At 38.4% G+C, this 57,671-nt stretch carries 49 protein-coding genes (2 of these 49 running past the window's edge); 14 read left to right on the top strand and 35 right to left on the bottom strand.

Features of this window, described 5'->3' with window-relative positions; translation table 11 throughout:
* Nucleotides 1-212: the 3' portion of a DUF2535 family protein gene (locus CCK98_RS03985; protein WP_088085385.1), read on the top strand. 40 nt of this gene lie to the left of the window's left edge; 212 of the gene's 252 nt are visible here — the last part of the coding sequence; its start codon lies beyond the left edge, outside the window; the stop codon is at nt 210-212.
* Between the two features lie 176 nt (nt 213-388).
* Here the strand turns inward: CCK98_RS03985 and CCK98_RS03980 are convergent, their stop codons facing one another.
* Together CCK98_RS03980 and CCK98_RS03975 are read right to left on the bottom strand one after the other, a co-directional pair.
* Entirely contained in the window at nt 389-1,903 is a 1,515-nt protein-coding gene (locus CCK98_RS03980) for an acetyl-CoA hydrolase/transferase family protein (RefSeq protein WP_088085384.1), read from the bottom strand.
* Nucleotides 1,904-2,034: 131 nt separating this feature from the next.
* A complete protein-coding gene (locus CCK98_RS03975) occupies nt 2,035-2,679 on the bottom strand; it encodes a LytTR family DNA-binding domain-containing protein (protein ID WP_088085383.1) in 645 nt (214 codons plus the stop codon).
* Nucleotides 2,680-3,147: 468 nt separating this feature from the next.
* On the opposite strand from CCK98_RS03975, the gene CCK98_RS03970 reads away from it, so the two are divergent.
* The gene (locus CCK98_RS03970; RefSeq protein ID WP_088085382.1) at nt 3,148-4,311 is read left to right on the top strand and encodes a Gfo/Idh/MocA family protein; all 1,164 of its coding nucleotides are present in this window, start codon (nt 3,148-3,150) and stop codon (nt 4,309-4,311) included.
* Nucleotides 4,312-4,405: 94 nt separating this feature from the next.
* On the opposite strand, the gene CCK98_RS03965 is transcribed toward CCK98_RS03970, so the two are convergent.
* A complete protein-coding gene (locus tag CCK98_RS03965; protein WP_256942526.1) occupies nt 4,406-4,642 on the bottom strand; it encodes an IclR family transcriptional regulator C-terminal domain-containing protein in 237 nt (78 codons plus the stop codon).
* Nucleotides 4,643-5,234: 592 nt separating this feature from the next.
* Between CCK98_RS03965 and CCK98_RS03960 the strand changes: the two genes are divergently transcribed.
* Nucleotides 5,235-9,137, top strand: a complete 3,903-nt coding sequence (locus CCK98_RS03960) for a hypothetical protein (protein WP_088085380.1) — start codon at nt 5,235-5,237, stop codon at nt 9,135-9,137.
* 133 nt (nt 9,138-9,270) lie between these two features.
* Here the strand turns inward: CCK98_RS03960 and CCK98_RS03955 are convergent, their stop codons facing one another.
* From CCK98_RS03955 to CCK98_RS03935, 5 genes are all read right to left on the bottom strand, one after another.
* Entirely contained in the window at nt 9,271-9,498 is a 228-nt protein-coding gene (locus CCK98_RS03955; protein ID WP_256942525.1) for a tyrosine-type recombinase/integrase, read from the bottom strand.
* Nucleotides 9,499-9,527: 29 nt separating this feature from the next.
* A complete protein-coding gene (locus CCK98_RS03950; RefSeq protein ID WP_088085378.1) occupies nt 9,528-10,094 on the bottom strand; it encodes a TIGR00730 family Rossman fold protein in 567 nt (188 codons plus the stop codon).
* A gap of 258 nt (nt 10,095-10,352) precedes the next feature.
* Nucleotides 10,353-11,444, bottom strand: a complete 1,092-nt coding sequence (locus CCK98_RS03945) for an endospore germination permease (protein WP_088085377.1) — start codon at nt 11,442-11,444, stop codon at nt 10,353-10,355.
* Entirely contained in the window at nt 11,441-12,640 is a 1,200-nt protein-coding gene (locus tag CCK98_RS03940) for a Ger(x)C family spore germination protein (RefSeq protein ID WP_088085376.1), read from the bottom strand. The genes CCK98_RS03945 and CCK98_RS03940 overlap by 4 nt, the downstream gene beginning before the upstream one ends.
* The gene (locus CCK98_RS03935; protein WP_088085375.1) at nt 12,637-14,223 is read right to left on the bottom strand and encodes a spore germination protein; all 1,587 of its coding nucleotides are present in this window, start codon (nt 14,221-14,223) and stop codon (nt 12,637-12,639) included. The genes CCK98_RS03940 and CCK98_RS03935 overlap by 4 nt, the downstream gene beginning before the upstream one ends.
* Before the next feature lie 249 nt (nt 14,224-14,472).
* Between CCK98_RS03935 and CCK98_RS03930 the strand changes: the two genes are divergently transcribed.
* Nucleotides 14,473-15,306 carry an RMD1 family protein gene (locus CCK98_RS03930; RefSeq protein WP_088085374.1) on the top strand — a complete coding sequence of 278 codons (834 nt, stop codon included), beginning with the start codon at nt 14,473-14,475 and terminating at the stop codon, nt 15,304-15,306.
* Nucleotides 15,307-15,390: 84 nt separating this feature from the next.
* On the opposite strand, the gene bioB is transcribed toward CCK98_RS03930, so the two are convergent.
* Together bioB and CCK98_RS03920 are read right to left on the bottom strand one after the other, a co-directional pair.
* Nucleotides 15,391-16,389 (bottom strand): biotin synthase BioB, encoded by a 999-nt coding sequence (bioB, locus tag CCK98_RS03925; RefSeq protein WP_088085373.1) that lies wholly within the window; start codon nt 16,387-16,389, stop codon nt 15,391-15,393.
* A gap of 970 nt (nt 16,390-17,359) precedes the next feature.
* The gene (locus CCK98_RS03920; protein WP_088085372.1) at nt 17,360-18,220 is read right to left on the bottom strand and encodes an alpha/beta hydrolase; all 861 of its coding nucleotides are present in this window, start codon (nt 18,218-18,220) and stop codon (nt 17,360-17,362) included.
* 343 nt (nt 18,221-18,563) lie between these two features.
* On the opposite strand from CCK98_RS03920, the gene CCK98_RS03915 reads away from it, so the two are divergent.
* Nucleotides 18,564-18,959, top strand: coding sequence for a hypothetical protein (locus tag CCK98_RS03915; protein ID WP_088085371.1), 396 nt, complete (start codon nt 18,564-18,566; stop codon nt 18,957-18,959).
* 93 nt (nt 18,960-19,052) lie between these two features.
* On the opposite strand, the gene CCK98_RS03910 is transcribed toward CCK98_RS03915, so the two are convergent.
* The 8 genes from CCK98_RS03910 to CCK98_RS03875 form a co-directional block, all read right to left on the bottom strand.
* Complete coding sequence (locus tag CCK98_RS03910) at nt 19,053-19,505, bottom strand: NUDIX hydrolase (protein ID WP_088085370.1); 453 nt, start codon at nt 19,503-19,505, stop codon at nt 19,053-19,055.
* 244 nt (nt 19,506-19,749) lie between these two features.
* The gene (locus tag CCK98_RS03905; protein WP_088085369.1) at nt 19,750-21,366 is read right to left on the bottom strand and encodes an alpha-glucosidase; all 1,617 of its coding nucleotides are present in this window, start codon (nt 21,364-21,366) and stop codon (nt 19,750-19,752) included.
* 44 nt (nt 21,367-21,410) lie between these two features.
* Entirely contained in the window at nt 21,411-23,507 is a 2,097-nt protein-coding gene (locus CCK98_RS03900; protein WP_088085368.1) for an amylo-alpha-1,6-glucosidase, read from the bottom strand.
* A 61-nt stretch (nt 23,508-23,568) separates the two neighbouring features.
* Nucleotides 23,569-24,393: a carbohydrate ABC transporter permease gene (locus CCK98_RS03895; RefSeq protein ID WP_088085367.1), complete on the bottom strand. Its 825-nt coding sequence runs from the start codon at nt 24,391-24,393 to the stop codon at nt 23,569-23,571.
* A gap of 5 nt (nt 24,394-24,398) precedes the next feature.
* Nucleotides 24,399-25,364: a carbohydrate ABC transporter permease gene (locus CCK98_RS03890; protein WP_088085366.1), complete on the bottom strand. Its 966-nt coding sequence runs from the start codon at nt 25,362-25,364 to the stop codon at nt 24,399-24,401.
* Nucleotides 25,365-25,454: 90 nt separating this feature from the next.
* On the bottom strand, nt 25,455-26,678 hold the full coding sequence (locus CCK98_RS03885) for an ABC transporter substrate-binding protein (protein WP_088085365.1): 1,224 nt from the start codon (nt 26,676-26,678) through the stop codon (nt 25,455-25,457).
* A 169-nt stretch (nt 26,679-26,847) separates the two neighbouring features.
* The gene (locus CCK98_RS03880) at nt 26,848-28,380 is read right to left on the bottom strand and encodes a response regulator (RefSeq protein WP_088085364.1); all 1,533 of its coding nucleotides are present in this window, start codon (nt 28,378-28,380) and stop codon (nt 26,848-26,850) included.
* A 33-nt stretch (nt 28,381-28,413) separates the two neighbouring features.
* Entirely contained in the window at nt 28,414-30,099 is a 1,686-nt protein-coding gene (locus CCK98_RS03875) for a sensor histidine kinase (RefSeq protein ID WP_256942250.1), read from the bottom strand.
* A 439-nt stretch (nt 30,100-30,538) separates the two neighbouring features.
* Between CCK98_RS03875 and CCK98_RS03870 the strand changes: the two genes are divergently transcribed.
* On the top strand, nt 30,539-31,417 hold the full coding sequence (locus tag CCK98_RS03870; protein WP_256942524.1) for a TRM11 family methyltransferase: 879 nt from the start codon (nt 30,539-30,541) through the stop codon (nt 31,415-31,417).
* An 80-nt stretch (nt 31,418-31,497) separates the two neighbouring features.
* Entirely contained in the window at nt 31,498-32,565 is a 1,068-nt protein-coding gene (rlmN, locus tag CCK98_RS03865; protein WP_088085362.1) for a 23S rRNA (adenine(2503)-C(2))-methyltransferase RlmN, read from the top strand.
* Between the two features lie 365 nt (nt 32,566-32,930).
* Here rlmN and fabF read toward each other — a convergent pair whose 3' ends face one another.
* Both fabF and CCK98_RS03855 read right to left on the bottom strand, forming a co-directional pair.
* Nucleotides 32,931-34,172 (bottom strand): beta-ketoacyl-ACP synthase II, encoded by a 1,242-nt coding sequence (gene fabF, locus CCK98_RS03860; RefSeq protein WP_088085361.1) that lies wholly within the window; start codon nt 34,170-34,172, stop codon nt 32,931-32,933.
* Between the two features lie 177 nt (nt 34,173-34,349).
* Nucleotides 34,350-34,631, bottom strand: a complete 282-nt coding sequence (locus tag CCK98_RS03855) for a phospholipase (RefSeq protein ID WP_088085360.1) — start codon at nt 34,629-34,631, stop codon at nt 34,350-34,352.
* 657 nt (nt 34,632-35,288) lie between these two features.
* On the opposite strand from CCK98_RS03855, the gene CCK98_RS03850 reads away from it, so the two are divergent.
* Complete coding sequence (locus CCK98_RS03850) at nt 35,289-35,720, top strand: hypothetical protein (RefSeq protein ID WP_088085359.1); 432 nt, start codon at nt 35,289-35,291, stop codon at nt 35,718-35,720.
* Between the two features lie 32 nt (nt 35,721-35,752).
* On the opposite strand, the gene CCK98_RS03845 is transcribed toward CCK98_RS03850, so the two are convergent.
* Entirely contained in the window at nt 35,753-36,445 is a 693-nt protein-coding gene (locus CCK98_RS03845) for a glycosyltransferase (protein WP_088085358.1), read from the bottom strand.
* Nucleotides 36,445-37,140: a glycosyltransferase gene (locus CCK98_RS03840; protein WP_179195702.1), complete on the bottom strand. Its 696-nt coding sequence runs from the start codon at nt 37,138-37,140 to the stop codon at nt 36,445-36,447. The genes CCK98_RS03845 and CCK98_RS03840 overlap by 1 nt, the downstream gene beginning before the upstream one ends.
* A 76-nt stretch (nt 37,141-37,216) precedes the next feature.
* On the opposite strand from CCK98_RS03840, the gene CCK98_RS03835 reads away from it, so the two are divergent.
* Entirely contained in the window at nt 37,217-38,170 is a 954-nt protein-coding gene (locus tag CCK98_RS03835) for an NAD-dependent epimerase/dehydratase family protein (protein WP_088085356.1), read from the top strand.
* Between the two features lie 89 nt (nt 38,171-38,259).
* On the opposite strand, the gene CCK98_RS03830 is transcribed toward CCK98_RS03835, so the two are convergent.
* Nucleotides 38,260-39,243 (bottom strand): glycosyltransferase, encoded by a 984-nt coding sequence (locus tag CCK98_RS03830; protein WP_088085355.1) that lies wholly within the window; start codon nt 39,241-39,243, stop codon nt 38,260-38,262.
* A gap of 139 nt (nt 39,244-39,382) precedes the next feature.
* On the opposite strand from CCK98_RS03830, the gene CCK98_RS03825 reads away from it, so the two are divergent.
* A complete protein-coding gene (locus tag CCK98_RS03825; protein WP_088085354.1) occupies nt 39,383-40,297 on the top strand; it encodes a glycosyltransferase family 2 protein in 915 nt (304 codons plus the stop codon).
* 3 nt (nt 40,298-40,300) lie between these two features.
* Nucleotides 40,301-41,056, top strand: coding sequence for a glycosyltransferase family 8 protein (locus CCK98_RS03820; protein ID WP_088085353.1), 756 nt, complete (start codon nt 40,301-40,303; stop codon nt 41,054-41,056).
* 72 nt (nt 41,057-41,128) lie between these two features.
* Here the strand turns inward: CCK98_RS03820 and CCK98_RS03815 are convergent, their stop codons facing one another.
* A complete protein-coding gene (locus CCK98_RS03815) occupies nt 41,129-42,220 on the bottom strand; it encodes a DUF563 domain-containing protein (RefSeq protein WP_256942523.1) in 1,092 nt (363 codons plus the stop codon).
* A gap of 208 nt (nt 42,221-42,428) precedes the next feature.
* Between CCK98_RS03815 and CCK98_RS03810 the strand changes: the two genes are divergently transcribed.
* On the top strand, nt 42,429-43,505 hold the full coding sequence (locus CCK98_RS03810) for a DUF563 domain-containing protein (protein WP_088085351.1): 1,077 nt from the start codon (nt 42,429-42,431) through the stop codon (nt 43,503-43,505).
* A gap of 31 nt (nt 43,506-43,536) precedes the next feature.
* On the opposite strand, the gene galE is transcribed toward CCK98_RS03810, so the two are convergent.
* From galE to CCK98_RS03755, 11 genes are all read right to left on the bottom strand, one after another.
* Nucleotides 43,537-44,526 (bottom strand): UDP-glucose 4-epimerase GalE, encoded by a 990-nt coding sequence (gene galE / locus CCK98_RS03805; protein WP_088085350.1) that lies wholly within the window; start codon nt 44,524-44,526, stop codon nt 43,537-43,539.
* A gap of 178 nt (nt 44,527-44,704) precedes the next feature.
* Nucleotides 44,705-45,982, bottom strand: a complete 1,278-nt coding sequence (locus CCK98_RS03800) for a UDP-glucose/GDP-mannose dehydrogenase family protein (protein WP_088085349.1) — start codon at nt 45,980-45,982, stop codon at nt 44,705-44,707.
* 6 nt (nt 45,983-45,988) lie between these two features.
* Nucleotides 45,989-46,801, bottom strand: a complete 813-nt coding sequence (locus CCK98_RS03795; RefSeq protein WP_088085348.1) for a UTP--glucose-1-phosphate uridylyltransferase — start codon at nt 46,799-46,801, stop codon at nt 45,989-45,991.
* Between the two features lie 292 nt (nt 46,802-47,093).
* On the bottom strand, nt 47,094-48,287 hold the full coding sequence (locus CCK98_RS03790; protein WP_088085347.1) for a nucleoside transporter C-terminal domain-containing protein: 1,194 nt from the start codon (nt 48,285-48,287) through the stop codon (nt 47,094-47,096).
* A 272-nt stretch (nt 48,288-48,559) separates the two neighbouring features.
* Nucleotides 48,560-49,654 (bottom strand): zinc-binding dehydrogenase, encoded by a 1,095-nt coding sequence (locus CCK98_RS03785; RefSeq protein WP_088085346.1) that lies wholly within the window; start codon nt 49,652-49,654, stop codon nt 48,560-48,562.
* Nucleotides 49,655-49,840: 186 nt separating this feature from the next.
* Nucleotides 49,841-51,121: a Rieske 2Fe-2S domain-containing protein gene (locus tag CCK98_RS03780; protein WP_088085345.1), complete on the bottom strand. Its 1,281-nt coding sequence runs from the start codon at nt 51,119-51,121 to the stop codon at nt 49,841-49,843.
* Nucleotides 51,122-51,497: 376 nt separating this feature from the next.
* Entirely contained in the window at nt 51,498-52,349 is an 852-nt protein-coding gene (locus CCK98_RS03775) for an extradiol ring-cleavage dioxygenase (protein ID WP_088085344.1), read from the bottom strand.
* Nucleotides 52,350-52,373: 24 nt separating this feature from the next.
* Entirely contained in the window at nt 52,374-52,568 is a 195-nt protein-coding gene (locus CCK98_RS03770; protein WP_088085343.1) for a 4-oxalocrotonate tautomerase, read from the bottom strand.
* Between the two features lie 33 nt (nt 52,569-52,601).
* Nucleotides 52,602-53,387, bottom strand: a complete 786-nt coding sequence (locus CCK98_RS03765; RefSeq protein WP_088085342.1) for a 2-keto-4-pentenoate hydratase — start codon at nt 53,385-53,387, stop codon at nt 52,602-52,604.
* Nucleotides 53,388-53,452: 65 nt separating this feature from the next.
* Nucleotides 53,453-54,253: a 2-keto-4-pentenoate hydratase gene (locus CCK98_RS03760; protein ID WP_088085341.1), complete on the bottom strand. Its 801-nt coding sequence runs from the start codon at nt 54,251-54,253 to the stop codon at nt 53,453-53,455.
* Between the two features lie 12 nt (nt 54,254-54,265).
* Nucleotides 54,266-55,741, bottom strand: a complete 1,476-nt coding sequence (locus CCK98_RS03755) for an aldehyde dehydrogenase (protein ID WP_088085340.1) — start codon at nt 55,739-55,741, stop codon at nt 54,266-54,268.
* 245 nt (nt 55,742-55,986) lie between these two features.
* Here CCK98_RS03755 and CCK98_RS03750 point away from each other — a divergent pair, with 245 nt between their 5' ends.
* Together CCK98_RS03750 and CCK98_RS03745 are read left to right on the top strand one after the other, a co-directional pair.
* Nucleotides 55,987-56,763 carry an IclR family transcriptional regulator gene (locus CCK98_RS03750; protein WP_088085339.1) on the top strand — a complete coding sequence of 259 codons (777 nt, stop codon included), beginning with the start codon at nt 55,987-55,989 and terminating at the stop codon, nt 56,761-56,763.
* Between the two features lie 33 nt (nt 56,764-56,796).
* Nucleotides 56,797-57,671: the 5' portion of an amidohydrolase family protein gene (locus tag CCK98_RS03745; protein WP_088085338.1), read on the top strand. The gene runs 64 nt beyond the window's last position; 875 of the gene's 939 nt are visible here — the first part of the coding sequence; it begins with the start codon at nt 56,797-56,799; its stop codon lies beyond the right edge, outside the window.

Here is a 57,671-nt window from a genome sequence, read left to right as displayed (position 1 = left end):
AGAAGATTAAAGTTATTGAAATTCCTGTGTTAGAAACAAATAATTATTATTATTTTATGATACAAATTCGTTTACAAATATATATTTCATTTCTTTATCATCAACCTCACGAAAAAAGCTGCTATTCTTTTCGAGAGTATTTGAAACGAAAAATGAGTTGGCCTGATTTCAAGAAATTATATAGTATGAAACAGTTTAAAAGTAACGCTTAATTTTCTTAAGAAACCTTACAAATGATTCTCCTGCATTTTTTTATATCATCTATAAAGAAGTAGTAATGAACTTATATTATTATCTAAACAGGAAAAATCCAGCAGCTAGGTGCTGCTGGATTTTTCCTGTTTCTTAGTTGCTTAAGATACATTTATTACATTGATCTAAAATAAACCTATACCGTTTCTACTACCGCTTCGAGCATTGTTCCATTTTTAGCATAATTCGTATGCCAGGAGAAAGCTTTTTCTAAAACATGAGGAGTTTGCCCCCCCCTTGTTTGTGCTTCCTGGTAATAAGCTCTCAGTTGATCACGATACATCGGATGCGCACAATTTTCAATAATCAGTTCCACTCTTTCCCTCGGCGCCAGTCCTCGTAGGTCAGCATATCCTTGTTCAGTGACGATCACATCTACATCGTGTTCGGTATGGTCTACATGAGAGACGAAAGGAACAATGCTTGAAATGTTACCCGCTTTCGCAATCGATTTCGTGACAAAGATAGCTAGGCGTGCATTTCTTGCAAAATCGCCGGAGCCACCAATACCATTCATCATTCTTGCACCTAACACATGTGTGGAATTTACATTTCCGTATATATCTAATTCTAAAGCAGTATTAATCGAGATTAATCCAAGGCGGCGGATGATTTCAGGATGATTAGAAATCTCCTGCGGACGCATCATTAATTTATTACGATATAATTCAAAATTGGAAAATACCTGATGATGTTTTGCTTCGGACAGCGTGATCGAGCAACAGGAAGCAAAACGTACTTTTCCCGCATCCATTAGATCAAACACCGCATCCTGTAACACCTCAGAATAAACTTCCAAATTTTGAAACTCTGAATCTAACATTCCATGCAAAACGGCATTGGCCACCGAACCAATCCCCGATTGTAATGGCGCCAAACTTTCCGTTAATCGGCCACTTTTTACTTCTTTTTGAAGAAACTCTATCAAATGCTGAGCCATGATAACCGTTTCTTCATCTGGAGGAACAATCGTCGATGGCGAATCAAGTTGGTTAGTAAACACAATCCCCTTTACTTTCTCAACATCAATCGGAATGCCGATTGTTCCAATTCGATCATCCGGTTTAACGAGCGGAATAGGAAGCCGTGACCCCTGTTTTCCAGGTTCATATAAATCATGCAACCCCTCTAGCTGTGTGGATTGGGCCATATTAATTTCAATAATAATAGACTTAGCATTTAAGGCAAACGATAAGGAATTTCCAATTGAAGTTGTAGGAATGACCATTCCGTCCTCCGTTATTGCAACCGCTTCCAAAATAGCAACATCTATATTCAACACTTCAGATCGGATGAGCTCCGCTGTGTGAGACAAATGCTGATCAACAAATAAAAAGTCTCCTTGATTGATTCCTTTTCGCATAGTCGCATCAGCCTGGAAAGGCAACCTCTTTCCTAAAATCCCTGCTTCAGCAAATAGTCGATCCACATCCGAACCTAAGGAAGCCCCTGTATAGACATTGACTTTAAACCATTCATCATCCTTAACTCGGTTCACCAATGCAACTGGTACCGCTTTCACATCACCTGCACGTGTAAAGCCACTTAATCCTAACGTCATTCCGTTTTGAATCCAGGAAGCTGCTTGTTCAGGGGTAACCACACGGTCTCTTAGACGAAGATCCCTAATTCGCTCCAAATTTTTCTCCATAAAGCAATCCCTCTTTTCATAAATAGTTATTATCCTCATTTTACCTATTTACATCATCAGGATAGGAATTATGGAATATGATACAAAATATTCTGATAAAACAGCGAATTTAGGCTCTAAAGCAGGAAAATCTAGAATCCTAGAATCTTTCGAAAATAACTAGAGTATGATTGGCTAACAGGTACCCGCTCCCCATTATCCATCGAAAGCAAAAAGGTGGAATGAGTGTCAGGATAAATCTCTTTAATATGATTAACATTAACAATAAATGACCGATGGCATCTAATAAAGGAATCCTTCGGAAGCAAATATTCAAATTCATTTAGAGAGTATTTATGCGTGCCTGAAACCCCTTCTGAATACACACTCGTCTTCTTATCTTTAGCCTCTAAATAAACGACCTTTGAAAAAGGAATGGGAACCCAGCCATCCAATGTTTTCACGGTAACCACCGATTTCCCATCCGTTAAAGCAGGATAAATCGCTGTTACACAGCCCTCTAGCTGTCCATTATGTAAAAATGGTACGGCCATCCCGTGATAAGGAACACCAAAAACATCCCGGTTAATAAACTCAGAGACCTTTTGCTTCGTCACCAATGCATTATGGGCAATCGTCCCTTCCTTGACAGGGTCCCCAGCGCTTATTTTTAAATCAATTCGTTTACTTGGCCGATAGTAGATATATTCTTTTGTATTAGAAACAGCAATTGAAATTTCATCTGAAAATAATTCACCAATCACATCTAGCAGTGATCCTAAAGTTATATCTTCCATACTATTAACACCTCATTGACTATTATACTACTATTATTAAAACTAAACTGACCGATTCAGATGGAAAAAATTAAAAAGCCCCTATATCAGGCGCTTTTTGATAAATTAATCTCTGCCATCGAAGGAGTAAAATCCGCCATTATGTTAAGCTATGATGGCAATTTACTGCTTAATTCCTCATCCATGTCGAAGCTGATTATATTTAATCAGCTTCTTTCCTTTTTCCTCAATTTCCTGATCGAAAGATTATGATTCAATGCTTTTTGATAATAACACCAAAAAAATGGATAAAGATATTCATTGACATCTGTTTCTACCATTCATTATACTAAAGTTAAAAAAAAACGATACAGCTGTACCACAATGTGGTTAATTATTTTATCATCAATACTATATAAAGAACATTTTCAAATAAATCCTCGGATTTTCATATTAAAAAAAGAATCTAATAGTAGATGAGGAATAGAGATGGGTTTAGTTAAGGTTGGAGTGATTGGAATAGGAAATATGGGCAGTTCCCATGTACAAATGCTGGATCAAGGACAAATCATAGGAGCAACTTTAACGGCGATTTGCAGTAGTAATGCAAGTCGAACCGAATGGGTGAAAAATAATACGCAAGGTAATGTGCAAATTTTCCAGGACGTAGAGACCTTTTTTAATGAATCGGAAATTGATGCCGTCCTTATTGCCACACCACATTACAGTCATCCGGAACTCGCCAAAAAGGCCTTTGCGAAAGGAATACATGTCCTCATTGAAAAACCGGCAGGCGTCTATACAAAAGATGTATTGGAAATGAATGAGGCAGCGAAGTCTAGTGGAAAAGTATTTGGCATCATGTATAACCAAAGGGCCAACCCACTTTTTCAAAAATTACGAGACCTTATTCAATCAGGTGAACTTGGCGCAATAAAACGGATCAATTGGATTATTACGGATATTTACCGTTCACAAAGCTATTACGATTCAAGTAAATGGAGAGCCACATGGCAGGGTGAAGGAGGCGGTGTTCTATTAAACCAGGCACTACACCATTTAGATATTTGCCAATGGACAACAGGATTTCTGCCAAAGAGCATTCGTGCCATGTGCAGTATAGGAAAGTATCATGATATTGAAGTGGAAGATGATGTAACCGCATTTTTGGAATATGAAAATGGAGCGACAGGTGTGTTTATCGCTTCAACAGGAGAAGCTCCGGGATCGGATCGCTTTGAGGTTGTTGGCGATCGAGGGAAAATCATTGTTGAAAATGAAGAACTTACTTTTCACCGATTAACACAATCTGAACGTGAATTTAATGCTTCGTATACTGGAGGTTTCGGCTTGCCTGAATGGCAGAAAGTCGTAATTCCTGTAAAGTCTGAAAATGCAAATCACTCCATGATTGTTCAAAATTGGATTGATTCGATTGTTACAGGGTCATCATTATTGGCACCGGGTACAGAAGGCATAAAGGCGTTGGAAATTTCAAATGCCATTTACTTGTCTTCTTGGCTAAACGAAATAGTAGAATTACCTATCGACCCGGACCTCTATTATGAAAAATTACAAGAAAAAATCAACACTTCCACATATAGGAAAAAACATGTAAGAAATATTACATTAGATGTCCAGGGGACGCATTAAATGTGCCAAGGGGACGGTACTCATGGCTCAATTATGGTTAACTCCGGCCAATAAAAAGCCATCAGAACCGTCCCGATGGTTCCAATGGTCCCCGTTATTTTCCTTTGTTATTAAAGTGATGGTTAATTGTTTGAAAAGTATTACGAAGGGAAGCCGTATGCTTCTCTTCCCTGCCATAAAAACGAGTAGATGGGAGCGGATTCGAAATCGCCCTTAAGTTCCCCATTTGATCAGAAATAACTGCGCCCACCGCACAAATTCCTTGTATGTGTTCTTCCTTGGCAAAAGCACCCCCCTCGTCAATCCAGACTGATTCTTTTAAGCAGCCCATCACCACTCTGTCTGTTCCCTATGGTTAATCCAATAAATCTATAGTTTATCCAATATATTCATGATCAAGTACCTGATAGTATAAATGAAAGGGCTTACTTTTGTATGGACTCATAGCATGGAATTATGTTGCCGCGAAATTTTGCTGTTGATTCTAAATAGCCTTCAACATGGCAAATTCCATATGTAATCCTAAAAGTTGCCACTTAACATTACTGTAAGCTAGTACAATTCATAATCCCATTACAGGTGAACAAAACAGACCACTAATTTCCTCCCAGAAGTAAGCCTGCAAACTATAAAACTCCTAATGATAAATCAATTCATTTTTTGATTGGTAAGCATATTCTTCCATCTACTAAGCTAAGTACTTCTTTGACTAATTGGAATGATGTGTTGTCAATAGATAAAATGTTTTCACTTCAGCAAGACTTAGCTCAATGACTAATTCTGAAGTGGAAATATACTTTTCCCAAAGGTCAAATAAAGTAAAGGTGGTGAAGGATATTTAACTTTATAAATTCAAGATATTGTTACCTCTAATAGAAAAAAGGCAAAAACATCTAAAAATTAGAAAGTGGTGTACGAATATCGTGAGAAAAAAATGTGTACATAAACAAATGAAAAGGACACTTGCATGGTTTGTAATCGTCCTAATGTTTGGTCAAGTTTTAACTAATACAGGATTTATGGGTGCAGGGACTGTATCAGCTGATACTTGGCCATATACAGGTGATGCTGCAGTCGGAGAAAATCAGCCGCGTATGGTGGGGCAACGTATGTATGATATGGAGAAATGGTCTTCTGAAACAGATCCATATGCGGATTTAATGCGTGCAAATATTCCACTTCAGAAGCGAATTGAACCATTTACAGCCACACAAGCAAATCCAAAACTAAAATCAGAGGCAGAAATCTTAGTCATGGGCGGTGACTACGGGAACTCTTTCTTTGAAGGAGTACCATATAACAATGATTTCAGCCAATATCAATTTAACTTTTGGCAATACACGGACTATTATGCCTCATGGCATGGAGTAGTGACAAAAGATGTACCTAAAAGTCTCTATGATCCCGAAGGTCCTTGGCAAACGCGATTCTTTGAATTCGGTATTATCAATGTACCTAACCCTTCATATACCAATGCGGCACATAAAAATGGGGTTAAATCTCTTGGGTGTATATTCTTGCCTCGTGCTGGACAAGCCCCAAAACAGATGATTGTTCAGGATAAGAATGGAGACTTTCCAATCGGAAAGAAACTGGTTGAGTTTGCCAAATACTACGGCTTTGACGGTTTCTTCATTAATTTAGAAGAGACGGTTCCGACTGCTGATGTCCCTATCTATAAGCAGTTAACCAAATACCTAATGGAGAACGGGCTTTACATTCAATCGTATGACTCTATTTTGCCAGATGGGAAACTTCAATATCAAAATCAACTAAATGAAAAGAACAGCCATTGGATTAAAGATGATACTTATGGTACAGTAAACAATTCTCTTTTTGTCAATTATGATTGGTTCAGATCTAACCGAATTGAAACTTCGCTAGAGCATGCTTCAAAGAGGGGAATTGATCCCTTCAAGCAAGTTTTCTTTGGAGTTGAAGCCGCCCAAGGAAAGTTAAGTGGTTCACATGGATCTGCAAGTGACGTTGAAAAATTACTTGATGCAACGGGCAATCTAAGAGGAAGCGTTGCTTTGTTCACCCCTAGTGACTTTATCCAGTTACATCTAGATCGAAAAGCAGAAAAAGCTGAAAATCAATGGATGATTTCAGAACGGGAAAGAATGTACTATTCAGGGGTTTTAATGGATCCGACAGATACTGGCAAAAAACCTGGATATTCTAGACCTGATGTTGAAGCCGCGGATGCAAGTGGGTGGGTCGGAGTATCTCATTTCGCTAGCGAACGGTCTGTTGTTAACGGATCAACATTCGTTACAAACTTTAATACAGGACACGGGATGGAGTATTATCAGAATGGTAAAGTGGTAAATGATCAGCAATGGTCGAATATTAACCTGCAAGATATTCTCCCAACTTGGCAATGGTGGATTGATACAACGAGTAAGAACAAGCTGAAAGTAGACTTTGATTATGGTCAAAAATATAATACACAAGCATACGACTATACGAAAGTAGGCGCATATAATGGCGGAAGTTCCCTTGTAGTATCAGGGAAGCTTGATGCTGATAACTTCTTACATTTATATAAAACGAATTTAGATGTAGCCGCAAACAGCAAATTATCTTTGACGTACAATAAACCTTCCGAAACAGATGATTCTAAAGTGAAACTGGGGTTAATATTCAAGGACGAACCAAATAAAATTGAATATATCAGCGTACCGGATGCTAATAAGAAATCAGAATCCTGGGTCACTATAGATTTTGACTTGAGCAAATTTAAAGGTAAAGAAGTTTCAGCAATCGGATTATCATTTGGAACAGAAGAAGATTCTGTAATAGAAAAATACCAACTAAACATTGGGGAAATTAAACTTACGAATGGCTCAAATGTAACACCTGATACACCAACAGGATTTAAAGTAAAAAAAGCGTTTGATACGAATGAAATGATTGTATCATGGGATCTTGAAGACTACAGTAAAGTAAAACAATATAACTTGTACGCAAACCTGTCTAATGGTAAAAGGGTTTACCTTGGCGGGACATATGGTGATACATTCTATATCAAATCATTATATGGCGAAAAAAACATCGTAAACTTAGAGCTAAGGGCCGTTGGTGCAGACAAAACAGAGAGCTCTCCTGCAACAACAAGTTATGACTTTTCGACAAAAGTGAGTAATCTAACTGTAGAGGAAGCTTTATCTAAAAGCGGCAACCTTTTGCAATCTACAAATGCCGGTACATTGGATATAAGCTGGAAAAATCCTGATATAGATTATTCTGGCATCAATATAGAGGTTTCATTTAATAACAGTACCAATAAAGAGACTTTTAAAAAGACTGTTAATAAAGGAACTACCTCAACTCAGCTTATTGCTCCTGTAGCAGATGGTTCGGAATATACGCTGGCTCTATCCGTAGTCGGAACGGATAACAAACAAGGTGAACCGATTCTTTATACGGGCAAACTCAAGGATGTATATATTGAACCATATAATGGTGAAATCAATGTTACCAAGAGTGGTACATCTTCCTATATGAGCCTTGACGCTCCTAGACAAGAAGATTGGTGGCGAATATATGCATATGTAGATGGAAGGCCATTAACCTTCCAAAATGAATATACAACACCTACTACATTCGGAATTAGAGGAAAAAGTTATTTGAATTCAAGTACAGCATCAAAAAATATTAAGCTGCCATCTGCATCAGGCGTGGTCACACTCGTTCTAGAAGACTATAGTGGTAATAAGTCTGAGCCTGCAGCATACCTTTACGGTGATTCTATAAAAATAGATTCAACCATGATCCCGGATGCAGCACTGCTTGCCGCTGTACAGGAACAAGTTGGAACAACGACAAAAGAATTATTTAATTTTACTGGGAAATTAGACTTATCCAATTCAAATGTTAGTGATCTAACTGGTATTTCTTTGCTTTCAAATATATCCAGTATAGACCTTACGAATTGTAAAAGTTTAACAACCATCAAAAATGGTACATTTTCGGGTAATTTGAAATTGAAAGAGGTTATTATTACAGATTTAACGAATCTTCAAGCTGCATCGTTCAGTAATACTGCCATTGAAAAGTTAACTTACAACGATTTATCATCGTTTTCAAAACTTACATCTCTTGATCTATCAAATGCAAAATTTGATATGACTGAAGGGACTCCAGAACGGGCATTAGCCGACCTAATTGGGCAAGGTGCTGATTATAGTAATCAACGACCTAGTGTTTATATCGGGAAATTTGAAAACGACAAGAAGAGATTAGAAGTTAATTGTAACAATGGTGAGTTTGACCCATTAAGCTTGCTGCCTATTATAACCGTTCGGGGAACTGATTATTTGAGCCTGATTGATAAAAGCTTTATTGCAGACGATTATGATCTAAACAAACAAGTGTCGGATTTAGGTTTGTTTGTTCAAGTGACGAATCCATCCAATGTGAAGTCTAAAACGGTAGATACAACAATAATTGGTACACATCAGGTTTCCTATACATCCTTGACAAAAAACAAGGAAGTAGGAACATTAAACATTTTCGTGTATGCAAAAGTTAGCACGATTAAAGATATAGTGGAACAAGCTAAAATCGAACCAAAAGGAATTCGCAATGCTTTACTTGTTCAATTGGAAAATGCCGAGAAACATTTTAACAAGGCTGAGGCATATACGCAGAATGGAAAAGAAAAACAAGCCGAGGAATCCCGAAAAAATGGCTATAAAACGCTTGAGAGTTTAATAGATTGGGTTGCAAATCAATCTGGCAAACATATTGACAAGGATGACGCAAAACAAATAACATCCTTGCTGGAACATATTGTTACAAACGAAACGATGACACCTTAATTGTATCTATGCGCAAACACACCAATTTGATATAGGAGTGTTAACAAAGAATTCAAAATGAATGAAAAACACAACGAGAACTGAATTAAAAGGCGAAAAAGCTGAATGGAATTCCATTCAGCTTTTTTAATCATCAAACTGCACAATCTCCTTTAAAATTTAAAGGACTTTTGACTCCCATTAAGCTTTTGGAAGTCATGTGTTGGTAGGCTAATGTAGCTTGAAGATTCTTATGCCCAAGCATCTGTGGGATAAACACAGGACCGATTCCGTCTTCTAAGGAATGAGTAGAAAAACAATGTCTTAATGTATGGGCAGAAATTCTAGAATCAAGTTTCATGTTTTCTCTAAGCCTTAGAATAGAATCTCACGTTTCTAAAATTCCATTTCCTATTCATATGATTTGATCGTCGGAGGTAAATAGTCTAAAAATTTATCGAGTAATGCGTCTGGGGTTTCTTCAATAATTGCCATCGAACGGAATTTCTCTTGGAGGAATCTTTGTTCGATCATATGGTCAAACAGGCTAATTAATGGGTCATAATAATGATTAATATTTAGAAGACCACAAGGCTTTTGGTGCAAACCAATTTGACCCCAAGTGAACATTTCAAAAAACTCTTCAAGTGTACCGGTTCCACCAGGCAAGACCACATATCCATCTGCCAAATCAGCCATTTTTGCTTTTCTCTCGTGCATGGTTTCAACGGTAATCAATTCGGTTAATCCTTTATGAGAAATTTCACGTTCCTCCAACACTCTTGGTATCACACCAATCGCATAACCACCTTCAGTCAATACCGTATCTGCGACCACACCCATCAAGCCGTTACTCGAACCGCCGTATACTAGTGTAATGTTTCGTTTTGCCAACTCTCTTCCTAATTGAATTGCACCTTCTCGATAAGCCTCAGAAGCACCGAAACTTGAACCGCAATAAACTGCCAATCGTTTCATGATCTCGCCTCCCTATTTTTCTATCTATTATTAAATATATATGATTCCCATTGGAACTAGAATACAGATATACCGACGATTACTGACTTCATATCTGTGAAACGAAGGACTTATAACAGGAGAGCCAAACTTTGCTTACTAGATTCCTCTAAATAATTGACAGTCTCTAAATTGTAAGAGACACCCATTTATTATCCCCCTGTGTGTCTTCTTGTATAATTCATAAGCAAAAAACCAGCAATGACTTTCCCTTGTGTGTTAATGATTTGCCTGAATTTTTTTGCGTAAGCTTCCAACAAACCATAGTAAAAGTGGGATTCCCACCATATTAACAGGTAGGGCAAAATAGATCCAATACGTTTTCAAATAGATGAAGGTGTATGTAGGGTTTGGAAAGAAGACGGCTAAAACGAAAAAGAACGCCCCTGTAACCCAGGTTAATTTCTGCCAGTTTTTTATATGGAACAATTGTGCTGTTCCATAAGTGGCTAAAAAGAAGTAAAGCGATAACTTAATAAAAATACTAAGGATCCAGACTAGAACCGCCAGGATTTCTAAGTTTTGAATAAAATCCATGACGGTAACATAGCTGACGGTGTCAAAAGCAGGGTGACGCAGCTTTGATGCAATCTCGGGACCCAAAATCAGCAATACCGAAATAGCGACGGTACTAACTACACAGGAGGCTGCGGCAATTCCCCAAACCGCTCTTTTTGGACCCTTGTTCGGGTGATCCATAAATGAGAGCAGCATCAACATCATCACAGACTCCCCCAAAAAGGACAGCGGATATAGGGTCCCTTTAAGAATCGGCACGAAGCCGGTATCTGAAAAAACAGGAAGAAAATTCTTGTAATTGAAAATTGACACGGATAAAATCAACAAAATAAACACGGATAGAAGGATGATGGGACCAAACACTTCGCTGCATCGACCAATTCCTTCAATTCCACCGCTGTAAGTTATATAAATCAGTAACAACAGCATTGTTAAAACCAATACCCACAATGGTGTGGTGGGAAGAAGGATGGTAATCGTAAATTCGGCAAAATCTCTTAAGATATCCCCGATTACGGAATACCATTGAATAAGATAGACAATCACAATGAGCATTCCGAGCCACTTTCCCAAAATTTGCTTACTGTATTCAATAAGTGTCTTACCGGGATACAGCAGGGCTGCCTTTGATGAAACATAAACAATCAGCATCCCCGAAATGCCGGCAAGGCCATAGGAAATCCAAGCATCTTGTTTAGCCTCTTGAAAGGTTGGGGAAAGAGTAAGCAGGATCATATTTCCCGTTTCGAAAGTGAACATCAACCAAAATATTTGCAGCCCTGAAAGTTTCATTTTTTTATCTCACTTTCTTTAAACAATAATGAGGGTCCATCCATTCCAAGCTCCTTGATCTTTATATCTGTCTTGACTATAATGTCCGCCTCTGAAAATTTCTTGTCCCAATCATACTTCAGGGATTTCCACTGGTTTGGTTTCTTTCGGTGGATCACTTCACCCAATCCAAAGATATCAAGGCCGTATTTCTTTTGGACTTTTGTAACCGTTTGTTGAACTTGTTTTTGAGAAATTTTTTCAAATTCCTTTTCTAGCCGTTTAAGATTATTTAGGTACTGAACGTCCAAACCTGAATTATTTTCCTTCAGGGATCCTTCACCTTTTAAGGTGACAGTGAATGTAATCTGCTGATTTTTACTTATATGTGGTTCGATTTTACTGCTGAGTTTGTTTAAGGTAAGGCTGGCATTGATATCCTTTTTATTAACAGCAATTGTCAAATTTTTTAGGATTCCCATTACCCAAAGCATATGTCTGTTTTCTTCCATATTCAAAATTCCTTGCATTTTAAGGTTTTTATCAAATATAGCAACACCAGCGATCCGAAGTAGCGGAGGATTAGCTGAATCTGATTTCCCTTTTTTTCCCCCATCTTGAGAACTGCTAAATTCAAGAACAGGAATAGAAGGGCGTAAACCGTCACTGGTAGCGGCTATGAGGAGATCTAAATAAGCCGTGTTCCCTCTGCCGCCACTTAGTTCATGTTCACCTAATGTGGCAGTAATAGGTGGTTTTTCTAATGGATTGGATACTGAAAGAGCTTTCTTTGCTGTCGCCCCTTTGATCACAAAGACATCCGTCCGCAAACTAACCTCAGCACGCCGTTGTGTGTTGTCGAGTTCTCTCTTAAGTCCCCGTCTAGCAAATTGTTCCCCAAATATAATAACGCGCCGCTGTCCAGAAAACGCCTCCCTGGGTAGTTTTGTCTGTATGTTTTGCAAGGCGTCGCTTAGATTTTTTCCGCTCGCGGATATTGTAAAAAAGCCCTTTTGCATCGTTCCTCCACCGCCGCCTTGGGTCTGAATGTTGGAGGGAATAACAATTTGTCCGCTGAATTCTACGCCGTCATTATTGGCAACATCCCAACCTGAACCAATCCAAATGGCCAGTTCATTTAATTCCTTGCGATCCCAGCAACCAGAGATAAAAAGGACAGACAAACATACTCCTAAACGAAGAATGATCTTCTTCAATCGTCTCTTCCTCCTTTTTGGGGATCTGGCTTTTGTCCTGGAGGTACCCGCTGTTTATCCTTGCCAAAAGTAAAGATTGGCCCAGTCTGTAAAGCCCATCTTGGTGACCGAACTAATACATCCTTTAAATCGCGGGGAATCTGCGGAGCTACCGGAGTAAAATACGGAACCCCAAAAGAACGCAGATTGACAAGATGGATCGTCAGCGTAATAAAACCTAGGGTAATACCGTAAAAACCAAAGATTCCCGCTAATATCAGCATGGCGAACCTTATAAGCCGGAGTGCAGTTCCCAGATTGTAACGCGGAATCGCAAACGAGGCAATTCCAGTTGTGGCCACCACAATGACCGTCGGAGCAGAAACGATGCCTGCTTGTACAGCAGCCTGGCCGACGACAAGTGCCCCGACAATACTGACGGCTGAACCGACCGCTTTGGGCAGTCTAATTCCTGCTTCCCTTAGTCCTTCAAACACAAATTCCATGATAAATGCTTCAATGATAGTAGGAAACGGGACACCTTCCCTGGCGGCCGCTACACTAATAAGAAGTTTAGTTGGAATAAGTTTTGGATGATAGGTTGTCAGGGCGACATAGATAGATGGTAAAAAGAGGGCCATATTAAACAAAACATAACGAACAAGTCGAATGAAGCTGGTATAGATAGGCCGTTCATAGTAATCTTCAACCGCCTGCATTCCATCCCAAAATGTCATTGGGACTATGAGGGCAAAGGGAGTGTTATCGACGATCATCGCCACCTTTCCTTCCAGCAGGTTGGCAATGACAATATCGGGCCTTTCGGTATTTTGAATTTGCGGGAACGGGGAATACGGCATGTCCTCAATAAACTCTTCGATATATTCTGATTCTAGTATAGCGTCAATTTGGATGCGACCTAACCGCTTACGAACCTCTACCAAAAGAGAATCAAGAGCAATTCCCTCTATATAAGCAATCACAACATCGGTTTGAGAAAGCTCACCAATCGAGAGTGGCTCGAATTTCAGTCTTGTGCTGCGGATTCTTCTGCGTAGAAGGGTGGTATTTGTCCGTATTGATTCGGTAAACCCATCTCTCGGACCGCGTATGGTGATTTCTGCCGTGGGCTCTTCCACATTCCGCTTTTCAAATCCAGCCAAACTGGCAAGTAAAGCGTCTGTCTGCCCTTCAATTAAAATACCGACATCCGCCTTTAAGACCCCATTAACCAATTCGTTTATCTGTGAAACAGTTTTAATTGGTGTGATTGCAATCAGCTGCTCCTCGATTACTTGCCCAATCGTACGAATTTCACCTAGCCCGCTCGGTAGTCCCTCAAACAACATCGGTTTTAATAGGACATTTTCAAGTGTTTTTGTGTCCGTTAACCCATCTAAATAAATTAGAAGTATTTTAGGTTTTCCAGTTATATAAATAGGGCGAATAACAAAATCAGAGCAATTTTGAAACATTTCTTTTAAAATTTGCTCGTTTTTTGAAAGATCCGAACTGACCGGTTCGATATTTTCATCTTCAGAAGGCAGTGAGGTCATCTTTTTCAATTCGTGTAACTTAATTCGTTTGCGGAACCGAACCATCATCAGGACCCCCTTTATTTAACTATGTATATTTTTCCAATTATAGGAGTTAATATGCACATTGGCCGAACCTAAGATGGAATATTATTTTATTATATCTAGAAAATTTTCACTAAATTTGAATCCGCTAATTAAGTGGTTCACTATTTAAATCCGTTTTTTATAACGGTAGAACTGTTCAAGCATGTTTTTGAGTATAATAGAATAAAATCGAAAGAAGGACAAGGACAATTCACTGGAAAGGTGATCAAAGTGAAAGAAATTACCTTTAAAGCATTTGCCATTACCCATGAAATTGACTTGAATAAAATTGCCATCCATTGCGGTATTCCCAAGAAATTCACTTGGGAACAGCCACTAATCCTGAAAGGCGATATTCTAGAATCGATCCTCCATCAAAATGTAGATGATTCGCAAATGGTACTGGTTTTTTCGTTTGGCAGCATTGTCTTCACTAATCACACTCACGAAGATGAAATAAAGGGATTATTGCATTTCATCCATTCCTTCGAGCCAGACTTCGAAATTGAACATGCCGACAGATATAGCGACGATTACTGCCTTCATATCTGTGAAACGGAGAATATTGAATTGACTGACGAATATGTGGTCGTGCCAGAATATGAGGATTTTTATCCTGAATTGATTTCTACAGTAATCGCCAAATCAGTGGCACTCGAGAAAACAGAGGAACAACTCGGGAAAATCCACGACAAACTCGAAACTATGATCGACAGGCTAGAGAAAGGAAAACTGAGAATCGGCAACAAGGAACTGGCGAGGACCACTGCAAAAATCGTCCGTCATGAGTATAATACGCTTGCCTATATCATGATTTTGGATAAGCCTGATATTACATGGACAAGCAGCACGGCCAGCGAATTTTATGACAAAATGGTCGAGTTTTTTGAGTTGAATGATCGCTATAAAATTTTGAAAAGCAAAACGGACATTTTATATAACATCATGGATGGTTTTTCCACCATCAGCCATTCGATTCGTGGACTATTCGTGGAATGGATCATCGTAACTCTTATTGTTGTTGAGATTGGTCTGTCGATCTTAGAAATTGGCGGATGGTTATAAAGGATGCACTTAAAACAGAAAAGAGACACCTAATGACTTCGGTCTGGGTGTCTCTTGCTTTGATTTGCTATTACAATAAATCCTCTAGCTAAGGCTAGCTTTCATTTCTTCTACGGATTCTACTTCAAATCCTAAATCAAGTAACATTTTGTGATCTTCCGTTTCAGCTTGTCCAGCAGTTGTTAAGTAATCACCGACAAAGATGGAATTGGCTGCATATAAACCCAATGCTTGGAGTGAACGAAGGTTGACTTCTCGTCCACCTGATATTCGAATTTCCTTTGTTGGATTGATAAAACGAAATAACGCCAAAACCTTTAAACAATAAAGTGGGTTCAATTCTTTTACTCCTTCTAACGGAGTACCATCAATCGCATGTAAGAAATTAACGGGAATTGAATCCGCATCAAGAGCTTTTAAGCTGTGAGCCATATCGACTACATCCTGCTTGGTCTCTTTCATCCCTACAATAACACCTGAACATGGGGACATTCCGTATTCTTTTACCGTTTCCACCGTAGTGATTCGATCATCGTATGTATGTGAAGTTGTGATGTTTGCATGATTGCTCGCAGATGTATTGATATTGTGATTGTAACGATCTACCCCGGCTTCTTTCAGTCGCTTTGCTTGCTCAGGTTTTAACAGCCCTAGACAGGCACAAACTTTCAATCCATATGTTGTCTTTATTTCTTTAACTGCGTCCACCACGTGATCTACATCTTTATTAGATGGCCCTCTACCACTAGCCACAATACAGTACGTCCCTATATTTAAATCATGTGCACGTTTTGCTCCTTCAAGTATAGTATCCTTATCTACCATTCTGTAAGAATTAATCGGTGCTGTCGAAATCGAAGATTGAGAGCAATAGCCACAATTTTCCGGACAGAGTCCAGATTTCGCATTCATGATCATATTAAGCTTTACTTTTTTCCCATAATAGCGCTTTCTAATTTGAAAAGCAGCATGCATTAGTAAAAGTACGTCATCATCAGGACAATCTAAAATAGAAAGGGCCTCCTGATTTGTTACTTCCACCCCATCTAACACACGATCTGCAAGTTCCATCCATTTACTCATCTTTATCCCTCCATTTTATTTCATTTACCGTATCCAACCGATAAATACCCACTATCCATAGTTCCAACCTATGTCACCTTAATTGTAAACTAAAATCACAAAAAGGTTAACAATTAATTCGTAGAATCGATAAATTATTCTGTTAATAAGGTTTGGAATATTTTTTAATGTCCAAATGAAAGACTATTTCTAGACAAATAAAGCCCAGTCCTCCGACTGGGCTCATTAACGATTTAATAATATCAAAAACTCAGCAAAATACACAGTCGACTTTCCCATACCCACTAGGCAAATTCGCCAGAGGATGTATGCCCAAACAAGCCTGCAAAAGGTGATAAGCAGGCTGCGTATGATAGTTATTGTTATGTTGAAAATTGGCTTGCACTTGATGTACTTTATGCTGAGATAAAGGAGAAAAGAGCAAAAATTGTCATCGATCCTTGGATTGACCATGATTCAGGACCATGGAAAGAGTTTGCGATTGTAGATCCAGATAACTACTGTATCATCATACGCTTCCTATGGTTACCGTTGAACCTTTTTTCCGACCTCACGGGCATCATACCCTTCCTATGGTTACCTTCTTCGGACCTTTTTTTCCAGCCTCACGGGCACCAAACTCTTCCTATGGTTACCATCGAACCCTTTTTTCCAGCCTCACGGGCATCATACGCTTGCTATGGTTACCGTCGAAACCTTTTTTCCAGCCTCACAGGCATCATACACTTCCTATGGTTACCTTCGGACCTTTTTTTCCAGCCTCAAGGGCATCATACGCTTCCTATGGTTACCGTCGAAACCTTTTTTCCAGCCTCACGGGCACTATGCACTTCCTTTGCTTGCCACTGGACCGATTATGTTTTCATATACGAAAAATACCACAGCATTATGTACTGTAGTAAGAAAAAATTTTATACTATCTTATTTTAAAATAAAGTCCAGCTCCTCATAAAATAGCGGGAAATGGACTTTAAATGATCTCTTTATAAAGCACCTTTTGTTTGTTATCCATCTGTTTGTCTAACCAGCCAACCAAATCTCCTAAAAACTTCTCTCTTCCCACTCCATCAAAGGGGCGATGCTTGACTAAAGAGTACTCATATAGCTGTTTATCCTTTGAAGCAACTTGTTGAAAAAATTGGCTCAGCTTTGCTGGTGGTGTAATTCTATCGTCAAGTCCGTATTGCAATAAAAACGGAAGACTAATCGACGTTGCTTTATTTACGACGCGTGAAGACGCTTGGATTAAGCTATGTCCCAGACCAGGTGTAACGATATTGTGACGTAAACGGTCTGAATAATATTTAGCACGCACGGCTGAATTTTTCCTCAGCAATCGAAAATTTCGAGATTTATTGATACTATAGTCTGGTTTAACCTTCCCCATTAAGCTAATGCCTAACTGCTCTATCAGTGTCACTTCGTAAGAGATGGCAGGAGAAATCGCAATAATGCCTGAGATACCTGCGCTATGATCTAAGCAATAGTCGAGAGTAATCAGGCCGCCAATGCTATGTCCGACAATATACAATGGCAATTCGGGCTGATCTAGAGAAACGAGCTTTCGAAACTCGTGTAAATCCCCTCTAAATTCATCCCAAGACCGGATAAATCCCCTTTTACCAGTGCTTTTTCCATGACCGCGCAAATCAAAGGCATAAACAATATATTCTTTTTCAACCAAGCTTCCACTTAGATTCTGGAGCCCTCCGCTATGGTCGCCATGTCCGTGAACTAAAATAACTGCCGCTTTTGGAGCCGTTAATGGTTCGATCACTTGAAAAAATAGTTCTGTTCCATCGACTCCATTAAATGTCCCTTCTGTTGTCATTCCAAGTAATCCTCCTGTTGCAAACCTTATTAAATCAAGTCATTGAAGTTTAGAAAGCATTTTAAGTTCCTTTTATTATAAAACAATGCAAAAATAACCGCAAAAAAACTTGGCCTTTGGAAACCACAGCTATATCCTCCGGCACCTTCAATATGTTTGTCTAAAAAATCGCTTACAAATCTTAATACTTTGAATATTATAAAGTATATATACAAACCTAAGAAATTGTATTATTATTTCAATAATATAAAAATTAAAGAAATTTCGACAAAAATATAAACAGCAATTTGATAGGAAAAAATGTCTATAAAAATTCGACAGCATGTACGGGAGGTGAGTAAGATTGGAAATCCTTGAAAATAAGCGGTATTCAACAAAGGGTATATGTACGGTAGAGGGATGCGATGAACAAATAAAAGCACGACAGTTATGTAATAAGCATTATGTAAGAATGAGAAGGTCCGGAAAAATAGACACTATTAGGGTAGAAGCTTGCTCAATTGACCATTGTCTGGCTGTAGACTGTTCCAAACCTTATTTTGCAAATGGATACTGTGAACATCATAACTACATTTACAATAAATTAGGCTACCCGCATATGCCAAAAGTAATAAAATTATGTGGAGTTAAAAATTGTTCAAATTACCACTTTCTTAGAGGGCTATGTGAAGGCCACTACAACGAGTGGGTATCAAATCTAAAAAAATTACCAGCCTTTGCTGCGAATGAGAAAATGTAATTATTGTTGCATTTAAGATCCCATTAACCAAAGCATACTATGACTTCAAAACAGACAATCTTTTTATTAAAATAGACCTTTAAATTAAAAGGTCTATTTTAGCATATCTGGATATTGTTGAATCATCTTCCTGACTAACGGACTGGTTTGTTCCGGTAACTCGTTTAACGGAAAAAATCCAGCATCAATCGACTCTTTCCCATCAATTGTGATCGTATGATTTTTAATATCTTTTGATACATAGGCTATCGTGACTGGATAGAATTCATCGCCATTTGGCAGCTTTCGAAAATACTGCTTACCTGAAAATATCTCTACTAACTGAAGTTGGCCGATTTCAACTCCGGTTTCTTCAAACACTTCCCTTCTTCCAGCCTCCTCTACAGACTCCCCTAATTCTAATAGCCCGCCTGGAAGTCCCCAAATGCCTTCAGGTCTTTTTTGTAAAAGAATTTTTCCCTGATCATTAATTACGCACACCATAGCACCTACTAAAATAAGTGGCCGGTTCCCGACTATTTTTCGTAAATCTTCAATATAGCCCATCTGCACCCTCCAAAACATTTTTTCATAATAATTATCTCTAAATTAATATATACTCGTGCAACAGAACTTGTCACTGTTCGTAAAGAAAGTAGAATCATAGGGTGTCAGGCACTACCGGTTGGCTTTCCTTCTAATTACATGACTAATTATAAAAATCCTACAGATTCAAGATATTCAGGTCCAAAAAACAACAAAACCACCCTACGTCCGAAGCAAAAAGGTGGTTCACATTGCACATCCTATTTTATAAAAGTCGGTATACTCTAGCCTCATATGGTCTCATAATCATTTTTTCATTTAAATCTGTTTGATTCTTATAATTCGCAATCAAAAGTTCCTTTTTCGAAGCAGTTAGGAATTCCTGCAAATCCGGCTGTATCAGCTGTTCAGAGATATTTAATATCACCAGCCACTTCTCATTATCTAATTCACGAATGAAAGAATAGATTTGCTCGTGATCTTCCAATATTTCTTGAAAATTACCATATACCATTACTTCATTTTCTTTTCTAAGCTGGATCAGCTGTTTATAAAAATAATAAACAGAGTCAGGATCAGCAAGTGCTTGAGCCACGTTTATTTCCTTATAATTCGGGTTTACTTTGATCCATGGTGACCCCTCAGTAAATCCGGCATTTAACGAGTCATCCCATTGGACAGGTGTACGTGAATTATCACGTGAGAGATGAAGCAAACTCTCAAACACTTCCTGAGGGTCCCGCCCTTTTCCCACTTCTTCTGTATACTTATTTTTCATGCAAATGTCATCATAATCCTCAATGGAATTAAATCTGACCCCAGTCATGCCAATTTCTTCGCCTTGGTAAATGTACGGCATTCCCGGCAGCATGTGTAATAAGATAGCAAAGCACTTGGCTGACTCTACTCTATAGGTTTTGTCATTACCAAACCGTGTCACCAAGCGAGTATGATCATGGTTATTTAAAAATTGCGAGTTCCATCCTTTGTCCCACATTCCATTATACCAACGTCTTTGTATTTCTTTAAATCGCTGCATATCCCAACGAACCATATAATCACAGACTTCAAAATGGAATAAAGTGTGAAGTTCACGACGCTCTTCACCTACATACAAAAGCCCATCCTCAGGGGTGACAAATGGTATTTCCCCAACGGTAAAAACATCATAATGCTGTAACACTTCCTCATGCATCTCCTGAAGATATTCATGGATGCCAGGGTTATTACCTAAATAAGAAATATCTTCCGGGTTTTCTGCATTAGGGAACCCTATTTGTTTTGCAAGGAGGTTAATAACATCCATTCTGAATCCGTCAATACCTTTATCCAGCCAAAACTTCATCGACGAATACACTTCTTGACGTACTATTGGGTTCTCCCAATTCAAATCCGGCTGTTGAACTGCAAAGGAGTGAAAATAATACTCTCCTGTCTTTTCGTCAAACTCCCATGTTGACGGAGTAAAGTAAGAACGCCAATTATTTGGCTCCTTTCGCCAAATATAGTAATCTCTTTTTGGATTATCTATGGACGACCGTGATTCTTTAAACCATGGATGTTGATCTGACGTATGGTTCACGACTAAATCCATAATTAATTTCATCCCTCTGTTATGCACTTCCTGAAGAAGTTGGTCAAAGGTTTCCATCGTCCCTGCTTTCGGCATCACCGACTGGTAATCAGATATATCATAACCGTTATCAACATCAGGGGAATCATAGCAAGGATTTAGCCATATCACGTCTACACCCAGATTTTGAATGTAGTCCAGCTTTTGGATTACACCTTCCAAATCCCCATAACCGTCCCCATCCGTATCATAAAAACTTCTCCAATATACCTGATACACCACAGATTCTTTCCACCAGGTTTTTTTCATTTCATCTCATTCCTTTCCTTTTTTATAAATACAGCCATTTTTTCTTAAACCTGTGTGAGGTATTGGTTCTTAGAATGATTCACTGCAAGACCGGTCGTATTTTCAAGAATGTCTAAGGTAAACTGATCCTTTTCCTCTTTACTGCGGACTACTTTTAAGGAGAGATAGCCAGCTCCAATACGTATATTTTCAGCTACCAGTTCATCTAGAAGATCTGGTAACACTGGAGCCAAAGTAATTTCCTTTTCTAAAGCATTTGGGGTAATCCCAAGCATTGCTTGTACAAAAACCATCGATGTTCCTGCTGCCCATGCTTGCGGCGAACATGTAGAAGGATATGGAACAGGGTATCCCAGTTCGGATTGATACCCGCAAAACAATTCCGGTAACCGTTGATATTCAAATCCCTTGGAAGCCTCTAATAAGCCGGTGACAACCGCACTGGATTCAGCCTGATAGCCTAAGCGGCTTAATCCAAGCAGAATCATTGCATTATCATGCGGCCAAATGCTTCCGTTATGGTAACTCATTGGATAATACCCCGTTGCTTCTGTGCTCATTGTGCGGATACCGTAACCGCTGAACATATCGCTGGAAAGTAATCGCTCTGCAATTTTATCTGATCGAATCGAACTTGGAAGACCAGAAAACAGGAGATGCCCCGGATTAGACGTCACGGATTGTACCTGATTTTGATCTCGGTCTAATGCAATGGCATAATACTGCTCTTTTTCCATCCAGAAGGCATTCTCAAAAGCATTTTTTAATTCCTCTGCTTCTTGTGCTAATTTTTCGGCCATTCTTTCGTCACCCAATAAACTAAAAATAGGTGAAAAACTTTTTTTCGCTTGATATGCGTAGCCCTGGACCTCTGCTAAGGCAATTGGTGACTTCGCATATTCACCCGTTTGATGAACAACAGAATTACTAGAATCCTTCCACCCCTGATTAGGAAACCCCTTCTCCGCCTCTTGATGGTACGTTAAAAATCCAGACTCTTTAGTCACTTCATCCATCCACGCCAATGCTAGTAAAATGTTTGGTATTAATTCTTTAATAAGAGACAAATCGCCAGTCCAACGGAAATATTCTCCCGCCAGTACAAGGAATAATGGTGTTGCATCTACCGACCCATAATAAGGTGAAAATGGTGACTGATTGGTATTCACGAGCTCACCGAATCTTATCTCATGCATGATCTTTCCAGGCTGCTCATCCCTCCAAAGGTCTGTGTTGGATCCTTGATAGGCTGCAAGTGTTCTCAAAGTACCTTTTACTTTTTCCGGATTTAGCGGAAGCATAAATAACGAAGTAATGAGACTGTCTCGACCAAACGGAACGGCAAACCATGGAAGTCCCGCTACCGGTATTTCTCCATAACCAACATCCGTCATCAGCATCCGTAAATCCTGGCTTCCACGCTGGTATAACTCATTGAAAACACGAGAATTCGTCGTTACCTTTGTCGTTTCCTCGTACCATTTTTGATATGAACTTTCAATCTGTTGATAGGCATCCTCATAGGACAGCACTGTGCCCGATGTTCCATCGATCATCGGAACGATGAAAAAGCAGATACTTTCTTTTTCTTTTGGCGCCAAGGTGAGCGAAAAATGGATATTTCCATCGCTATCAATCTGTGCACCTTTTTTATTCCAATGAATTTTCGTCTCTCTTTGTACCTCGTCGGATCCTTGATATTGAACAGACCAAGCTTGATCATCTACTTCTTTACTAATAATTTGACCTACATCACCCGTACGGTACTTTCGAACAATAAACATATCTTGGAAGTCCGCATCAAAAACCATAGTGAAATCAAAGGTTTTCGTACGTGGGAAGAAATTCGTAAAGGATAGCTTCTCATAATGTACACCATCATAAATCAGACGATCTCTTACAATCTCAATCGCACCATCATCATTTTTGACCTTCATTAATCTGAAGTTTGCGACATAGCTTTTATCTGCTGTTGACGAGAGCAGCGAAGGCTTTTCTCCATCAATAAAAATTTCCATACGGCTTAAAAAGCGGGTATCTTTTGTATATAAACCGTGGCCATTGTCATCGCTTCCTGTAATGTCGCCGTTTTTATCGGTTAAGATGAACAAATCGCCTTCCTTAATTACTTGATAATCCATATTTTCTCAACCTACTTTTTTATAAATTTTTTCAAAAAGTGAAAAGTTTAATTCTTCAAAATTAACCTTTAATCCCTGAGTTTGATATACCTTCAATATATTGTCTCTGGAAGATAAAGAAAAAGATGAGAATTGGTAAAGTAGATAATACTACACCAGCCATAATTAATGGTGTGTTTTCAAAAACCATATCTTTCACACTATTTAAACCTACGACTAAAACATATTTTTCAGGGACATTCGCTAATGTACTTGGGATAAGATAACTATTCCAAGTGCCCGCAAACGAAAGGATTGACATGGTAATAAGCGATGGTTTTGCTAATGGATAGACAATTTTCCAAAATGCCCCCATTTTCGTTAATCCATCAATTCTAGCTGCCTCAATTAACTCGTTGGGCACGCTTCTAAAAAATTGTTTAAGCATAAAGATATACAGGCTCTGATATAGAAATGGAACGGTTAACGCTAAAAAAGTGTTTAACCAGCCGATTTTCGCCATATTTACATAAACAGGTATTAAAATCATATGATAAGGAATCATCATCGTGGCGACGACAATCCACTCAATTAGCTTTTTCCCTTTGAAATTTAGTTTCGCCAGTGCAAAAGCTGCCATTGGGTTAATAATCAAATTACCAATGATGACAACACCTGTCATGATTACTGTATTAAACAGCCACTTTGGCACATTATAAGCATCGTTTGTAAAAAAGGTCTTGTAATTATCGAGTGTCCAGTGGCTGACTCCAACCACTTTATTAACGTCTTCCATCCCCAAGAAAGAAGTGTAAACAGTATATAGGAATGGCAAAATAAAAAAGATTCCTAGAATGATAATGATCGTGTAATTACTCAGTTTAAAGAATCTAGCTTTTGTCTCCAATGATGTCACTCCTTTTCATCCAGGAATTTTTTTTGTAGGAACGTAACAAACATAATAATAAAGAAGAATAAGATGACAGCAGCGGAGCCGTATCCAATATTCATATAGCGAATACCGTGCTGATAAAAGTAGGTTACAACCGTACTAGTTGCTCCTGCCGGGGAACCTAATGCTCCATACCTAGATATAGCTGCAATTTGGTCGTAAATCTGGAATCCCAGAATAGTAGAAACCGATACAACAAAAAAGGTAATAGGCTTTAATGACGGTACGGTAATGAAACGGAATTGATTCCATTTAGAAGCTCCGTCCATTTCACTTGCTTCATATAATTCTTTCGAAACTTCCTGAAGGGCCGATAAATAAACAATCATACTAAATCCAGCCTGTTGGAAAATAAATAATATACACACAAATAACAGTGCATAATGGGTATCAGCGAACCAGGTCGTATTACCAAATCCGAAGATAGAGAAAAATTTCGTTACAAATGTGCCTTCCTTAAAGAGCATCATAAACACTGTTGTAATTGCAATTTGTGAAGTAATATATGGGATAAAGAAAACAGTCCTGAAAAGACCTTTTCCTTTAATTTTCTGATTCACAAGTAAGGCCATTATTAGTCCAAGAATGGTTTGAATTGGAACGGCTATTATCACAATCTTCAATGAATTTAAAACAGCTCGATAAAATTGCGGATCCTTCAATATCTTAATATAATTTCCAAAGCCGATAAATTTCGCCTCATTAAGTGCTGCAAAATTTACATCCTGAAAACTTCTGATAAAGGACTCAATAAACGGGTAGAAAAACCACCATCCCCATAGCACTAAAAACGGCAGGGTGAACACCCAGCCAACAAATTGATCCGAATCAGCTGCAGTGCGGAACCATGACTTCTTTATCTTTTCTTTGCTATGAATCTGTCGAATGGTGTTTACTCCTACACTACTATTTGTATTGTTAGCCATCTTAATCCTCCTTTAACTTTCAGTAACATCCTCTTGTATGAATGATAAAAAGTATTCCCGATGCCAATTGGAATCGGGAACTTAATATGACTAAAATTGTTTTTGGATACTATCAAGTATTTCTTTAGCAGATTTATTTTTACCGCCTAAAATAACATCCTCAAGCTGCTTTATCAATTCGTCATTGAATTTCTTAGTTTCCTTTGGATAACCGAAGTCTGTGCTATACTCAAGCGCTTCCTGAACTTCCTTAAATTCTGGATTTTCTTCAAAGTATTTAGCAGACAAGCTCGGAATAGATGGGTTAACACCAGTCTTCATAAAATCCTTCTGAACGTTTTCATTTGTTAAATAGTAAGCCGCCTGGAGCGCTTCTTTTTTATGCTTTGTATCCTTTAATACCACATATGCATCTGAAATCATGGTACTTGCATTTACAGTCCCTTTAGGAACAGGAATAACTGCATATTTCAATTTAGGGTTTGCATCTTTTAAGTAACCTTTATACCAATTACCACCAGTTGTCATCGCAGCTTTTCCGTTTGCGAATACTTCTCCATCCCAGCCATAACCAAGTGTTTTTGGCGTTACCGCTAAACCACTTTTGTATAAATCCAACACTTTTTGTAAACCTTTAACATTTTCAGGGGAGTTAATCGTTTTCCCATTCCCCCAGTCACCGCCGTAACTTTTGATTACATTCGTAATATGTAACGGATGAAGATTCAAGCCAATTCCGTAAACATCTTTCGTTTTAAGCTTCTTTGCAACAGTCTCAACTTCATCCCAAGTTGTTGGATACTCACCAAGTCCTGCTTTCTTCCACATATCTGTATTGATAAAGAACATAGCTGGCATTTGATTAAATGGAAGACCGTATTGCTTTCCTTCCACTTTCCAAATATCGGCTCCAGCCGGGTTGTAGCGCTTCATGTCTACTTTCGCTGATGCAGTTAAATCATCCAGTGGAGTAAATAAACCTTTGTTAATGTACTCAAAAGCACCTTCATTAGAAATTTTTATAAAATCTGGTGCTACTCCCGCAGCAATTTCACCAGGAAGGTTGTTCCAAAACTGTTCACTGCTTGGATACTGTTTTACTTTCAGTTCAATATTGGGATATTCTTTCGAAATTTCCTTCGCAGCTTTTGTATATACTTTTAAGTCCTCTGCTGCACCCCAAAACCCAAATGTTATCGTAGTTTTCCCGCCGGATTTATCTCCGCTGCCGGAAGCGGATTCACTTTTTCCACAGCCTACTAAAGAGATAACTAACGTCAAAATAACTAATAGTGTTACTGCAAACCTTTTCATTTATATCCTCCTAAATGCTCATTGTTTATTTGATATTATAATAATAACGCTTTCATTCTTAAAAAAAAATTAACCATATTATGATTAATTTAAGAAAAAAACACTTTCATTCTATTTTTTATCCTCAATAATCATAGACTTTAAGGAAATGTACTTTTCTTTATTCAAATCACACTTTCTCTTTTCTAAAATCTTTTGGGGACATCCCTTCATACTTTTGAAAGACAATTGCAAAATGAACCTGGCTTTTAAAACCAACCCTTTCAGCAATTTCATAGATTTTTAATTTATAGTCTTTTAAAAGAGATTTTGCTTTTTGAATACGAATTTCATTTAGATAATCAAATAGACCTTTTTCAACCTCCTTCTTAAATAATCTGCTTATATAATTGGGACTAACAAGGAATTCCTCTCCCAAACTCTTTAATGAAATAGATTTATCATAATTGATTTCAAGATAATCCAAAATACTTTTTATGATAGGGCTATATCCCTTATTTTTATTAGTTCCCCGCACCGAGAATATTGCCTCGAAAAGCTGATGGTAAAAAACCGAAAGCTCTTCAAATGTTTCTATATGCTCCAGTTTGTCACTATATCCTAAATATTCATATGTTTCTTCAACCATAAACAAAAGACCTTCATATATTTTCGCAACTTCATCCTTCCCGTGTTTCTGCTTACTTTGAAGGAACTGTTCCCATGCTGTTAAAGTGTTTAGGAATTTTTCATAGTTTTCTTCTCTTAATTCTTTTTTCATTATCTTAATGAAGGTTTCTTCCTGCTCATTGGCACTCACGTCTTCGAATTTTTGAAAATAAAAGATAGGATGGTTCGCATCATAGAATCCATGGCCTAGTGCATGTTTCGCCTGCTGAAAGGCATTTTTTATATCTCTTAACCTATCAGTCGGTTCACTGATTCCATATACTGTTTCAATATTTAAAAATCTCTTTAATGCTTGGTTGATGTTATTTGCTTTTTCATAAATAAATGTATAGGTGCCTTGCTTACTCTTTATTTCACTATTACTGAAAATCAGCGAAAACAAGTTATCCTCTAGTTGTAAAAACTCCACTTCCTTGTGTTTAGCTAACAGCTCCGTTAACAAATTCAAGATCGAATTTTGCAATAGGTCGACTTTATTATCGCGATATCTTTCAAGGATTTTTTTATAATTCTTCACCTTAAATAACACAACAGAAATGTTATTCCTCTTCAAGTGCAACTGCTCCACTGCATCTATTTTTCCTAATAGTAAATTCTTAACAAGGACTTCCTTTGGTTTTGACCCATGGGAATATGTAATTTCTTTCTCCGTTTGTTCGATCGACAAATCTTTTTGGATTTTGGAAACCACCTTTAAAATTTCCTGATCATTCATATTTGGTTTATGGAAATAATCATCTGCCCCTAATTTCATTGCCCTTTTTACCGTTTCGAGGTCATCGAAGCTGCTTAAAATGATCACTTTGGAATCGATTCCTCGTTCTTTCATTTCTAATAAAACTTCCAATCCGTCCTTTTTAGGCATTTTAATATCTAGCAAAACAAGATCTGGATTTCGCTCCAGCATGAGCTGAATAGCTTCCTCCCCATCTCCTGCTTCTCCAACGATATTCATATCATACGACTGCCAATCAATTGACGACTTTATTCCGATCCGTACTAACGGTTCATCATCTACAATTAGGATTCTCATAAAAATCACCTTTTTCTAATCACTATTAAACGGTCACTTTATTACTGGAATAATTAATTTGGCCAATGTGCCGCCAGCCTCCTGGGAGGTTATCCACAATCCGTAGTTGTCTCCAAAATTCAACTGAATTCTTTTTCTAATGTTGCTTATCCCGATTGAATTCAACTGGTCACTACCTTCTTTATTCGACTGTTCACTATCGTAATTAGTATCTGCTATCCCCCTGCCGTTGTCAGAAACCTTCATGACAAGGTCTTGGGAATCTTCAAAAATCTGAATAGCTATTTTTCCTTTATAATCAATATCATCAAAAGCATGAAAAACAGCATTCTCAACTAATGGTTGAAGAAGAAACTTGATAGTTTTATATTCCAATACAGAAGGTTCAATCTCGAATGAAACTTCAAACTTATTAAAATATCGGAATTCCAATATCTTTGTATAATTTTTAATAAATTCTACTTCCTCTTTGATTGTCACCTGTTCATTTACCGTTTTAGCTGTCAGCCTAATAACAGACGAAAAAGCACTTAAAGCCTCTTCAATACCGCTGGCACCTTGAATTTTGGCCATCCACTTTATGACATTGATGGTATTATACATAAAATGAGGTCTAATTTGCGATTGAAGTGCCATTAGTTCCAACTTCCTTTTTTCTTCCTCTTCATTATAGATCCTTTCAATTAACCTTCTAATATCGGATAACATGATATCGATTGTTTTGCTTATTTTACCGATTTCACCATGCTCTATGTCCATTTTTACATTCATATTCCCATCAGAAACCTGTCTCATTTTTCCCTCTAAAATGGATAATGGCTTTGTAATGCTTGTCGCAATGTAAAATGACATCAAAACGGCTAGTAATAGAAAGACAACACTTGTAATGATGATGATTTTTAAAAAGGTGGAAAGATAATCAAACAATTCTTTTTTTGGAATAATGGTTACTGATTTCCATTTTGAAGTGTTGGAAGTAGCCGTAATTAAATAAGAGTCCTTATTTTCTTTTGTTTCCTTTCTAAATCCATCTATATAATTAAAATTCTCTCCTAATATCGTAGCTGCTTTGGTTCCAATTTCTTTTTTATTTTTGCTATAAATAATCTTTTTTTTGTCATCAACAAGATAAAATTTTGTATGTTTCGTGAAGTGAATATCACTCCATAAAGTTTTTAGTTTTTCAATCGATATGTTTATCAAAATAAAACCTAACTGATCTTGCGTATAGGGGTTTACGATTCCCCTTCCTATTGAAACAACTGGCTTATCTTTGTAGGAAAAGAGTTTCTCCTGATGAACACCAACAGGGACGTAGGTACCGCCACTTTTCAAAATTTCTTGTATGTACGGTTCTAAGTAAAAATCATCTCTAAAATAAGCATGGTCCATGTACTCTAGATTGCTTCGTCCAACAATTAAATTATTCTTCCCCTGGTAAATAAGGACCGAGTCAATGATTGTACTAAATAAAAAAAAGTTGTTCTCAATTTTGCTATTAACCGTATTAAAATCACGCTGTCTTTCTAAAAGGGGATACTTGTAGGTTGAATAATCCTTTTCCATAATCTGATAGATTTGTTTATCCTGATAGGGGTACATCGACAAGGAAAGTAAAGGATGCAGTGCAGTATCAATGTTTTTGACAATTTGTCGGTTGTTCGCAACAGCCGCATCCAATAACATATCACGATTGGAATTGACAAATAACCAGGACAAACTTCCACCAATAATCGTAAAAGATAAAACAATAAAACAGGAGAATGAGATTATAAGCTTAAATCTCAACTTCAAATGTGAAAACCATTTCTTTATACTTTTCATTTTAAAATCCACTCTTTAACCTAAATTTTGCTACATTAACTATAGTTAGCTATGTAAATATTCATTATATTATAACATGTATATACAACTTAAATTAACTTTGGTGTCAGGCACTACCTGTTGGTGCCTGACACCCATATTGACACCCAATTAAAGGAAATTTTTAAAAATGCGTCTTTTCTTGGTATAATAGATTATGTTTTTCAGATAAACTTGAGGTGAAGTTGAAATAAATAAATTAACGTATGATAACGATTTGGATATGACTCTCCAAAAAGGTACGACCTTTATATATACTTACGCCTATGCTGAGGATGAACGCTCTTTGTGTGCTTTGGAAATGCGCTCATTATTCGGTGAGGTGTCTCAATCTAATGTCTTGGAAAGTTTCGTAAAAATCGATCCAAGTCGAAGCCCGTTTATTAAAGAAAGAATTACGGTGTTATATGAGGTGGAAAGCCTTGAGGATCTTTTTATACAGGTAGAAACTTTACAACTAAGCGGAGCAACGTTTAAAGTCACCTATGTGAAAAATAGTGGTCAGGCAAAAAGTGAACAAGAAGGATTCGAAAACCGACGTGCCATTGAACGAGAGCTTGGCATACACATCAATGGTCAAGCAGATCTTCGTCATCCTGATCGATTGTTTGGCGTCATGAATATAGACGGAAGTTGGGTCTTCGGTGAGTATGTAAAAAGTGAGTCGGTTTGGTTTCGGCATCAAAAGAAGCCAAACGGTTATTCCACAGCGCTCAACACACGTGTGGCTAGAGCAGTGGTAAATATCGCCATCCCCAATCCAAACGGAATTAAGGCCATCGATCCTTGCTGTGGAATTGGAACCGTCCTTGTTGAAGCTAGGTCGATGGGAATTGATATTGTCGGAAGTGACCGCAATCGACTTATCCTTCCTGGAGCACGAGAAAATATGATACACTTTGGTCTTAGCGGAGAAATAAACTTAGCTGATATTCGCGAAATCACCAATCATTATGATGTAGCCATCATAGATTTGCCTTATAATTTGTGTTCGGTAATAACCCCTGACGAGCAGTTGGAAATGCTCCAAAGTGCACGTAGGATTGCTGACAAAGTGGTCGTCGTTACAGTTGAATCTGTCGATGAAATCCTTATAAAAGCAGGTTTTTCGATTATTGATCGTGCTGTTGCTAAAAAAGGGTTATTTATACGAGAAGTGATAGTATGTAATTGATAAGGCTCCATCTTTGCCTATTCATTAATAATATAACGTAAGCTTTATTAAGTTTTATCGTAACGAAAAGAGGGGAATGTATGAATAAACAGTCCATATACGGATTAACTATAGATCAATTGGCTACTTGGCTTATCGAGCACGGTGAGAAGAAGTCGAGAGCACAAAAAGTATGGGAATATCTTTATCGAAAGCGTGTAACAGCTTTCTCGGAAATGACAGAAGTAAATCAAGCATGTCTTCAATTACTGTCAGACAACTTCGAAATCCAAACCTTACAGGAGCATATTAAACAAGAATCAGCTGATGGAACGATTAAATTCTTGTTTAAACTTCAGGATGGCAATTTGATTGAAACGGTTTTAATGCGTCAGAAATATGGCCTTTCTGTTTGTGTGACAACTCAAGTAGGCTGTAACATTGGCTGCAGTTTTTGTGCGAGTGGTTTATTAGCAAAAAGCCGGGATTTATCGAGCGGGGAAATTGTCGAGCAGATTATGAACGTTCAACTGCACCTAGACAAAAAAGGGCAAGGTGAAACGGTCAGTCACGTAGTCGTTATGGGGATTGGTGAACCATTTGATAATTTTATAAACCTAATAGACTTTATCAGGGTGATTAAAGATGATAAAGGGCTTGCGATTGCGGCTAGACGGATCACCGTGTCGACCAGCGGTCTCGCGGACAAGCTTATTGAGTTCACGGATATGGGGCTGCAGGTAAATCTTGCTGTTTCCTTGCATGCGCCAAATAATGAGCTTCGTACGCGTATTATGAAAATAAACCGTGCGATTCCGATTGAAAGATTAATGCAGGCGATGGAGTATTACGTAGAAAAGACTAACCGTCGGATTACGATTGAATATATTTTGCTGCGAGATGTAAATGATCATAAGCAAGAAGCTGAGCAACTGGCCGAACTTCTTCGCCCTCTCGGACAGCAAGTCTATGTAAACTTAATTCCATATAATCCGGTCGATGAACATAGTCAATATCAAAGAAGTGAACAAGAATCAGTCCTAGCGTTTTATGATTCGTTGAAAAAGGGCGGTATTAATTGTAAAATCCGCCAAGAACACGGAACAGATATTGATGCCGCGTGTGGACAATTACGAAGCAAACAAATCAAAAAAGCTGAAGCAAAATAATTTCAGTCCAAAAAGGTTATGTTAAACAAGGTATTTTGTTTAATATGACCTTTTTTGTTTATTCGTTTTTTATGTCGGTGCGGATTTCGACATTGTTTTCTCCATTTCCCGGGAAAAAATCCTGTTGATAAAAGGATTTATATAGAATCTAATCAAACGTTTGGTTAGTAAGGAATTATCGGGAAACCTGTCGATGGATGATTTATTACCGATGAAAGTCCTATTATCGACTTGTTTTTTATTTTAATAGCGGAAAAATATAACTGGGGCTGTTTATTTTTATATACGCTGATAAAATTTGAAAAAACATAAAAAAAGGTATCTAAATGATATTTAGACACCTTCGTTTTAGTTACTTGTTATCTTTATTCAGTAAACTTTTTAAAAATCAATGTGGCATTATGACCGCCAAATCCTAATGAGTTGGATAGCACTACTTGAACATCCTTCTCCTTTGCCACATTGGGGACATAATCTAAATCAAGTTGTTCATCAGGTGTTTCATAGTTAATGGTTGGAGGAATGATACCTTCCTTGATGGCTAATAGAGAAAAAATGGCCTCAATAGCCCCTGTTGCTCCCAACAAGTGCCCCGTCATCGATTTCGTGGAACTGACAGATAAACTATAGGCATGTTCCTTGAAAACCTCTTTAATGGCTAATGTTTCATACAAATCATTATAATAAGTCGACGTTCCATGTGCATTGATATAGTCGACTTGTTCAGGGGAAATCCCAGCATCATCTAATGCTAATTTCATTGCTCTCCCAGGTCCATCTCCGTCTGGTGCAGGTGTAGTAATATGATGGGCATCACCCGTAGCTCCATATCCTATCAATTCCCCATATATATTCGCACCACGCGCTAAAGCATGCTCTAATTCTTCTAGGACCACAATTCCTGCGCCTTCCCCGATGACAAATCCATCACGATTCTTATCAAAAGGCCGGCTTGCTGTGTTCGGATCTGGATTTTTTGAAAGGGCTGTCATATTAGAAAATCCCGCAACGGTCATCTCTGTAATCGTTGCTTCTGTTCCGCCAGCAATTATCATATCCACATTCCCCTTTTGAATAACGCGGAATGCATCACCGATTGAATTGGCGCCTGACGCACATGCTGTAACCGAACAATTGTTGATTCCTTTTGCTCCAAGTGCAATCGAAACTTGTCCAGCCGCCATGTCCGGTATAAACATGGGAATAATAAACGGGTTGACTCTTCTTTGACCTTTTTCAATAAACTTCCGGTGTTGTTCCTCGAATTCAGCTAGCCCGCCAATCCCTGATCCAATCCAAACGCCCACTCGCTCAGGTTGAACATTCTCACCGATTTGGATTCCTGCATCATTGACAGCCATTTGACTTGCAGCCACAGCAAACTGGCTATAACGCCCCATTCTTCTCGCTTCTTTTCTATCCATAAATTCTTCTGGTGCAAAGCCCTTTACTTCCGCTGCGATTTTGATATCCACTTTTTCCACGTCAAATATGGTGGCTGGACCAACACCTGATATACCCCTTTTAATCTGTTCCCATGTTGAATGAGCATCATTCCCCAAAGGAGTGACTGCTCCAATACCTGTAATCACTACTCTTTTATTCATATAATGCTCTCTCCCACTCATTCTTCAAAGTAATTTACCGACGAATTATCATCCTTTATAGTTTAACTAATTTAGAGTGGTTGGACAAATTGATATCGAACTATCTTTAGATATAAGTTTATTTTGTGTAAGCAAATGGATGTCGCTTAAGCATATCAAAGTTTAACTTCACATCACCTATTTGGGACAGGTGAATGTTGTTTTCAGTTTCATAAATCCGTACATTAGGCGGGCATTTCTACCTTTTTGCGTATGAGGATTTATTTTTGATTCAAGGCATTTCATAAATTGCTTATCACAGTAACACGGGGAATTCCCTCGGCTCAGACAACGATCATGCTGGTAGCAGCAGCCATCTACATCATTAATTGGACTACCCGGCCCGCTGCATCCTGGCCCACACCATCGATAACCTGGAAAAATACAAAGAGGCAGCAGGCTCTTTTTACTACGTTTCAATCATTTACACCTCCTAGAAGTTTATTACTATATTAATATGGAAAAATATAAAACCTGATTAGACATGCTATCTAAAAAGATTACCTGACCCCAGTACCTATCTGATTTTAAAAGTGGAACTCACGATTGATTTTGTTTTCGCTATGAAGTTTCAAGGTTCTCTAACAAGCTATCGTGGAATACATTAAGCATAATAGGTTTTTACGGCTTATAGGTTTAATCAAAAATTTTTACTTGAAGGGGGAATCTATACCTATGGATGTTTGCATTTCTTGTGGGGAGGAATTGTCCAGATTTGAACGGAATAGAAGTGAATGTTGGGAGTGTATGGATACAACCACTGAGTCCTATGGAGAAGAGGAATAATTTATTTTAAATACTGACTATAACCACTTTATTTTTAAAATACAAGAAAAGCGATACGACCCATGTATCGCTTATTTTTATGTACTTAAGTATTTTCCAGTCCTTAAAGTCTACCACAGATGGACAAACTGATGATTTGTCCATCTGCGGTGCCTGACACCATTTCTTATTCCTTCATTAAACATGTTAATCCCATTCCCATAAATGTGCAGAAAAACTACAAGATTAGCACACCTTAATCTTTCTAATGAATATATTAATTTGAAAATCCTTATTGAAGGAGGAAGCAAAATGGGAAGTAGTAAAAACAAAAGTAGTAAAAACAAAAGTAATAAAAAGAAAAGCAATTGTAAAGGTAAGAAAAATTGCAGTTGCAAGAAAGATTGTTTATGTCGCATTCTAAAGAAGTTTAAGCATAGCGAAGTGACTATTAGAACTAAGTCTGGCGATTTCTTTACCGGGGAATTAAAATGTGTAACAAACGACTGCTGCGTCAAAATCATTGAGCCAGGTATGGTGTCACCTTTTGTTACTGAGCGGTTGACAGTTATCCGTTGTAAGGACATCGAAAGCTTTTCCGTCGATTTACTCAGCTCAGGAAGCTCAGGAAGCTCATGCAGCTCAGGAAGTCACGGTAGCTCAGGAAGCTCATGCAGCTCAGGAAGTCACGGTAGCTCAGGAAGCTCATGCAGCTCAGGAAGTCACGGTAGCTCAGGAAGCTAACCAAATCAAGGCAGTAGTACGACACTACTGCCTTACTTTTTTGTATTAACGTATTTTTCAATCGAAGCGGTGTGGACGATGAAACGACTTTCCCTTCTTAAAAGCGATTCCCTTGCATCTGAATGATGGTGCAGAGGGTCAGTATAGCGCAAATACGTATAGTGTTCCTTCGATAACGAATACATTTTCAGCCCACTTTCAAAGCAAAGTCGCTGAAAACCACTATCCTCGCCAACATCCACATTGGGAAAGCTAACTTTATCGAGGATTTTTTTCTTGAAGGCGAGCGTGGCCCCGCTTAGAAAATACGCGCTTTTATAAGGAACATTGTTCACAACCCACCGATTTTCACGATTAGGATTATACAAGCGTAATTCATTATTTTTTTTGAAGTAAATATAAAAGCTGCTCTTACCCACCACGTCTGCGTCTGTTTGAACAAGGGCCTCATACACTTCCTTTAAATATTCGGGACCGTAATAGTCATCATCATCCATTTTTGTCACAAAATCATATTTCGCTAAACGAACCCCTTTATTTAAGCACGCTCCCAAACTGACTTCCTCTGGAATTTTGAGAATTTGATATCCAACGCTATCCACTTCCATTACCGTAGAATTAACAATGATAATAAGCTCTTTTTTCACTAAAGTTTGTCTGTGAAAATTCTCGAAAATCTTCGGTAGATAGGCTTGGCGATTCGTGCAGGCAACGACGGAAATCATTAGCACCTGCCCCCTTCCCACACATACTCCTCAAACGAGTCCGTCACCACAATCCGTTTGCAATGTTTTTGGAAGGTCTCATCAAGAACCAGCCAGGAATGCTGATGATTCTCTTGATAGCGGATCAGTACATAATCATCTAGGCTCCCTGAATATAATGTTAACTTCTGATTTAGGCAATCCTTTTGAAATTGCACATCCTCGCCGCTATTTAACGCCTGAAACTGAACCTTGACGAGCACATCCTTTTTAAAAACTAACGTCCCTCCGGCCAGAAACACCCGGTTATTTTTCAAAAAGAGAGAATGCATCCGCGGACGAAAGGTCGTTAACAACTTATCTTTTTTAAAATAAACATAGATCCCTGCTTTCCCAACGACATTTGCACCTGTTTCCTTTAGGATTTGGAGGGCATGATCCAAATAGTCTGGTGAGTAATAATCATCGTCATCAAATTTAGCTACAATCTCATATCTGGCCTGCTCAAAGCCGAAGTTTAAACACTCCCCCAAGGTTTTTTCTTCATCTAATTGAAAAACGCTTATATTCGGCAAAGCAGCTAAATTTTCTCGTTTCATCCCATTCTTATTCAAGATAATAATGAGTTCTTTTTCCTGGACGTTTTGCCTCGTGAAGTTCTCGATGACACGTTTCAACATGTACTCCCTGTTCGTACTTGTGACAACAGTTACCAAGTAGACCCACCTCCTACCCATACCAATCTTTATCTATTTCATAGTATGTAAGAGACTGCAAAAATAGAGGTGAATCATGGATAAGAAAGTGTTAATTACGGGAGTGGCGGGATTCCTTGGGTCACAGCTGGCAAAGGATTTACTTGCAGCCGGATGCGTTGTCGTTGGAGTCGATAATTTATCATCAGGAAAAATAACCAACATAAAGGGCCTCCCAGAAGACCGGTTTATTTTTAAGGAGATGGACGCCTGTTCACGGAAATTACTTACTGGCTCTGACTTTAAAAACGTCAAGGAAATTTACCATCTTGCCTCCGCTGCCTCTCCAAAATATTATCAAGCAAGCCCTTTTGAAACGATTAATGTTAATACGATAGGAACGAAAAATATGCTCGAACTGGCTAAGAGGAATCAAGCGAAAATTGTTTATACCAGTACAAGTGAGGCCTATGGCGACCCGGAAGTTCATCCGCAGCCAGAAGCCTATAGAGGCAATGTCAATACATGGGGCCCCCGTGCCTGTTATGATGAAGCGAAGCGATTAGGTGAAGTCCTTTGCTATTTGTACTTTACGGAATATCAAACAAAGGTAAAGGTTGCACGGATTTTTAATACGTATTCGGCTGGATTGGCAAACGATGATGGCCGGGTGATCTCTAACTTTGTCACGCAAGCACTAAAAGGCGAAGATATTACCGTTTATGGTGATGGAACACAAACACGGTCGTTTTGCTATGTCACCGATACGCTTAACGGACTAAAGCTTTTAATGGAAAAAGACGAGGCAAATGGCGAAATCATCAATATTGGTAATCCAATCGAATATCCGATAATTGATTTAGCACATTTGGTAAAAGCATTGACAAACTCAGAAAGTAACATCACTTTTCACCCACTGCCGGAAGACGACCCGAAAGTCAGGCGGCCTGTCATAGAAAAAGCAAAGGAATTACTAGGATGGGAACCTTTAATAACATTGAATTCGGGACTTGAAGAAACGATTAAAGAGTATAGAAGAAAGATATTGTAAATCAAATAAAAGACCCATTCAATTATGAATAGGTCTTTTATTGCATTTAGTTATCACTGTTGAAATTGTCAGTTGACTTACTTAAGGCCTCAAGGTATCCAAATCATAAAAAAGTTTTTTCTGTATGACAAACCTTTTCTTCTATAAAAACGTAAAATCTCAGCAATTTGTTGATTTGCAACAAGAATAATTCCATCAATTTCATTTGATTGGTATAAAGAATAGGCTTTTTTAATATTTTTAAGGTCTTGTTCAAGAAAACTCATCATTAAATAATGATTTTTATGTTCCAGATTATCCTTATAGAATTCAATATTGTTTTTTGTACCTAGTATTAACAGTTTTGGTTTCCTCTTTAAATGTTGAAACCGAAGCTCCGAAATACTTTTAAAGGTGCTGAGTAAAATCTCGTTCATTGTATCAATTTTATTACTATGTGCAAGAGAATTCCCATGAATTCTATATTTATATAGTACTTCCGGCACCCTGGAAATTTCACCTTCTTCAAACATTCTCGTCCAAAGATCATAATCATAAGCAATTTTAAATGTTGGATCATATCCTCCAATATTTTCATAGGCTTTCTTAGAGAAAAAGCCAGTGCCATGGCACATGGGTGTACTGTAGAATTGTTCATTTCTGAAATGTTCTTTGCTGTTAAAAAAAACCTCTTCCCATTCAAGAGCACTTTGCTCAACCCGATCATTTCCAGGGATACATTTAATGAATGAACCAACAGCTACAAGCCTAGAGTCAGACTTTATATATTCTAACTGCCTTTGCAATCGATGCTCACTGCTAACATCATCGGCATCTTGAAGGGCAATCCATTGACCTTTTGCTTCATTAATTCCAATATTTAAGGCATTGGCTGCCCCGCCATTCTTCACTAAATGAATTACCTTCACTCTTGGATCTGTTATATTATCTAAAATCTCTTTTGTTTTATCATTGGAGCCATCATTCACAATAATATATTCAAAATGTGGAAATGTTTGTTTAAGAATACTTTCAATCGATTCCTCAAGGTACTCTTCACCATTATACACTGCTGTTACCACTGATATTTCCATAGTTACTACACGACACCCCCGATAAACAATTTGATTTATCATATGCATGATAAAAAAATCTGGAATCCGTCTACACGAAAAGAAATCGAGTGAATAAACTAAAAGGACCATTGAATGAATGAAGGTGAAGGAGATTGATATGAGAAAGGTATATTGTGTAGGCATGATAAAAAATGAGGCAGATATTATTGAATCATATATTCGATACCATCTTAATATTTTCGATGGTATTGTCCTCTTAGATAATGGGAGTACGGATCGTACTCTAGATATTATCCAGCAATTACAATCAGAAGGTCTCCCAATTTATTTGCGACATGACGATACACTGGAGTATGTTCAGGGAGAAAAAACTACGGAGTTAATCAACTATACTTTCGACCAATTTGATCCTGATTTTATTTTCCCATTAGACGTGGATGAGTTTTTAACGGCTCCAAACTATTCTGGAAACCCGCGAAAATTGGTGAACAAATTATCAACTAGTAAAGTTTATTACCTTGAAAGAGAATATACTTATTTCCCTATCCACCTCAATGAAAACGAGTTGTTTATACCGAAAAGAATTACGTATGCAAGTCCTATCAAAGATTATTGGCCCAAAGTAGTCGTTTCAAAAAAAATTTGGAAAACCTACTCCCCTTCTATTTCAGGTGGAAACCATGATTTACTATTTGATAAAAGAAATGTCAAAGTTGAGATTTCACAAAACCTAAAATTAGGGCATTTCCCATATCGATCTTTGGAACATCTAAAATCAAAAATAACTGTGGGGTGGATTAACACGCTTGCTTCTTATAACTATAGTGAAGGCCATAATTATCACTGGCATACGCTCTTTGAGGAACTTAAAAAGAATAACTTTAATCTAAGTGTAGATGCCATTCTAGAGCATAACGAAACATATGTTCCAATGGACTTTTCCTTTTGCCATTCATTGGATTTAAAATACACATATCACAATGAAGTAAGTGCAATAGGCAACCTATTAAATTATTGTGAGTCCTTAGCAATTCACTATAGAGAAATGGATAAACTACGACGTGGAGGTTGATCAATGAAACCGATTTCGATAGTTGCACTTAGTAACGATAATTACGCAGTTCATTTAGCAACCATGCTATTATCCTTATTTGAAAATAAATTGACTGAAACCAATTATCAAATCTATATTATCGATGGAAATTTATCCATCGATAATAAATCGAAAATCAATAGCCTCCTCCAAAATTATAACACCTCCCCTATCTATTTAAATGTGGACCCGAGTATTTATAAACATTTCAAGGGATGGGGCCATGTAAGTCGAGAAGCATTTTATCGGATATCTATACCTGATCTTTTAGATAAGAGAATAAAAAAGGCAATCTATCTAGATAGTGATTTGATTATCAAAGGGGACCTCCGAGAATTATGGGAGAATGAGCAATTGGAGAATCATTTCTTAGGGGCTGTAGAGGACCCTGTTGATTTTTCTGGAATAAGACTGCCGAATGGCTATAAATATTTTAATTCGGGTGTCCTGTTAATGAATCTTAAAAAGTGGAGAAAATATAAAATTTCAAACAAGGTCCTTAATTTTATTAATAAAAATCCTAAAAAAATCATTTGGTGGGATCAGGATGCCCTCAATGCGATATTATACAATAAATGGTTTCCACTCGATTACAAGTGGAATTATCAAGTCTTTAGGATGGGGCATTTGAACATTAGCCCAATAATTATTCATTTCAATACAGATGTAAAACCTTGGAATGGTGAGACCTATCTTAAAGAAGAATATTATTATTACAGGGATCGACTAGACTGGTAGATAAATAGTACTAAACAAAGAAAATCCCGTCATTTACAAGTGTACGGGATTTTCCTTTTTTCACCTGAATATTTATAGGCGCATTCTTTTTAAGTGAGTTTTAAATTTTGGAAGGTTTATGATGATGTCATCTCCTCCTGTCCACCTATTTTCACTCTGAGAAACATGCCTGACTAATTGACCAATAAAATAGTCATACTTCAAATTGCCCAATGAACTTATCGCCCAATAATGGGGGATAATATAGGTTGGAGTAAAAATTTCAAGGACCTTAGTCCCAGGCTGACAGAAGGTTAAATTTGTTAAGGCTGCTCCGTGTGCAGCAATGATGACTTCAGCGGAAGAAAAAAGCTGAACCTGATCAGCCACTGAGAGAGATTCCAAATCAACTTTAACAAAACCATATTTGGTTAGTACCTTCATTACTTGTTCTTCATTCGTGATTTTTCGCGACCATTTTCTGCTGATGAAGATTCTTTTTCTATCAGAGGATGTTAACATAGTGTCTCTTAAAAATGCTTTTCGTAAAAAATCATATCCCCATTTTGTCGGGAAAGCTGGTTGAGAAGGAATAATTAAATTTTCAGCCTGACCATGAAAACCACTGTGTGTCTTTATTAATTGATCATCCGCTATTCCAAGTTGATGTAAGGTTTCAGGTTGGTAAGGTTGTTCCGATTCAGTATTCACGATAAACCGATCGACTGTTAGACCACTCTGCTGAAGCAAATCAATCCGGGGAATTACCTCATACATCCAATGATAATAATTCCCGCTGTAAACATGTGTTAGGTTTGCCGCTTTTTTAATGTAAGCAGCCTCTGGCAATGCTTTCTCTTGAAAAATGGAATGATTCTCGGGAATAATATGCACACGCTCAACAGATACGTCCCAAATTAGATGATTATCAGGAGTAATGATTGCTCCATTCGCACCCCATACACGCGCATTCGGAATAACTGCGACATCACCACCCGCAAATTCACCAGGATACCATGAAGGAGGACAAGGAGGACGACGGTCAATACTACTTGAAACAGGAGTTTCAGGGTAAATTTTCTTCATATCAACTCCGTTTGAAAAGGATCCATCCTTTGCAGCAATCCAATCTTTTATAGAATGAAAGATTCCAATCGGCGGCAGTATATGATTCAAAAAAAACACTCCTATTCTTATTTGTTTTTCTTCTGTCATGGCATTAACGTAGGACTACTCCTTAATATTATTTATTCTTTATTGTTATTTAAGGTGTATAAAGGTTTAAAAAATTTAAGTAACATAAACCTTTAAACAGGAATAGTAATATAGAATGTATTCTTCTTTCATGATCCAATAAAGGTAACATTTTCTTAAAAAATTGGAGGCGATTTTTTTGGCTCACATACTGCCGCCTATTGGTATCCATAATATCGTAAAGGATTGGATTGAAGCGAACGTCGAATCAGATTCTCAGGGAGCAGTTTTTAAAGAAATTTACCCTGAAACTTCTTTTTCAAGACGTATGAAACGTCCTCCAACTCGCTATCCAACTAAATTAGAAGGTGGATCTGTCGGAGTGATTCCGAATGGACGCGTATGGGGACTAAATGGAGCGATTGTAACCTCAGATAATCATCTAATCTGGGATGCATCTTTAGAATTTGTCCATCCACGCTCCAATCATTCCATTTTTAAAGAGGAAACCTTACCCCCTATTTCACATCACTACGGACAAATAGCGGACCTCACACATGTAGTGGGCAGAAACTATTATCATTGGATGTATGAAGTGATTCCCCGTATTCATTTGCTGCAGCAAAGTGGCATAAATGTTGAGCGTTTTATTATAAAATCAGAACCTGACCATTTACCTTTTCAATCTGAAGCCTTACACCAACTTGGAATAACGGATGATCAATTAATAAAGACATACGATGGATTCCATATTCAAGCTGATCATTTAGTTGTTCCATCCCAGCCCTCCTTTGCAACAAAGTGGGGCTATGATTTCTTAAGAAAAACTTTTTTAAAAGAAGATAACATGAACTCCACTGAAAAAAAGCGAATCTACATTAGTAGAAAATGGTCTCGAATCATCACGAATGAGTCTGACTTATGGGATCTATTAAAGCAATATGGCTTTATCAAAGTTGAGCTTGAAACCCTTTCAGTCATTGAACAAGCCCAGCTTTTTTCAACTGCCGAAGTCATTGTTGGCGCACATGGAGCAGGATTTGCAAATTTGACCTTTTGCAGGCCAGATACAAAAGTGATTGAAATTTTCACTCCTACCTATATAACTCCCCTTTATTGGGTAATCAGTTCATTTGGAAAATTGAATCATAATTATTTTATTGGTCATTACGGAGGACTCAATCGTACTCAGGAAAATCGAGGATGGACTGGATTAGATAACATAACCATTAACCCCCACAGGTTTGCCGCTTTCATAAGAAGTATGAAACTTTAAAAACTATCCACTTTTCACAGTGGATAGTTTTTTAGTTATACCCGTTAGGATGCTTCTGGTGCCAGTTCCATGCAGTTTCAATGGTCGATTTGATATCGTATCTTGGTGCCCAGCCTAGTACACCGCGTATTTTTTGAGATGATGCCACTAACTGTGACGGATCTCCTTTTCGCCGCGGCTGAATTTTTACATTGGCCTTGGCGCCGGCAACCTGCTCACAGAGGTTAATCATTTCTAAAACAGATACGCCACGTTCATTCCCCAAATTGAAGATTTCCGCCGTTTTTTGCCCCTGATTTTTCAATAAATATTCCAATGCTAGAATATGACCCGCGGACAAATCGGTTACGTGAATATAATCGCGAATGCACGTGCCATCTGGAGTCGCGTAATCATTCCCAAAAATTTCTATATAGGGTGACTTCCCCTGTAAATGTCTTAAAATATTGGGAATTAAATGTGTTTCTGGATCATGATCTTCTCCTATTTCACCAGAATGATATGCTCCGGCCACATTAAAATAACGGAGGGCGATATAATTGAAGTCATCGCTATCTGAAATACTATTTAACATGGTTTCAACCATTAGTTTAGACTTTCCATAGGGGTTAATCGGGTTAGTTGGCAGCTTTTCATGGATGGTTGATTGATTCGGTATCCCATATGTTGCACATGTCGAGGAAAAGATAAAATGCTTAATATGGTATTCATTCATTTTTTGAAGTAAGCGAACGGTTTCCACAACATTATTTTGATAGTATTTAAGGGGATTAACAACAGATTCACCTACAAGACAGCTTGCCGCAAAGTGCATAACCGCCTGGATGGAATACGTTTTAAAAATACGTTCGAGTAGTTTTGGATCTCCCACATCCCCCTGAATAAAAATGGCCCGTTTATCTACTGCCTCGATATGCCCGGTTGTTAGATTATCTATAACTAAAAGGGAATAGCCCCTATCCGCAAGATCCCTGACGACATGGCTGCCGATATAACCGGCTCCACCTGTAACCAAAATCATCGATTATTCACTTCCTCTTTTTTTAAGTCAAGGCTGTGTTAAACTTGTCTGTTGATTTCCGCTCCATGCGCGTGCGGTTCGCGGGCGTTCCGCTCCAATCAACAGAGTGTGTAAAATCAACATTTAGCTTTAACACAGCCTAAGTCAAAGTAAAAAGAGCATGCAGAAATGCTCTTTTTTAATGATTAGAAACTCCAAAGTAATAGAACCCTAGTTTCTCCACTTTCTCCTTATCAATCATATTTCTCCCATCAAAAATATAGAGTTGCTTCATTAACGGCTTAAGGCTCTTCCAATTTAGATTTTTATAATCATCCCAATCCGTGCAGATGACGAGCGCATCTGCACCAGCAACGGTTTCTTCAATCGTCGGAAATTGGTGGGGTGCTCCCATTTTCACAATCGGATCATGTGTCCTAATCGTTGCTTGTTCTTCTAATAATCTATTAATCAAAATGAAACTAGGTGACTCCCTTGTATCATCAGTATTCGCTTTAAAGGATAACCCGAGCACGGCAATGGTCTTATTCTTCAAATCGCTGCCGAGGGCCTGTTTTACTTTTTCAATAAAATAAACAGGCTGATCCGCGTTGACTTTGACTACTGCTTCAAGAATGGATATAGGATTTCCCTGTTCCTTAGCTGTTTGGATTAACGCATTGACATCCTTTGGAAAACAGGAGCCGCCGTAACCCAATCCTGCTTTTAAGAAATGCGGATTAATCCGGTGGTCGAGCCCGATTCCGTTCGAGACATCCTTCACATTTATGGCGAGGTTGTCACAAACTCTTGCTAACTCATTGATATAGGAAATTTTCAAAGCGAGGAAAGAATTGGCTGCATACTTAATCATTTCAGAGGCTTTTGGGTGCGTTTCGACGATTGGGCAGTCGAAGTCTTTATATAATTCTCTCATGATTGTTCTGGCTGTTTCACTCGTTGTGCCGATGACGATTCGATCAGGATTCATTGCATCCTGAAGAGCGGAACCCTCGCGTAGAAACTCGGGATTAGAGACAACATCGAATGGAATCGGGGCTGTTTGATTTTCCTCTATTACCTTCGTGATTAGCGTTGCGGTCCCAACCGGAACGGTGCTTTTTGTAACGATGACCTTGTATTGGTTGATGTTCTGACCGATCGATGCAGCGACATTTTTCACAAAGATCAGATCCGCACTGCCGTTAGGTCCCTGCGGGGTACCGACGCAAATGAATATCAGATCATTCTCTTTTATTGCCGTTTCTGTATCTTTTGTAAAAGTAATATTATGAGAATCGATATGCTTTTTTAACAGGGCCTCAAGTCCTGGTTCATAGAAATGGAGTTTACCAGTCTGCAAAGCTTGGATTTTTTGCTCATCAAGGTCAAGGCCGGTTACCTTGTGACCCAGTTCGCAAAATATTAGTCCTGTAGTGGTTCCCACATATCCATTTCCAATTATTAAGATTTTCATTGGTTCTTACCTCTCCTTTGAATCCCAAATATAATTAATGAGGTCGACATACTCGGACATTTTAGCTATGTCAAAGCACTTGCCTTCTACCTCCAACCCAAAGCTTGTATATTCTTTCGCCATTGCTTTAATCGCATCGGTTAATTGAATCTCACCACCTACACCCGGTTTCACGTTTTCAAGATAGGAGAATATGGTTGGATTAAAAATATACCTGCCAATCACAGCTAAATCCGATGGAGGTGATTCTTGCGGCTTTTCGACAATATCTGTAATTTTATATTGTGTGTTTTTGAATAGTTCTGGTTGAATCACTCCATAATTCTTTAACTGGGACGGATCCATTTTTTTAACCCCGACGATATTTCCCTTAACTTCGGTGAACATATCAATTAATTGTCTTAACGGTTCCTTTTCGTTGGAAAGAATAATTTCATCAGGAAGCATGACGGCAAAAGGTTCATTTCCTACAAATTGCTTGCCAAGAAGGATGGCCTCCCCTAATCCACGCGCATAGGTCTGCCTAACATATTGAAAATGCACATTTGGAAGACTGATTTCCTTTAATAAATGCGTCTTATTTCTTTCTTCTAAATACGTCTCTAATTCTACCGACCGATCGTAATAATCAAGGATCATATTTTTTGATCTTGATACCACAATTAGAATTTGCTCGATTCCTGAATTAATCGCTTCCTCCACTATAAAATCAATCGCCGGCCTTCCACATATCGGCAGCATCTCCTTCGGCAAAACTTTCGTGATCGGCAAGGTTCTTGTTCCATACCCCGCTGCAGGAATGATTGCTTTCCTTACCATGTCTCTTCCCTCCTAGCGTACTAGTATTAATTTATTCCAAAAGGGAAGGGGAGGAAGGTTGTCCACATAGAAAGGGCAGTAAAATGGGAAGGTGTCCAAGTGTGGCAGAAGAAAAAAAATCCGGCCCCATTTTGAATGGGAACCGGATTACTAATGGATTCTACTTTTCTAAAAAGATAAGTCCGTGTATGGCAGACATATGTCCGCTAATGGTGCCTGACACCATCTAAAGTGAGTCTTAAAAGTGGACAAGTAAAACCATTAATCTCCACTACCATTACTTTCCGCTCTTTTACCAAACAAATAATCCAACAATCATCGCACTTAATAAAGATACTCCCACTCCACTGACCAACAGCTTCCAGACATTTTTTCCGATGATACTTGATTTTTCCTCACTAAGGATCGAATTAAACGTTCCATAAATCATCCCGACTGTACTAAAGTTTGCAAAGGAAGTTAAGAACGTGACGGCCACAGCGACTGTATGCGGAGCAAGTCCACTGATCTTGCCTTTTAGGTCCAACATCGCAACAAACTCATTGGTCGCTAGCTTTATTCCCATTAGTTGCGCCACATACATCGCATCATCCCCAGCTAAACCAAGCAAGAACGCGAATGGGCTAAAGATAACTGAGAAGATTTTTTGGATGGTCAACCCTTTCACAACGAATCCTAAAATTCCATTTATACCTGCGGTTAAGGCAACATAACCAATTACCATTGCCATGATGACAATGACCATTTTGACACCAACAAGCATACTATTTGAGATAGTTGAAAAGAAATCTTTTCGCTCCTCTTTTGAAGGGACATAAACAATATCTTCCTCTTTACTCACCTCAACAGGGTTCAGCATGTTGGCAATCAAAAGTGCGTTCAAGCAATTCAACGGAATTGCCACAAATACATATGTCGCTGGAACCATTGTTAAGTAAGCCCCAATAATCGAACCGCTGATGCTGCTCATACTCATGATTCCAAACGTTAGCAAGCGATGTTCCTTTAATACGGTCAACTGCTGACGAATAACGGCCAGGGCTTCTGTATTTCCAAGAAACATCATCTGGATTGAAAAGAAACTCTCTAGCTTTGGCAATCCAGATACTTTTGAAATGAGCCAGCCCACTTTATCAATGATCCACGTTAAGATTCCGAAATACGTTAAAATATCAAAGAACGTAATAATGAAAATAATCGGCATTAACGCACTAAAAAAGAAATCCACATGCTCGTTCGCCATCACGGATGGGAATACAAATGAAGTCCCTTCGTTCGCACAAGCAATTAACCAGTTAAAAAACGATGCTATTTTATTAATAATCCATGATCCGATTTTGGTCGATAACATAAACCAGGTGATCGCTAATTCAACAACCAATAACGTCAAAATGGATTTCCACTTAACGTTTCTTTTATTAGGCGAGCAAAAATAAATAAGAACGAGCATTACTAATACTCCAAGTACATTAAACAAAAAATACAAGTTATCAACTCCTCTGGTTTATTATTCCCTAAATGTTTTTTTGTATAGCAAAAAGTCCTCATCTTTTCATACCTTCCGCCACAGGACAGAAAGCATGAAAAAGCAAGGACTGCTTTATTTACAAAAAAATATATTTATTATTAAAAATGCTCCCTGATTGGTGAGCGCCCAGTAGCTTATTTACGATAGGGGTCACATCCCTATCGTTTTCTTCCTATATATTACTCAAAAAGCCCCTTTGTCTAAAGGAGTTTTTTGAGGTCGGTTATTATTTACATCCATGGAGAGACAGTAACTAATAACCTAGAAGAGTCAATCTCTCCCGCTGCGGTTCTTAAAGCTAGGTCAGTCTCACTTAATTTATAATTATGGGAATTCATGATAGCGAGAGGAAATTTTCCTGAAGAAACGAATTCTACCGCCATTTGTACCGACTTATGACTATGTCCACGAACTCCTTTAATAGTTAACGATTTGTTGTAAATTATATCGAGATCAAATTCATTGAAACGTTGGTTTTTCAAAGCTCCTAATAAAACTGTACCTCCTGTTTTTACCACTTCTAATGATGAGATGACAGGGTCAGTCCCTCCACTAGTTACATCAATAACCAAATCAGCCATCTTTCCACTGGTTATTGCATAAACCTTTTCAATCAAATCCTCTGAACTCACATTAACCGTATAATCAGCACCTAGTTCCAGGGCCAACTTCAACCGCTCAGCACTACTATTTCTTCCAGTAATAATTACCGTTTCAGCTCCTGCTGCTTTTGCTGCTAAAGCGCATGCAAGTCCTTGCTGGCCTGGACCTTGAATAACAACGACATCCCCGGGTCCGACCTGACCTATGATTCTCATCCATTCAAAACCGTTCGATAAAGGCAATGTTAATGCAGCCTCAATGGCCAAAACATGAGAAGGAATTTTGTGGATTACGGCATTAGGATGTAAGTACATATATTGACTGAAACCACCATAAAGCGATGGTTCCTTAGCAATTGGAGTAGCACCATATCTTATTCCATTAACTTTTGGATTTGTGTTGGAACATAAACGATATAAACCGGTCCGACAAAGTTCACATTGACCACATGGGATATACTCCTCCATGACAATTCGGTCGCCTTCTTTAACTCCCCAGCGCTTTGAGGCTAATTCACCAATTTTGTGTATATGACCAACTACATGGTGACCTAAAATCATGGGTTCTTTTAAATTATTGTAATAAGAAACATCCGTTCCACAAACTCCTACAATTTCTACCTTTAAAATTCCTGTATCTTCCCCGATATCTGGTAAATTAACTTCTTTGATTTCTGTATGATTTGTATTGGTTGCTACCGCAGCTAATGCTTTTTCTCCCATTGAAAACCCTCCTGAATTAAAAAGTAATTTTTGGCATAGCACTTATTACATCACGACACAAGCATGTCGCGTGAAGTAACTTAATTTAAATCCCCTTGCTTAATTTTAGTACCTATACAAACTAATTTTTCTAAAACATGTTAAAAAAAACGCATAAACCTCTGAAGACATTAAGTTCTTCAACTATTAAACAGCCTCAAAGTCCTTTTCTCTTAATTCAAAAGCTTCCTTTGCACCTTCTTGAAATGGCATACCCTTTGGAAGTAAAACAGAAGCAGAACGAATTCTATGGCTAATAGGATCCAGAGCCGGTAACTTTTCTCCATTTTCTAAAGCTCTTACTGCTTTTAACAAACATTGTCTTGCTTTAATAATAGCTGTATCACTAGTTCCTAACTTTTCTTGAGATCGATCAACGATAGATCCCGCACTTACTTGAACGGCATGATCTTCCATTCCTACCCCAAATATTCCCGCAAACGATTCGCCTCGTTTTTGCATATCTCGATCAATAAGATAATCATTTTCTTTGTTCGCTTGTGTACGGAATGTACCAGGGATCAATAATGGGTGAATTCCAGCTCCAGACTTCATTTGCTCAATTTCCTCTTCTGTCAAATCACGATCAGGTGTCCAACTCCAGCTCCATACCCAACAGTTTTCGTCATCAATAGGCACCCAGGCATGCCCTCCTCGTGGAGCTCCCCCAAACGGAGGGATCATTGTATAGAATGGCATTAGAAACTGTGTAATCCTCCAATAAAAGTGGTCCTCATCCGCTTCTCTTCTTGCACCGATTAATAATCCATAATCTGTATCCGCTACTTCAAAGCGTGGAGCAGAATCCTTCGCTAAGAGTGATGTGCTGTTACTTTTTTTAGAAACTCCTAAACCACCCACGGAACCAGAGTGAAGAATAGATACATGACTAGAATCAATTCCACCCTCCAACGCCTGGAAAAAATTACATTCTTGCTTTTTTCTAGAAAGATAGCGTTGACTATCAGAAACTAGCATCCACTCTTGTTCTGGTAATCCCGGTTTAGATTCAGGTGGTCCCATATATGTCCAAATAACTCCACCACGTTCTTCAGCAGGATAGGACTTAATTTTAACTTTATCCTTAAACTTACTTTCTGGTGGTTCAGAAGGCAAGTCTACACAATTTCCGTTAGTGTCGAACTTCCACCCATGGTATGCGCATCTAAGTCCACATTCTTCGTTGCGGCCGAAAAAGAGAGACACTTTACGGTGTGGGCAGAATTCATCCACGATTCCTAGTTTTCCATTTGTATCACGAAACGCGATTAATTCCTCACCTAAAAGCTTAACTCGTACCGGCGGACAATCCGGGTGAGGAAGCTCCTCTGCTAAAAGTGCTGGGATCCAGTATTGTCTAAGCAAATTCCCCATCGATGTTTCAGGTCCAGTTCTTGTTAATAACTCATTATCTTTAGTAGATAACATATGATGCCCCTCCTAGGTTTCATTTATATTTTATATTTTCATATATAAATAAAGCGTTTTCAAATTGATTCTTTTTATCTAGAACATTGAAAACATTAATAGCTTATCTGAATTAACTTATTAATATTTTTAATAACTGATAATCTTTTAACTTTTCAATGGTTATTTGAGGAGTGTTTTTATTCCACTACTCTCACATAAGGTTTGGAGGGATGAGGAAAAAGCCAAGGCTTTTTTTAGAGCACTTGGCTGCTTAAGTACTTCTAGGTTTACTAAGACTAAGACCAATCGTATTACCTTCTGAAGCAATATCCTCCTACATTTATCTATATCGACCAGGTATTCAACTTACATTCCAGCACATTGACCCCAATTTTTATTTCGCCTCTACAGTATGAGATGGAGTCTGATGATTAAGTTTTGACTTTAGAGGCTCAAAAGTCATAAGTACGTTTCCACTCCCTGAAGATTGACCATAGCCATAATAATTACTTTTCTTACTCTCTTCCAGCACACCCAGCAGTGCAGCCAGATGACGGCCACCTGATTCTACACCAGCATTTTTCGCATACTGAGGCAGCATTTTCCACGCAGAGGAAAGGTCATTGTTGTGTAAATAGTCTAGAAATTGGCGGTCAAGAGCCTGCTCGGACAGGGAGGGCATCATTTCGGGTCCCCTTACAAGGTTATGTGACAGAGCACCGCTACTTATAAACATGATACGTTTATCGCTTTCCCGTAAAACTTTTCCTATTTGTTGACCCCAAGCATAGGTTTCCTCTAAACTAGCTGCCCATGTTACTGAAAGGTCAATCACTGGTATATCCTCATTTGGAATTAGATAGCGAAGAGGGACGATTGTACCGTAATCCCATACGTATGTTGGATCGTCTATCGCTATAACAGGAAGACCCGCCTCTCTCCCTGCAGCTACTAATTGATTTGCCAGCTCTGTATCTCCGGGATAACAGTATGAAACATCAGAAATAAGTTCAGGACACTCGAATGCGGTTAAAATCCCTTTATGTTCAGGCGTTGTATCCACAAAATGTTTAAAACTGGATAACCAATGGCAAGAAATTATCACAATCGTATCAGGCTTTACTTTTTCAATAACCTTTTCAACTTGATGCATTCCCTCCACTATCTCGTTCAGGAATTCCGGAGCTTGATCCTCATGACACATGCGAGGTGTATGAGGTGAAAGAATCCCCAATTCAATCGTCATATCAATTCCTCCCCTTGTTAATGACTATCTATCTGTTCGATCGGAGACAGCGATTCCGCCGATACCCCAGTGTGTTTTAGGTACTTCTGATACAAGAACTCGAACATTTTGTTTCGGTGCATCAAGCGTAGAGCTCACGACTTCTGTTACATTGTGAATGAGTTCCTTCACTTTCGCTTCAGGTCTTCCTTCCATTATCTGAATGTTTACAATCGGCATATCCTGATAACCCCCTCTACATTAAAAAATTTCCTATTCTACCATCTTAAAGGATACTTCTCCTAAACCGTCCAGCTTAGCCGAAACCGTATCTCCAACAGACAACATAACAGCACCTGTTACACCCCCGGTTAAGATCACATCACCTGCTTTTAATTTTTCTCCCTTTCTTGCCAGCATATTGGCTAACATTGCCACTGAATTTGCTGGATGACCAAGAACTGCTGCTCCCGCTCCCAAATCTTTAATTTCTCCATTAATAGAGAGCGTGACACCAACTAAATCAAGCTCTAAGGGACCGGGGTTAGTTAAACGATTCCCAAACACTACTCTCGATGAAGAAGCGTTATCTGCAATCACATCAGGTAACGTAAATCTGAAGTTTTCATAACGGCTATCAATGATTTCCAATGCTGGCACGACATATTCTGTCGCCGCAAGCACTTGAGCACCCGTAATACCAGGACCCTCGATGTCCTTTCCTAAAACAAAGGCGATTTCTGCCTCTACTTTAGGGTGGATTAACTCTTGCATCGAGATAGATGAACCGTCAGGTACCATCATATAATCGAAAATGTAACCATAGATAGGCTCTTCTACATTCATCTGTTTCATTTTAGCCAGGCTTGTTAACCCCATTTTAGGGCCGATAATTCGGTGTCCTTGTTCTAATTTAATAGAAACTAATTGTTCTTGAACTTTGTAAGCATCCTCAACAGTCATGTCTGGATGGTCTACTGTAACTCGAAGAACCTCACGCTTTTCTGTTTCAGCTCGATGTAAAAACTCAGCTGTTGATTGAAAATTGACAGTACTCATTCGTTTTTCCTCCTTATCGAAGAACTATTTCCTGTTCGCCATTGCCGATGATAAATTTTATGGGTCTAACGATTATTAGAAAATCTTACATTTACTTCTCCCAAGTGTGCAAAACGCGCTTGAAAGTGATCGCCTGGCTCTCCATTAATCGCAGCGGAAAGAGCACCCGAAAGAATAACTTCTCCCGCTTTGAGCGTAATGCCATATTCAAATAACTTATTTGCTAACCAAGCTACACAAGTAGCAGGGTGGCCTAAAGCCGCTGCCCCAACTCCAGTGTTCATGATTTCTCCATTTTTATAAAGGACCATTCCGATTTGAGCAAGATCGACTTGATTAATTAATATTGGTTTTCCTCCCAATACATAAAGGCCAGAAGATGCATTATCAGCAACCGTATCTTGTAATTTAATCTTCCACTCCGCTATACGGCTATCTACAATTTCAAGGGCAGGAACCACATAATCGGTAGCTTGTATTACATCCATCACAGTAACTTTTGGTCCTATCAAATCTTTTTTCAATACAAAGGCAATCTCTGCTTCTACTTTCGGCTGAAGTACTTTATTAGAAGAGATTTCTCCTCCATTCTCAATTACCATTCCATCCAGAAGGTGACCATAATCCGGTTGGTCTACCCCCAAAAGCTGCTGCATCGCAACAGAGGTCAAACCAATCTTCTTTCCAACCACTTTCTGACCGGCTGCTATTTTCTTTTCAATAGTGTGTAATTGAACTCGATACGCCTCTTCGATTGTGATAGCCGGCTCAAGTTCAGTGAGGGGAGATACCCCTCGCCCCTGAATCTCTGCTTGAGCCAGATGCTCAGCAAATGTTTCCGTTTTTACAACTTTTGTTTGGCTCAAAATGATTACCTCCTATAACTTGATACAGATATTTGTTAATTCACTATAGAAATCGAAACTGTGCATACCACCCTCACGACCAATTCCGCTCTGCTTCATGCCTCCAAACGGCGTCCGCAGGTCACGTAAAAACCATGTATTTACCCAAACGATACCAGCTTCAATTTCTCCTGCGACACGGTGTGCACGTCGTAAATCATTCGTCCAAATAGAAGCGCTTAAACCGTAATGTGTGTCATTTGCCTGTGCTATCACTTCTTCTTCCTCGTCAAAAGGAATAACTGTTACTACAGGTCCGAAAATCTCTTCGCGAACAACACGGCAATTGCGATCTAAGCCCGTAATAATGGTTGGCTCAAGATAATAACCTTTCTCTAGACCTTCTGGACGTTTACCGCCAGTTAAAATATGCCCGCCTTCTTCCAGGGCCAATTGAATATAATTGGTTACACGCTCATAATGTTCTTGTCCAATGAGGGATCCTACTTTTGTTGCTGGATCGAATGGGTCACCGACAACAAGCTCTTTCGTCTTTGTCACAAACTTTTGTAAAAATTCTTCGTAAACAGGACGTTCTACATAGATGCGTGAACCGCAAAGGCATACTTCACCTTGGTTAATAAAACTGGATTTCAAAGTCGTTTCGATCACTTCATCTAAATCAGAATCAGAGAAGATAATATTTGGGTTTTTGCCGCCAAGTTCATAGGAAAGCTTTTTCAATGATTTTGCAGCTGCTGACATGATTACTTTTCCTGTCGTAGTTTCTCCAGTAAAAGAAATTGCGTCCACATCAGGGTGTTCCGTTAAAGCGGAACCAGCAGAATCCGGACCAAATCCATGTACAATATTTACTACTCCGTCAGGAACACCAGCATCGCGACATATCTCACCGAGCAAAGTAGCCGTCATTGGAGTTAATTCAGCCGGTTTAATAACAGCAGTACTTCCTGCTGCCAAGCATGGGGCAAGCTTCCAAGTTAATAGTAAAAGAGGTAAATTCCATGGATTAATTAGCCCAACAACACCTACAGGGCGACGGATTGAATAATTAATCGCTACATCATCTGTTTGATACGCCTCATTGCCTAAGCCTCTTAAGTAATCTGCAAAGAAGTGAAAATTATAAGCAGCACGTGGAATATCGATTGTACTAGAAAGCCAGTAGGGTTTTCCCGTATCTAAAGACTCCAACTTTGCCAATTCGTCTTTTCTTTCTAAAATGATATCTCCAATACGACGAATAACAGAAATTCTGTCATTCGTGGTCATTTTCTTCCATGGCCCATTTAAAGCTCTTTTTGCTGCTCCCACAGCCAGGTCAATTTCTTCCTTTCCTCCCTCAAAGACTTTACCTAGAACTTCCTGTGTGGCCGGGTTAATATTGTCAAATGTCGTTCCAGTTTTTGAAACAAAATACTGTCCGTTAATAAAATGCTTGCAATCAAATGGCTTTACATTGTTTTCTACTATTGTTCTTGTCTGCATTATTGAAAACCTCCCAATATTCTAAAAAAGTATAAAAAATTCAAACTGTTTTGAACTTCTTGGTATTTATAGTAACGAGATGGAGTTCATTATACAACACCGCTGTTCTTCTATATGCAACAAATAAATAAAAATTTAAAATTTTTTTGAATATTGCACCTATAATATAAATTAAGTTACAATAAATTGTATTCCATATAAGACTTAAGTTCTTTTATATGCAACAAGTACAAAGGAGAATGTAAATGGGGACTATCAATAATCAAGATTATCTACTTTCTTCAGTAAAGAATGCTCTTCGTCTATTACGGAGCTTCTCACTAGATGAGCCAGAGAAAAAGGTAACTGACTTGGCTTCTTCATTGGGGCTGGGAAAAAGCACTGTTAGCCGTTTATTGGCCACTCTCGCAAGTGAAGGGTTTGTGACTAAGGACCCTGAGACACAAAAATATCGTTTAGGTCTCACCATTCTTAATTTAAATACCATCGTCACTTCAAACCTTGAAATTAGTCGTGAATCACAACCTGTTCTCCGAAAGCTGGTTGATGAGGTTGGAGAAACTGCCCAAATTGCTGTTTTAGAAAATATGGATGTTGTTTATATAAATAGGGCAGAGTGCAAACATCCCGTACAAATATTTACCCATATCGGAAGAAGAAACCCTCTTCATTGTACGAGTTCGGGAAAAGTAATCCTTGCCCACCAGAACGAGGAAACAATTGAACAATTTATCGAAAATGGACTTGAAAAATATACGATGAATACATTAGCAAATCCTGATGATCTTCGTAACAGACTAAGAACTATAAAGGAAAACGGATATTCCGCGAGTGTTGAAGAACTTCTCGAAGGGGTTGCATCAGTTGCTGCACCAATAAGGGACTATACTGGAAAAGTCATGTACGCTGTAAGTGTTGCCGGACCGGTCCACCGCATGAATCCTCACAACCTTACGCTTATTAATAAAGTAAAAAATGCTGCTAATGAAATATCTGAGAGACTAGGGTATTGGAAACATTAAATTATTCAAAAACTAATAGGGAGCGTGATTATTTTGTTTGATATGCATACTCACTTCATTCCACCCGAGGTATTGCTTTGGCTTAAGGATAACAAAGATTTAGTTCAAGCAAGATGGGAGAAAAAATCGCCAGATCAAGCTGATTTTCTTACGGTAAATAACAAATGGGGATTTGAGCTGAAAGAGTCATTTATCAATCCTAAATTATATCTGCAGGAACAAGAAAATGCTGGCGTGTCTCATTCCCTTATCTCACCTATTCCCCAGCTTTTTATGTATGATTTTCCTGAATATATTACAAGTGAACTTTCAACAGTCTATAATCGTTCACTAGCCGATTTGATTCATGACAACAGTAAGCGATTATCGGCATTAGCTACCATTCCATTGAACAACCCTGTTAATGCAGCAAACGAATTAAAACATGCGATGAATTTAGGATTAAATGGAGCCATTATTGGACCGGGGCTTTCAAATGTTATGTTAACTGATGATCTTTTTACTCCTTTTTGGGAAGAAGCCAATTATCAAAAAGCCATTATTTTTATTCATCCTCTGCTTTGTGAAGATCCGCGGCTGCAGAAAAGGATGATGCCTAATCTAATCGGGGTACCGTGGGAAACAACCATTTGTGCAGCTGACTTATTGTTAAGTGGTTTTCTAGACAAATATCCAAGTGTGAAAATTTTACTAGCTCATGGTGGTGGCTTTCTTCCCTACCAGATTGGTCGTTTAAATAAAGGATATGAAAAGTGGACAGGTGTCTCTAATTCATTGCAGGCTCCTCCAGAAGATTACTTACGTCGTTTTTGGTTTGATAACGTACTTTGGAACAATTCAAGTTTGAATTTTTTAATAGAAACGGTAGGATATGACAGGGTAGTTCCTGGATCGGACTTTCCTTTCGA

The sequence above is a fragment of the Bacillus sp. OV166 genome (assembly GCF_900177675.1).
GTDB lineage: Bacteria > Bacillota > Bacilli > Bacillales > Cytobacillaceae > Neobacillus.
Note: the sequence above shows the minus strand (reverse complement) of the source record. Positions and strands in the feature narration are given on the sequence as shown.

Coding starts and splice junctions, on each gene's coding strand:
- CCK98_RS03825 (WP_088085354.1), top strand. CDS start 39,383: ATGAGAAAGGTATATTGTGTAGGCATGATAAAAAATGAGGCAGATATT.
- CCK98_RS03765 (WP_088085342.1), bottom strand. CDS start 53,387: ATGAGTACTGTCAATTTTCAATCAACAGCTGAGTTTTTACATCGAGCT.
- CCK98_RS03905 (WP_088085369.1), bottom strand. CDS start 21,366: ATGAAAAAAACCTGGTGGAAAGAATCTGTGGTGTATCAGGTATATTGG.
- CCK98_RS03935 (WP_088085375.1), bottom strand. CDS start 14,223: ATGATGGTTCGGTTCCGCAAACGAATTAAGTTACACGAATTGAAAAAG.
- fabF (WP_088085361.1), bottom strand. CDS start 34,172: ATGAATAAAAGAGTAGTGATTACAGGTATTGGAGCAGTCACTCCTTTG.
- CCK98_RS03980 (WP_088085384.1), bottom strand. CDS start 1,903: ATGGAGAAAAATTTGGAGCGAATTAGGGATCTTCGTCTAAGAGACCGT.
- CCK98_RS03970 (WP_088085382.1), top strand. CDS start 3,148: ATGGGTTTAGTTAAGGTTGGAGTGATTGGAATAGGAAATATGGGCAGT.
- CCK98_RS03945 (WP_088085377.1), bottom strand. CDS start 11,444: ATGAAACTTTCAGGGCTGCAAATATTTTGGTTGATGTTCACTTTCGAA.
- CCK98_RS03910 (WP_088085370.1), bottom strand. CDS start 19,505: ATGGGCTATATTGAAGATTTACGAAAAATAGTCGGGAACCGGCCACTT.
- CCK98_RS03820 (WP_088085353.1), top strand. CDS start 40,301: ATGAAACCGATTTCGATAGTTGCACTTAGTAACGATAATTACGCAGTT.
- CCK98_RS03890 (WP_088085366.1), bottom strand. CDS start 25,364: ATGGCTAACAATACAAATAGTAGTGTAGGAGTAAACACCATTCGACAG.
- CCK98_RS03900 (WP_088085368.1), bottom strand. CDS start 23,507: ATGGATTATCAAGTAATTAAGGAAGGCGATTTGTTCATCTTAACCGAT.
- rlmN (WP_088085362.1), top strand. CDS start 31,498: ATGAATAAACAGTCCATATACGGATTAACTATAGATCAATTGGCTACT.
- CCK98_RS03845 (WP_088085358.1), bottom strand. CDS start 36,445: ATGATTTCCGTCGTTGCCTGCACGAATCGCCAAGCCTATCTACCGAAG.
- CCK98_RS03920 (WP_088085372.1), bottom strand. CDS start 18,220: ATGACAACAGAAGGGACATTTAATGGAGTCGATGGAACAGAACTATTT.
- CCK98_RS03830 (WP_088085355.1), bottom strand. CDS start 39,243: ATGGAAATATCAGTGGTAACAGCAGTGTATAATGGTGAAGAGTACCTT.
- CCK98_RS03775 (WP_088085344.1), bottom strand. CDS start 52,349: ATGACGATTGAATTGGGGATTCTTTCACCTCATACACCTCGCATGTGT.
- CCK98_RS03880 (WP_088085364.1), bottom strand. CDS start 28,380: ATGAGAATCCTAATTGTAGATGATGAACCGTTAGTACGGATCGGAATA.
- CCK98_RS03850 (WP_088085359.1), top strand. CDS start 35,289: ATGGGAAGTAGTAAAAACAAAAGTAGTAAAAACAAAAGTAATAAAAAG.
- galE (WP_088085350.1), bottom strand. CDS start 44,526: ATGATTTTGGTTACAGGTGGAGCCGGTTATATCGGCAGCCATGTCGTC.
- CCK98_RS03770 (WP_088085343.1), bottom strand. CDS start 52,568: ATGCCGATTGTAAACATTCAGATAATGGAAGGAAGACCTGAAGCGAAA.
- CCK98_RS03795 (WP_088085348.1), bottom strand. CDS start 46,801: ATGGTAAGGAAAGCAATCATTCCTGCAGCGGGGTATGGAACAAGAACC.
- CCK98_RS03780 (WP_088085345.1), bottom strand. CDS start 51,121: ATGTTATCTACTAAAGATAATGAGTTATTAACAAGAACTGGACCTGAA.
- CCK98_RS03800 (WP_088085349.1), bottom strand. CDS start 45,982: ATGAAAATCTTAATAATTGGAAATGGATATGTGGGAACCACTACAGGA.
- bioB (WP_088085373.1), bottom strand. CDS start 16,389: ATGAGTAAATGGATGGAACTTGCAGATCGTGTGTTAGATGGGGTGGAA.
- CCK98_RS03755 (WP_088085340.1), bottom strand. CDS start 55,741: ATGCAGACAAGAACAATAGTAGAAAACAATGTAAAGCCATTTGATTGC.
- CCK98_RS03975 (WP_088085383.1), bottom strand. CDS start 2,679: ATGGAAGATATAACTTTAGGATCACTGCTAGATGTGATTGGTGAATTA.
- CCK98_RS03965 (WP_256942526.1), bottom strand. CDS start 4,642: ATGGGCTGCTTAAAAGAATCAGTCTGGATTGACGAGGGGGGTGCTTTT.
- CCK98_RS03885 (WP_088085365.1), bottom strand. CDS start 26,678: ATGAAAAGGTTTGCAGTAACACTATTAGTTATTTTGACGTTAGTTATC.
- CCK98_RS03835 (WP_088085356.1), top strand. CDS start 37,217: ATGGATAAGAAAGTGTTAATTACGGGAGTGGCGGGATTCCTTGGGTCA.
- CCK98_RS03785 (WP_088085346.1), bottom strand. CDS start 49,654: ATGGGAGAAAAAGCATTAGCTGCGGTAGCAACCAATACAAATCATACA.
- CCK98_RS03950 (WP_088085378.1), bottom strand. CDS start 10,094: ATGAAACGATTGGCAGTTTATTGCGGTTCAAGTTTCGGTGCTTCTGAG.
- CCK98_RS03750 (WP_088085339.1), top strand. CDS start 55,987: ATGGGGACTATCAATAATCAAGATTATCTACTTTCTTCAGTAAAGAAT.